We start from the raw sequence: 47744 nt of genomic DNA, 5'->3' as shown, positions 1-47744 counted from the left end.
GAACGACGGAAAGAAGAGTCGAAGTGACGGATAGAATTCGAAGCGACGGAAAGAAGAGCGGCAACGACGGAAAGAACTGCCGAAGCGACGGATGAAGCGATCAGAACGACGGAAAGAAGAGTCGAAGTGACGGATAGAATTCGAAGCGACGGAAAGAAGAGCGGCAACGACGGAAAGAACTGCCGAAGCGACGGATGAAACGATTAGAACGACGGAAAGAAGAGTAGAAGTGACGGATAGAATTCGAAGCGACGGAAAGAAGAGCGGCAACGACGGATAGAACTGCCGAAGCGACGGATGAAGCGATCAGAACGACGGAAAGAAGAGTTGAAGTGACGGATAGAATTCGAAGCGACGGAAAGAAGAGCAGCAACGACGGAAAGAACTGCCGAAGTGACGGATGAAGCAATCAGAACGACGGAAAGAAGAGTTGAAGTGACGGATCGAATTCGAAGCGACGGAAAGAAGAGCGGCAACGACGGAAAGAACAGCTGAAGTGACGGATGAAGCAATCAGAACGACGGAAAGAAGAGTTGAAGTGACGAACAAAACTCAAAGCGACGGATAGTACATCAAACTAAGAAAGTTCACATCCATTACGCCACACTCGCATTTTACATAGAATCCCTCTATAGTGCTAACTACTGAAAAAATATTGATATAGCATGTCCACTGCAATTGCAAAGGTAAAAAAACTTTAGAAGATAGAACATTGCAACAAAAGACTGTTATCCGAATTTATCAACATGATATTCACAATATCCACAGAAAAAGGACTTTAAAAGTGAATGTTTTGATGATTGATTACAAGAAATGTTCGTCTTTTAGGAGAAATCAGCATAAAAACGCAAGAAAAATCATGTTATTCTTGAGATAGAAGTGGTACACTAGTGTTGACTATAATTTCGAAAAGAGGGAACCCAGTGAGAATAGCAATTTCTTCTGATCACGGAGGCAATAACTTACGTCGTGAGATTATGCAGCTGTTAGATGAGCTACATATTAGCTACGAAGATTTTGGTCCACAATCTGCGGATTCAGTAGACTATCCTGATTATGCAAAACCAGTTACTGAAGGTGTTGCTAGCGGGGAATTTGATAAAGGTATTTTAATTTGTGGTACAGGCATTGGTATGTCTATTGCTGCAAATAAAATTAAGGGGATTCGCTGTGCTTTAGTGCATGATTTATTTAGTGCGAAAGCAACGCGTTGCCACAACGATTCTAATATTTTAGCAATGGGTGAGCGTGTTATTGGGCCAGGCCTTGCGCGTGAAATCGCTAAAGTATGGCTTGAGACAGATTTTGAAGGTGGCCGTCATACGCGCCGCATTGAAAAAATCGCTGAGCTTGAGCAGTAAGAAAAGCAATTTAGTTTGTTAATATATGTCCCTAAGCTAAAAAGTGTCATCAAAGAAATTGGAGTGCTTTTTAGCTATGTGACATAAATAATTTAGAATAAGGGGCTGAGCATAGTGGTTGTTCAACAAATACGAACACATTTGACTCAGTTACTCAGTGAATTTGAAGAGCAGGTAACTCTACGACCAAATACTATTTTTGTTGTAGGCTGCTCGACATCTGAAGTGATTGGTCAGAAAATTGGCACAGCGGGCGCGCTTGAAATTGGAGAAGCAATTTTTGAGCCGTTGCAGGCATTTGCAAAGAAACATCAACTACATCTAGCGTTCCAAGGATGTGAGCATATTAATCGTGCTATTACAATGGAAGCAACAACAGCAGACCAATTTGGTTATGAACCAGTAACAGTTGTACCAGTTCGTACAGCAGGCGGCTCGATGTCTGCTTATGCGTTTACACAATTTACAAATCCAGTTGTTGTGGAAGCTGTGCAAGCAAATGCAGGTATTGACATTGGTCAAACACTTATAGGTATGCATTTAAAGGCAGTAGCTGTTCCAGTTCGTACTTCTGTGCGAATGGTAGGAGAAGCGGTTGTGACAATTGCAACAACACGTCCAAAGCTGATTGGCGGAGAGCGTGCAGTATATAAATAAAATTACCTCTGAAATCAGTGGTATACAAAGAACGATTATACTTAGGAGGCTTTTTCAAACATGGCATACGAAAAATTAGCAGTACAAGACAAAGCAGTATTAGACGGAATTCTTGCGGAAAAAAAACGTCAACAAGCAAATATTGAGTTAATCGCATCAGAAAACTTTGTATCTGAAGCAGTAATGGAAGCACAAGGTTCTGTTCTAACTAATAAATATGCTGAAGGTTATCCAGGTAAACGCTACTATGGCGGCTGTGAACACGTAGATGTTGTGGAAGATATCGCACGTGATCGTGTGAAAGAAATCTTTGGTGCAGAATATGCAAACGTACAACCACACTCTGGTGCACAAGCAAACATGGCTGTATACCACACGATTTTAGAACCAGGCGATACTGTACTTGGGATGAATCTATCTCATGGCGGTCACTTAACACATGGATCTCCTGTAAACTTCTCAGGTATTCTATATAACTTCGTTGAATATGGCGTAACGGAAGATACTCAAGTAATCAATTATGAAGATGTACGTCAAAAAGCGTTAGAACATAAGCCCAAACTAATTGTTGCAGGTGCATCTGCATACCCACGAGAAATCGATTTTGCTAAATTCCGTGAAATCGCTGATGAAGTAGGAGCATATTTCATGGTGGATATGGCGCATATCGCTGGTCTTGTAGCTGCTGGTGAGCACCAATCACCAGTGCCATACGCTGATTTTGTGACATCTACAACACATAAAACATTACGTGGCCCACGTGGTGGTTTAATCCTTGCTTCGAAAGAATGGGAGCAAAAGCTTAACAAATCTGTATTCCCAGGTATCCAAGGTGGACCATTAATGCACGTAATCGCTGCAAAAGCTGTAGCATTCGGTGAAGCATTACAACCAGAATTCAAAGAGTATGCAAAACAAATTAAAGCTAATGCGAAAGCTTTAGCAGAAGTATTAATTGCAGAAGGTGTTGAAATTGTATCTGGTGGTACGGATAACCACTTGTTACTTCTTAATGTGAAATCTCTTGGCCTAACAGGAAAAGTAGCAGAGCACGCACTTGATGAAGTAGGTATTACAACAAATAAAAATACAATTCCTTACGATACAGAATCTCCATTCGTAACTTCTGGTATCCGTATTGGTACACCGGCAGTAACATCTCGTGGCTTCAATGAAGAGGACATGAAAGAAGTAGGTGCCATTATTGCTACGGTTCTTAGAAATCCAGAAGATGAAGCAGTAAAAGCTGAAGCAAAAGCTCGCGTAAAAGCATTAACTGATAAACATCCATTATACGTATAATTTAACTTCTTTCAGCATAAGCCTCTGGCGGATGTCACGGAATCGAGACGGAATTCTTTATGCAAGCACAAAGCCGATTCCAGACGCAATTATGCAGAGGTATAATTGATTAGATAAAGCTGTGGTTAAAGTGATAAATGCACTTTAACCACAGCTTTTTTGCAATTGTCTGCAGTGCAAGCTAGACGATTTCTTGAGGATTAGCGTCAAGGACGAGCCATGGAGCGGGGGGCAATATCCTGTAATAATTCCTCATAACCCACTTCTTATTGTTGCTGTCGCTACGCTTTCGCACAGATAAAACATATTGTTGCTGCCGCTACGCTTTCGCACAGATAAAACATATTGTTGCTGTTGCTGTCGCTTCGCTTTCGCACAGAAATATATTATCCAAAGTGGAACGAAAATCGACCATACGTTTCGGTGAAGAGCTATTTTTTGCTAATTTGGAAATAAAATACTCTCATTTTTGAATTTATTTACATAAACTTAGTAGGAAAGGATATATTATATAGTAGAGAGAGACAGATAATGTCCAGAATTGTTTTTATAAAAGTGACAATTTATTGAATGTTTATATACAATGTAAGAGAGATTTAACTTCTTTCGGCAATTATTTTCTGTACCGAAAGCGTAGCGACAGCGAAACGTCAGCTACAATTATGCCGAGTAATATTGATAGAGATAAAGGGAGGAGGGGCTGAATGGTTACTAAAACAATGATCAAAGAACATGAAATGCTATTAAATACAATTCGTAGGTTAGGTGATAATTCTAAAGAAAGTTACGTTATTTTTGATGCAACAAATAACCATGGCATATTAGAATGTAATGATTCTTTTTGTACACTTACAAATACTACTCGTTCGCAAATAATAAATAACGATTATTTTTCATTGATGTCAAACGAAGAACAGACAACTATTGAAATGATTAAAGATAAAATACATAGCGGAGCCATAGTACAAGCAAAATTGCACCATAGTTGCTTCGACAAATCTCCTTTTTGGGCAGAGATACAAGCACTCCCATTTCAAAATAATAAAAATGAAACATTATTTGTACTAGTAGTTATGAAGGATGTTACTTACTATCATACCGAAGAATTTTTAATGCGCCTTGAGAAAACTATGTACGAAGCGATTGAAAAGGACTATTCTTTTGATAAAAAGATGAGTGTTATTTGCAGTAGTCTAGATGAATTTTTTATGCCCAAAATATCAAGCATGGTGCTTGTCAAAACAGAGGCAGATCAATTACGGATTTTTAAAGGGAATGACAAAATAAAAGATTTGCCGGAGTGTTGTGATAACAAAGAATTTTTTAAAAGAGTAATGCAAGAGGAAACATCTATTCTAGTTAAGAGTTTGGATGAAATCGATATTCCAATAGAACATAAAATGTTTGCTAATGCATCTGAAATGCCATTTGGATGGTTTATGCCGATTTACAATCAACAACAACAAGCAATTGGATTGTTCGCAATTTTTTTAAGGCAACATTCTTGTGCTGAGCAAAAGTCTTTTGAATGCATGTTCCGAAAAATCGGTGCTCTTGTTGCATTGGCATACTCATATGCAAAAACACAAAAAAAGATATGGGATTTAGCCTATATCGATATCACAACGGGGCTGCCTAATCGACATGGTTTTTTAAACAAGGTAGAAAAAGAATACGGTCAAAATGGGAATATCAAAATCTTAAAGCCAAGCGAATTCCATCAAATTGTCGAGTTATATGGTCGTGAAGCGGGAGATGAACTTTTAAGACAAATTGCTAAACGTCTAAATGAAGAGAAGCATGATCATAAAGAATATATTGCTAGATTTACAAGCTCTAGTTTAATCATTGCAAATGCGACATCCGATGAAGATTTCTTCTATTATAAAAGGCGGATAAAAGAGATTATTCGTCAACCCTTTATTGTGGGTGGGAAGCAAATTTATATTACACTGAAGACTGGAATTGCTTTATACAACAATGAGATAAAAATTGCTGATGCGATTCGCTTTGCGGATAATGCTGTATCCTTTGCGGCCAATAAACCAGGTACTCATATGGAAATATTCACACTAGAAAGAAATGATGTGCTTGAGCAGCAAATGACAGTGTTAAACCATTTGGCACAAGCAATAAAAAATAAAGAAATCTCGGTAAATTTACAGCCAAAGGTTGATTTACGGACAGGTGAAATTCAAAGTATTGAAGCGCTTGCCCGCTGGATTTCTCCAAAACTCGGTTTCGTGTCACCGGCAATTTTTATTCCAGTGGCAGAAAGTGTAGGAAAGGTACGAGAAATCGATAATCAAATATTAGAGATTGTTCTTTCCTGGCTAGCAGAGCGCAAAAAATTAGGGAAAAAATTAGTGAAGGTAGCAGTAAATATTTCGCCTGATCATTTTTACTATGCTAATTTTGTACAGGATACACTGGAGCTCGTTCGGAAATACGATATTGATCCGAAATATATCATTTTAGAAGTAACAGAAAATATTGGGCTAGTTGATTTTCAGACTGCTTTTTCTATTATCCAGGAATTAAAAGAGTACGGCTTTAAAACTTCGGTGGACGATTTTGGAACAGGTTTTTCATCACTAAGTTATTTACAAAGACTGCCGTTTACTGAATTGAAAATAGACCGAAGCTTTATTAATGATATTCATGATGCTGCGACACTTGCTATTGTCCGATCCATTATTCAATTAGCATTAAACTTAGGAATGACTTCAGTCGCAGAAGGTATTGAAAATAAAGAGCAGGTTGAAATTTTGCGTGCACTCGGCTGTACAGTAGGACAAGGTTATTTCTATTACAAGCCGATGACAATAGAACAGTTAGATGCAATACTCGATAAATAATCGCTATTATATGTAGCAAACATTCTTGAAAAGGAGTTGTCCCAAATTTATTTTTGAGACGACTCCTTTTTTCTGTTATACTAGGTGAGATAAAAATGAAATCCGAACGGTTAGGAGAGAATCCCTTTGAGCAAAGTATACGTATTTGATCATCCACTAATCCAACACAAGTTAACTTATATTCGTGATAAGAAAACAGGAACAAAAGAATTTCGTGAGCTAGTAGACGAAGTTGCAACATTAATGGCATTCGAAATTACACGTGATATGCCAGTAGAGGAAATTGAAATTGAGACACCTGTTACAGTTGCTAAAACAAAAGTACTTTCTGGTAAGAAAATTGCGATTGTACCGATTTTACGTGCAGGTATTGGCATGGTAGATGGCGTATTAAATCTAATTCCAGCTGCTAAAGTTGGTCATATCGGTCTTTATCGTGATCCAGAAACTTTAAAACCTGTAGAATACTATGCAAAACTTCCTGCAGATGTTGAAGAACGTGATTTCATCATTGTAGACCCAATGCTTGCAACAGGTGGATCAGCAGTGGAAGCGATCAACTCACTGAAAAAACGTGGTGCGAAAAGCATTAAATTTATGTGCTTAATCGCTGCGCCAGAGGGTGTAAAAGAAATTCAAGAACAACATCCAGATGTAGATATTTATATTGCTGCACTTGATGAAAAACTAAATGACCATGGCTACATTGTCCCTGGTTTAGGTGATGCAGGCGACCGCCTATTCGGTACAAAATAATACTGAACAATATTCAATGGTATTAACAAAATTCACCAACGGAAAATAGGGATGACATTTTGTTAAAACGTATATCATGATGATAAGTTGATTGGAGTGGAGACTGGGCGACTCCTCGGGGATCAGCGTTACAGATGAGACCCTGCAGCGAAGCGAAGCGGCTCATCGGACGCCCCCAGGAAAGCGCCCAGTCGGAACGGAAATCAACCTCACGTTATGATGATAAGCCAATGAAAAATAGATTTAGTATGTAATTTTTAGGAAACTTAAAATTTTTGGGAGCGTCCTTCAATATTGAAGGACGTTTCATAGTATGTTAGGCGAATTACTTCTCTTGAAGTTCGACACTTGCTTCATATGATGACGATCAATGGGGGTAACCACTTTTCATACAAATAAAACAAAGGACGGTGCAAATCGTTTTGACGAAAAAATGGAAAGTAATGACGATTTTCGGTACGAGACCAGAGGCTATCAAAATGGCTCCACTTGTATTGGAATTACAAAAGTATCCTGAGCAAATAGAATCGGTTGTGACGGTAACAGCACAACATCGCCAAATGCTCGACCAAGTTTTAGAAACATTTAAAATTACACCAGACTACGATTTAAATATTATGAAGGATCGTCAAACATTAATTGATGTGACGACTAATGCATTACAAGGCTTAGACAAAGTCATGAAAGAAGCGAAACCGGATATTGTTTTAGTACATGGCGATACAGCAACAACTTTCATTGCAAGTCTAGCTGCATTTTATAACCAAATTGCAATCGGGCATGTAGAAGCAGGTCTTCGAACTTGGAATAAGTATTCACCATACCCAGAGGAAATGAACCGCCAGTTAACAGGTGTTATGGCTGACCTTCATTTCGCACCAACGGAAGTATCAAAGAAAAACCTTTTAGATGAAAATAAAAATCCTGACACTATTTTTGTTACGGGTAACACAGCTATCGACGCATTAGCTACAACAGTAAGTGAACATTACACACACCCTGTGTTAGAAAAAATAGGGTCAGATCGTATGATTCTATTAACAGCACATCGTCGTGAAAATCTAGGTGAGCCTATGCGTCATATGTTTAGAGCAATTACTAGAATTTTAGCAGAGCATGAGGATGTACAAGTTGTTTATCCAGTTCATATGAACCCAGCTGTAAGAGAAATAGCGAATGAAATTTTAGGAGATCATAAGCGTGTACATTTAATTGAACCTCTTGAGGTCTTCGATTTCCATAATTTTGCGGCTAATTCTTATATGATTTTAACTGATTCTGGTGGCGTTCAAGAAGAAGCCCCTTCATTAGGTAAACCAGTTTTAGTACTTAGAGATACAACAGAGCGTCCAGAAGGTATTGCAGCAGGGACTCTTAAGCTAGCAGGAACAGAAGAAGAAACAATCTACTCTTTAGCTAAGCAATTAATAGAAGATGAAAATGCCTATGAAGCAATGGCAAAAGCATCAAACCCTTATGGTGATGGACATGCTTCTGAACGTATTGTGAAGACCCTTCTAGGATTTTTACAAAAAAGCAAGTAATATCCCCTTTTTAAAACAAAAAATGAGCCTAATGTACTAATTGTGATGGGTGGGCTAATTTACGAGCATATATGCGTCGTAAATTAGCTTTTTTTTGCACAAACGTGAACCATGATTTTGAAGCTATGAATTTTCATACACAAATTTGTCAACAATTTGACAAGAGTATAGTGGCTGTGAAGTTTTTCTCCTTTACTAATTGACTTCAAATATCTCCTATTGTATGCTTACAAAGGGTAATAATGATAAGGGTTTCTAATCGTAAATATAGGTTGAAACACTTGTTACATCAAGTTTCTACTAAATTGACAGTTCAAACCAAAAACTGTCGATTTGCAACGTTTTGTGCGTTTCGGGGTGTAAGATATTTTTTGGGATTTACACCTGTAATTTCAAATTAACGCTCTCCCGTTACTATTCCGCTGTGAGTAGTGTTTTTCACTGCTCTTTTCTGATTTCACATAGTGGTCAGCAAACGTTTCTTTACTCGAAAAAATGATTCAGGAGATTATAAACCAATGCTAGATTTGCATCACATTTTTGCTGTGCAGAAGAGAGCGTTATTTTTTTTGCTCGCACTCTGTGCATTAGGCTGGGGATTTACACCCTATCAGACGGTTTTTGCAGGCATCGCAATCGGTGCATTCTTTGGTACGTATAATTTTTGGATTTTAGTTCGCCGTATGGAGAAGTTTGATCGATCCATTAGTGAAGGGAAGAAAGTAGGCTCACTTGGTACAGCGCTTCGCTTTGCATCAGGTGTAGCGGCAGTCGCTTTAGCCATTTCGTTGCCAAACTATTTTCACTTAATTAGCACGGTCATAGGGCTAATGATTCCGTACGTTTTTCTCTTTGTCGAGAGAATAGTGTCACATGTAAGGAACCGCTAATGTGCTTTAAATTAGAAAGAGAGGTGAAAAATAACAATGAATCATGAAGCTCCATTAAAAGTAGTTGATTTTGGTTTGTTCAAGCTAACGTTCAACCTTTCAACTGTTATGATGTTACTAGTTGCGGCCGTAATCGTTTTCTTAATCGCTTTTATTTCAACTAGAAGCCTAAAGTTAAAACCTACAGGTATGCAAAACTTTATGGAATGGATTATGGATTTCGTAAAGAACATCATAAAAAGCAATATGGACTGGAAAACTGGTGGGCGATTCCACGTATTAGGTATCACACTAATTATGTTTATCGCTGTATCTAACTTATTAGGTCTTCCATTCTCGATCGCCTATAACGGCGAACTTTGGTGGAAATCTCCTACAGCTGACCCAACTGTTACAATGACGCTTGCAGCAATGATTTTAGCCTTAACACATTTCTATGGTATTAAAATGAAGGGGACAGGCCATTATGTTGGTACATTCTTCAAACCAATGTCATTCATGTTCCCGCTAAAAATCGTTGAAGAATTTGCGAACACTTTAACATTAGGTCTTCGTCTTTACGGTAACATTTATGCAGGTGAGATTCTACTTGGCTTAATCGCAGGTTTAGCATCATCTGGTGCTGTTGGATTCATCGGAGCAATTGTTCCAATGATGGCATGGCAAGGTTTCTCAATTTTCATCGGCTTTATCCAAGCCTTTATCTTCACAATGTTAACAATGGTTTACATGGCTCATAAAGTGAGCGATGACCATTAATATAAAGCATACACCTTATGCTTGAACCCAAAAAAAAAACAAACAATTCCAAGGAGGAAATTTTCAAATGACAGGTTCATTAGGTTTATTAGCAGCAGCAATCGCAATCGGTTTAGGTGCACTTGGTGCAGGTATCGGTAACGGTCTTATCGTTTCAAAAACAGTAGAAGGTATCGCTCGTCAACCAGAAGCTCGTGGCGTTCTTCAAACTACAATGTTCATCGGGGTTGCATTAGTTGAAGCCCTACCAATCATCGCAGTAGTAATCGCATTCATCGTAATGAACAAATAATTCAGTTGTACACTGAATTCTAGTGGCGAAGCAGGAATCTCCAGATGAAACTTCGCCATTCATTTTGGAACTGATAAAAGCTATGTGTAAATATAGCTTTTTAAAATAGGTAGTTTTTCAAGTAATTAATTTATTATGTTGAAGTCAAAGCTCTTGAAGGGAGTGAAACAATCGTGTTTTTAGATAATCTTGTACTAGGCAATGCTAGTCCTGGTTTCAATAGTGGTGATATCGCCGCAACATTAGTTATCTTCTTATTACTAATGCTATTACTTAAAAAGTTCGCTTGGGGTCCACTTATGGGCATCATGCAACAACGTGAAGAATTAGTAGCTAGTGAAATCGAAGCAGCTGAAAAAGCGCGCAAAGATTCGCATCAATATTTAGAAGAACAAAAGAGCCTTCTTAAAGAAGCTCGTACGGAAGCACAATCGATTGTTGAAGGCGCTAAGAAGCAAGGCGAAGTGCAAAAAGAAGAAATTCTTACTGCAGCTCGCAATGAAGCAAACCGCTTAAAAGAATCGGCTTTACGTGAAATTGAGTCTGAAAAAGAAAAAGCTATTGCAGCTGTACGTGATGAAGTCGTTTCATTATCTGTACTTGCAGCATCTAAAGTCCTTAGCAAAGAGATTTCTGAGGCAGACAACCGTGCTCTAATTGAAGAGACGATTGCGAAGGCAGGGGAAGCTCGATGAGTAATTCAACTGTAGCAAAACGTTACGCACAAGCGCTTTTTGAATTAGCGCAACAAAAAAACATTCTTGCTGAAGTTGGAGCAGACTTAAACGAGCTAACAAAAGTAGTCAAAGAATCTCCTGATTTTTTAACACTTTTAAATGCTCCTAAGTTCTCTATCGAACGTAAGAAACAAATGGTAGCTGAAATCTTTGCAGGTGCAACTCCAGATGTTTTACACACAGTTCAACTACTTGTTGAGAAAAAACGTGTAAACGAAGTGAAGCTTATTGCGAACGCATATGCTGAGCTTGCTGCACAGGCACAAGGTACTGCAGATGCAACAGTATTCTCTACACGTGCACTTTCTGCTGAAGAAAGCGCTAATATTTCTACAACATTTGCGAAACTTGTAGGGAAACAATCATTAAACATTACAAACGAAATTGATCCATCGCTTCTTGGTGGTATTCGTGTTCAAATCGGTAATCATATTTATGATAGCTCAGTAGCGAACAAGCTTGAGCGCCTAAAACGTGAATTAATCGGTTAATAATTTAGAAATGTGAGAGGTGACATACATGGGCATCAAGGCTGAAGAAATCAGCAGTCTGATTAAACAACAGATTGAGAATTATGAATCTGAACTTAAAGTAAGCGAAGTTGGTACAGTTATCCGTATTGGTGACGGTATCGCTCTTGCTCATGGCCTCGACAACGCCATGGCTGGAGAACTTCTAGAGTTCTCTAACGGTGTTATGGGTATGGCTCAAAACCTAGAAGAAGGTAACGTTGGTATCGTAATCTTAGGTCCATACGCTGACATCAAAGAAGGCGATGAAGTTCGTCGTACAGGTCGTATCATGGAAGTACCAGTTGGTGAAGAACTAATTGGCCGTGTTGTAAACCCACTTGGTCAACCAGTGGATGGACAAGGTCCAATCAACACAACAAAATCTCGTCCAATCGAAAGTCCAGCTTTCGGTGTAATGGCTCGTAAATCAGTACACGAACCACTACAAACTGGTATCAAAGCGATTGACGCTTTAGTACCAATCGGTCGTGGTCAACGTGAGTTAATCATCGGTGACCGTCAAACTGGTAAAACATCAGTAGCAATCGATACAATCTTAAACCAAACTGGTGAAAATATGATTTGTATCTATGTTGCTATCGGTCAAAAAGAATCAACTGTACGTGGTGTAGTTGAAACGTTACGTAAGCACGGTGCATTAGATTATACAATCGTTGTAACTGCTGCTGCGTCTCAACCAGCTCCATTACTATACTTAGCACCATTTGCTGGTGTTTCTATGGCAGAAGAATTCATGTTACAAGGTAAGCACGTATTAATCGTGTATGATGATCTTTCTAAACAAGCATCAGCTTACCGTGAACTTTCACTTCTTCTACGCCGTCCTCCAGGTCGTGAAGCATACCCTGGTGACGTGTTCTACTTACACAGCCGCTTACTTGAACGTGCTGCGAAGTTAAATGAAACATATCAAAATGGTTCTATTACAGCTCTTCCATTCGTTGAGACACAAGCTGGGGATATCTCTGCATACATCCCAACTAACGTAATCTCAATTACTGATGGACAAATTTTCTTACAATCTGACTTATTCAACTCAGGTGTACGTCCAGCGATTAACGCCGGTCTTTCTGTATCACGTGTAGGTGGATCTGCTCAAATTAAAGCGATGAAAAAAGTTGCGGGTACTCTACGTCTTGACTTAGCTGCATTCCGTGAGCTTGAATCATTTGCTCAATTCGGTTCAGATTTAGATAAAATCACACTTGCTAAACTTGAGCGTGGTAAACGTACGGTTGAAGTGCTTAAACAAGACCTAAACAAACCACTTAAAGTTGAAAAGCAAGTTGCTATCCTTTATGCATTAACTAAAGGTCACTTAGATGATATTCCAGTACAAGATATCGTTCGCTTTGAAGGTGAATTCTTAAGCTGGTTAGAAACAAACCACACAAACGTTTTAGATCACGTTCGTACTACAAAAGAACTTGCTCCTGATGCGGATTACGTAGCAGCTTTAACTGAGTTCAAAAAAACTTTCGCTAAATCAGAATAAGTTCGAGCTAGTCACTTGATTAAAAAACAAAAGGTGGTGAAATACCAGTGGTAAACTTACGCGAAATAAAAGGTCGTATTAATTCTACAAAGAGTACGAAACAAATTACGAAAGCGATGCAGATGGTTTCTTCTTCCAAGTTACGTCGTGCAGAGCAAAATGCTAAAGCGTACGTTCCTTACATGGAAAAAATCCAGGACGTAGTAGGCGCAATCGCTTCAGGAACAAAAGACAGTGGACATCCAATGTTAACTGCTCGTCCTGTTAAGAAAACAGCTTACTTAGTCATTGGTTCTGACCGTGGGCTTGCAGGTGCTTACAACTCAAGTATCCTACGTCAAGTACAACGTACAATTGACGAGCGTCATAAATCAAAAGACGAATACGTTATTTTAGCAGTAGGTCGTGTTGTTCGTGACTACTTTGTGAAACGTGATCATAATGTCATCAGCGATGTTATCGGTCTTCCGGACCAACCAACATTTGCTGATATTAAAGAAATCGCTCGTAAAGCTGTTGGTATGTTCACTGATGGTACGTATGATGAACTTTATATGTACTACAATCACTTTGTCAGCGCTATTGCTAGCGAAGTGACAGAGAAAAAACTTCTTCCATTAACGGATCTTGCACCTGCTAGCAGTAATGCTTCTTACGAATTCGAGCCATCTGGTGAAGCAATTCTAGAAGTATTACTTCCACAATACGCGGAAAGCTTAGTTTACGGCGCATTATTAGATGGAAAAGCAAGTGAACATGCTTCTCGTATGACGGCTATGAAAAATGCAACTGATAACGCATCTGATCTTATTTCAGACCTTTCATTGCAATATAACCGTGCACGTCAAGCGGCGATTACACAAGAAATTACAGAAATCGTTGGTGGAGCTGCAGCCTTAGAATAGGCCCAGCTTCCCAATGTCGTATAAGAATACGATAGGAGGATACACAGTAATGAATAAAGGACATGTTATTCAAGTAATGGGTCCAGTTGTTGACGTAAAATTTAACAATGGCCAATTACCAGCAATCTATAACTCATTAACAGTTAAGATTGAACGTCCTAATGAAGAACCAACAATTCTTGCATTAGAAGTTGCTCTTCATTTAGGTGATGATTCTGTTCGTACAATTGCAATGTCATCTACTGATGGCTTACAACGTGGAGCAGAAGTAACAGACTCAGGAAAAGCTATCTCAGTACCAGTTGGTGAAGTTACTTTAGGTCGTGTATTCAACGTACTTGGAGAAGTAATCGACTTAGGTGAAGAGATTCCAGCTGACGTTCGTCGTGATTCAATTCACCGCGAAGCACCATCTTTCGATGAACTTTCAACTACAGTTGAAATTCTTGAAACAGGTATCAAAGTAGTAGACTTATTAGCACCATATATCAAAGGTGGTAAAATCGGTCTATTCGGTGGTGCCGGTGTAGGTAAAACTGTATTAATCCAAGAATTAATCAACAACATCGCACAAGAGCACTCAGGTATCTCTGTATTCGCTGGTGTAGGTGAGCGTACTCGTGAAGGGAACGACTTATTCTTCGAGATGAGCGATTCAGGCGTTATCAAGCAAACAGCGATGGTATTCGGTCAAATGAACGAGCCACCAGGTGCACGTATGCGTGTAGCTTTAACTGGTCTTACAATGGCAGAATACTTCCGTGATGAGCAAGGTGCTGACGTACTTTTATTCATCGACAATATCTTCCGTTTCACACAAGCAGGTTCTGAGGTTTCTGCCCTATTAGGTCGTATGCCTTCTGCGGTAGGTTACCAACCAACACTTGCAACTGAAATGGGTAAATTACAAGAACGTATCACATCTACTAACAAAGGTTCTGTAACTTCTATTCAAGCGATCTATGTACCAGCCGATGACTATACTGACCCGGCTCCAGCTACAACTTTCGCCCACTTAGATGCGACTACTAACCTTGAGCGTAAATTATCAGAAATGGGTATCTACCCTGCGGTTGACCCATTAGCTTCGACTTCTCGTGCTTTATCACCAGAAATCGTAGGCGCTGAGCACTACGCAATTGCTACTGGTGTACAACGTACAATCCAACGTTACCGTGAATTACAAGATATCATTGCTATCTTAGGTATGGATGAATTATCTGATGAAGATAAACAAACAGTAGAACGTGCTCGTCGTATTCAATTCTTCTTATCTCAAAACTTCCACGTTGCGGAACAATTTACTGGTCAAAAAGGTTCTTATGTACCTGTCAAAGAAACTGTTCGCTCATTCAAGGAAATCCTTGATGGCAAATGGGATCATCTACCAGAAGATGCTTTCCGTCTAGTTGGATCTATTGATGAAGTAGTTGAAAAAGCGAAAAGCATGGGCGTAGAGGTTTAATACTAGGGACGAGGAGGAAAAAATATGAAGACAGTTCTAGTCAATATTGTCACTCCCGACGGCCCAGTATACGATTCTGAAGTATCAATGGTAATCGCTAAAACAACTTCAGGTGAAATCGGTGTTCTTGCAGGCCATATTCCTATGGTTGCTCCACTTGCAATTGGTGCAGTGAAGCTTAAAAAAGAAGACGGTTCAACTGAACTAGTTGCCTTAAGCGGTGGTTTCATTGAAGTTCGCCCTGAAAAAATCTCAATTTTAGCGCCATCTGCTGAAATTGCTGAAAGCATCGATGTTAAACGTGCTAAAGAAGCCGTTAAACGTGCTGAAGGTCGTCTTCAAGATAAACAAGATAACATTGATTTCAAACGTGCTGACCTAGCATTAAAACGTGCGTTGAATCGTATCAACGTTCATGAGGGTAATATCTAATTCAAATTTTAACGGGCAGATTCAACATCTGTCCGTTTTTTAACATTATGCTACCGTTTGAACGTATCGCTAAAGGAATTAATATGGAGGAACCGACATGGAAATATATGAGGCAATAGGGCAGGAAGCTTTAATAGGGATTTTATCGCATATATTTTTTATCGCTATTACTTTTTATGCACTACAAGCGTTTATACTAGAAAAAATCTTTAAGAAGAATAAAGTTTTTCAAATCCAATTAATTTATATTTTATTAAGTATTGCGATAGGATCAGCCGTTTCTAATTTCTTTCTGCAAATTTCAAACTGGTCAGGGAAGCTTCCGTATTTATTTTAATAGCCCCTTATTACTATCTTTACGTTAGTAATTGAACTACATATTTCACAGGGCTTTATAACATAATTTATGCGGTCCTTTGAAATATGTAAATATTAGTTTAACTTTTTTTAACGGATGTCTTTTGTACTGAAAGCAACGTAGCGACAGGTACAGAATTCTCCCATCTCTTAAGGTGATGAGATGAATTCGGACGCAATTATTCCTTGGAATAATTGATATAAATCCATTAGATTTGGTTTTTGTTCACAAATCTTTGGGTAGATATTAGAAATTAACGCTTTTCTTCCGTGTTATTGGTCATTCACAAAAAAAAAAATCATGCGTACAATAAATAAATAGCAAAATATCAATAAATGACGTAAAATAGTGATTTGGATGCTTGAACGAGCGTAAGAAAAGTTGTACTATAGAGTTGTTTGTTTACTGATTATGACATTATACTTCTTTTTAAAATAAAATTTTGATAGATTATTAGATTGAATTCGGAGGGACATAGGGTGGAAAAAATAATAGTGACTGGCGGCCAAAAGCTACAGGGAAAAGTGCGCGTAGAGGGCGCAAAAAATGCGGTGTTACCAATCCTAGCAGCGGCTTTACTTGCTTCTAAAGGAGAAAATGTAATTAAAGAAGTCCCTAACTTAGCAGATGTCTTTACTATAAATGAAGTACTTAAAAGTCTAAATGCGGCAGTTACATATATACCTGAGGATAATACAGTATATATAGATACAACAAAAGAACTTTCTAGTGAAGCTCAATTTGAATTTGTCAGTAAAATGCGTGCATCAATTTTAGTGATGGGTTCCTTACTTGCTCGAAATGGCTATGCTCGTGTTGCTTTACCAGGGGGCTGTGCAATCGGTTCCCGTCCAATTGAGTTACATTTAAAGGGCTTTGAAGCTATGGGAGCAAAAATTTCTTTTGGCCATGGATATGTAGAGGCGAAGGCAGAAGGACGTTTAAAAGGCGCAAACGTGTATTTGGACTTCCCTAGCGTTGGGGCAACTGAAAATATTATGACAGCTGCAGCCTTAGCGCAAGGAACAACTGTAATTGAAAATGCTGCAAAAGAACCTGAAATTGTAGATCTTGCAAACTTCATTAATAGTATGGGTGGTCGTGTCATCGGTGCAGGTACGAATACGATTCGTATCGAAGGAGTCGATACATTATATGGAACAGAACATCATATTATTCCTGACCGTATTGAAGCTGGTACATTTATGGTTGCAGCAGCAATTACAAAAGGGGATGTAACGATTGAAAATGCTGTTCCTGAACATATGACAGCATTAATCGCAAAGATGCGTGAAATGGGTGTAGAAATAACTGAGCTAGATGAAGGAATCCGTGTACGTGCTCCTAAAACATTAAAAGCTGTTGATATTAAAACTATGCCACATCCAGGCTTCCCGACAGATATGCAATCTCAAATGATGGCATTAATGTTAACTGCTGAAGGTACGAGTATTATTACGGAAACGGTATTTGAAAATCGTTTTATGCATGTTGAGGAGTTCCGTCGCATGAATGCCGGTGCTAAAATAGAAGGACGTTCTGTGTTTATCGAAGGGCCTGTAAATCTTCAGGGTGCTGAAGTAATGGCGACTGATTTACGAGCTGCGGCTGCACTAATTTTAGCAGGCCTTGTATCTGAAGGTGTGACTAGAGTGACAAAGCTTCATCATTTAGATCGCGGTTATGTTGATTTCCATGGCAAGCTAGCTTCACTTGGCGCACAAATTGAACGCGTACCAGTTGAGGAAGTTATCATTAAAGAAAAAGCAACTGTTGAATTACCAACAAACTAAATAAATTTATAAACCCTTTGCTTACGAGCAGAGGGTTTTTTCTTCGTTAAGCGCTTTGCTACATTCGTTCAGTTTTATCGGAACGATTCTAAGATTTTTCGGATTGATTTTTGTTTGTATCGGAACAATTACCTTCTGCTTACCTCGCCAACGTCCACATATTTTCAAGAATTCTAGCATATTATTCCTTATGAAAAAATGGATAATGAGTATAGGCATAATTTGTTTGATTGGAGCATTATATATGCTTCCTGTGGCATTTGGTGAAAGACTTACGGTTAAGAATTCGCCTGCAACAACAGAGCAAGCTTGTGAAATATTCATAGAAGTGGAGGGACAACAAGAGAAAATCCCTTTAGAAACTTACGTAACTGGTGTGGTAGCTGCAGAAATGCCTGTTTCATTTAAAAAAGAAGCTTTAAAGGCACAAGCTATTGCAGCAAGGACATACGCGTTGAAATCGACAAATTACGGTAAAATAGCTATCGCTCCTACTGTTGCTAGACAAGTTTTTTACAATAAGGAGCAAAGAAAAGCGAATTGGACTAGCAATTTCCCGGGGAATGAAAAGAAAATTGTCGAGGCTATTAACGAAACGAAAGGACAAGTTCTTCTATATAATAATGAATTAATTACGGCAATGTTTCATTCTACGAGCAATGGGAAAACAGAAAGTGCCTACGATTTTAGTGGCAATGATGTCCCTTATTTACAAAGTGTTGCGAGTAATTCGGATCTATCATCACCAAAGTTTTCAGCGATGAAAGAATGGACATTAGCTGAATGGAATGCGCTTTGGCCTGTTAAATGGCAGGTAAGTGACTTCAACCGTGTACAGTTTTTTGTAAATGATTCAGGACGTGTTGAGCGCATGCAGTTAGGTAAGAATGTATGGTCAGGACGAGAAGTGCGAACACTTTTAGAAATATCATCAACGGATTTTAAAATTGCCTATAATTCTGCCGCTGGAAAAGTACAAGTGAGTACGAAAGGATACGGGCATGGGGTAGGAATGAGTCAATATGGAGCAGAGGCTATGGCAAGTGATGGGAAAACTGCTGACGAAATTTTACACTATTATTATCAAGATATTGAAATAAAAAAGATAGACGCATGTTTAAAATAACTTCTAGTTGTTCACACTGCAACTAGAGGTGATGAAAATGAGAGAGGATAAAAATAGTAAAACTTCTCAAAATCAACAAGATGAAAAAGTTCAATTACAGAAGAAACCATGGTTTTGGCCAGCAGTTTACGCTGGTGGGGCTCTAATGCTAGCAGGTTTGCTACTTGGTTACAATAGTCTTGTATCCAAAGTAGAAGAAGCTCCGTCACCAAACGTAGCAGAAGTAGATTCAGGTCCTGTAGTTGAAACAAATGCAAAAACAGAAACAATGAAGTACCCGTTCAAAGAGGCGAATCTTAGTAAGATGCAAGTTTCGCAAGAGTTTTATGAAGTAGAAGCTAATGCAGAGTCGCGTGAAAAAGCACTAATGGTATTTAATCAAACATTTACGACATCTTCCGGTATTACTCTTTCTATGAATGGTGAAGAATTTGAAGTACTTGCTGCTCTTAGTGGTAAAGTAAAACAAGTAAAACTTGATGCATTTACAGGCAATAAAATTGTTATCGAGCATGCAGATGGTAAGGAAACACATTATAGCTCTGTAAAAGACATTGCTGTCAAGGAAGGCGATGAGGTAACTCAAGGTCAAGTACTTGGAAAAGCAACTGACAATGAGTGGAACCAAACAGCTGGTGTTAGCTTGCATTTTGAAGTACTAGAAAACGGAAAATATATTAATCCGAAAAAATTACTAGCCTTTTAATTTATTTCAATGCTAGGACAAAAAGAAAAATGTTAGACCTAGATATAATAGGTCTAACATTTTTTTTGTTAGTGTTACATCATATTTTTCGAAATTTATATCATTTAGTTAAATGATATCACTATTTTGTCGATATTTTACAGGATAACTAAAATTGAGGAGGGATAATTGTATTTTACACGATATCGTTTTCTCCTCTTATTTAATACTGAATTTTTTCGAAAAAAGAATTCTATGAATGCTTAAGACCAGCGAAAACACGGCTCGGAAAAGAGGGTATAAGTTGTTTTCATAACATTACGAATAGTATATTCACACAGGATTAATCGATACAACAGTTATCTGCTCAAGTTCTTGGGTTTGAATAAATTTGTATAGCAAAAAAATATAAGATAATCAGTTATGAAAGATACAGAGAGGTGATTTTGATGGAAAGTGATCTTCAAGATATTCGCAAAGAATCGAGGCCAATAATCTTTACGCTTATATTAGTCATAGCTACTTTTGCAGTTTTCTTTATTAGTCGTTTCGTGAATGAACCATACCTAACTATTTGTTTATGGCTATTCGCATTAATAGATATTGGATTTATTGTTTCAATGGTGATGGGGATTAGAACTAAAAAAACAAATATTATAATTTTAAGTGTCTTTGTCAATAGTCTATGTTTTGTAATTTTGACTATATTTTTATTATTAGTTAGCTTTGGGATAGGATTTTCTGAAGCATAATAAAAAAGTATGAAAAAAATTTTTACAACAGCAGTTCTAGGTATATTGTCCATTTCAATGTTGCTTACGGGGACAGATGCTAAAGCATTCAAATGAAATTAAAAATGAATTCCTGAAGAATCAGCTTTTAGAAAACATTAAAGTCGAGTACCCAAGTGCACAATATATTGATTTGACTGAGGAAGAATTACAAAAACAAGAAGAAGTAAATTTGGGAATCAGAGCTTCAGCTCCATCGTTGAATTATTTAGAAGTTTACGCTACTTATGAATATTTTAGCCCAAGTCAGTTGTCTTCGGTTTATGATCATGGAGGGAACGAACTTTATATAGTTACAGTGGAACTAGGATATGGCCACATTAGATATGCTAAATTTAATGGTCTTAATTTGAAAGAATATATGAGAGAGTCTATAAGACTTAGATGGCGATAATATAGTTGATGGATGGTATATATGGTGGGATGCTAGTGGTACATTTAATTATCAAAACACTTCAGCGAATTTTCAGGGAATACAATATAAGTATGGTAATTTAATTGGTTATCAAAGTAAGATGAAGGTTCTTGATATTGTTGGAAAAAAAGAGTAGCGAGTGCTGCTCTTTTTTGGTTTGGTGGTAACTGGAGGGAGAAGGTAAAACGTGGCGGATGAAGAATGCATAAAAAATCGGTATTTTATCGTGAAAATGTAAAATGTGTTCTGAACAGCTTTGTCCTCACATAAGGTGAAGAAATGCGCAGACGTGCATCTGATGCCATTTGTGAAATTGTGTGGAAAGGACGAAGAACGTGCACGAGCACATTCGGAAGCGCTGCATACGCCTCGGTGAATTATTGATTGAGACGCGTGAAACTGTGCGTGTCCTCGCGAAAATGACAGGTTATTCAAAAAGTACGGTGCACAAAGATTTAACAGAGCGACTGCCAACAATTCATGAAGGATTAGCTGAGCAAGTAAAGGAAATACTCGCCTACCATAAGGCCGTACGTCATATTCGTGGAGGAGAGGCAACGAAAAACAAGTGGAAGGAAAGAACGAGTCAAGATTGATTCGTTCTTTTTTGATGCAAAGGACAAGCTTCCTTACAGACTCAGCACAAAATTGGGATAACATTGTTACATGTATATTAGTAGTGAAGACTTGGTGACTCCTTGGAGATCAGCGTAACAGATGGGACCCTGAAGCGTGTCGGGGAACGAAGGCTAAAAGCATTACGTCCTGTGATAACACCTTCGTGATCAACATCCTGCTGTTGTTGCTGACGCTACGCTTTCGCACAAAAAACACCTGTTGCCTCGAACCCCCAGGAAAGTACCCAGTCGGAACGGAAATCAACCCCACGTTAGGCGATGAGTCAAAAAAATGTTGAAACGATTTCTTCTTTTCAATAAGTGTTCATATAATTGAAAGAATGCAGTTCAGTTAACTAAAATTAGGTGTAATTACCAGTTCGATATGATAAAATATTCTAGATAAACAGATAAAAATGAACGTTATATAGTTGGAAATGGCGGGAAGGAGAAATTATAAAATATGTTTTCGAAAGATATTGGCATTGACTTAGGAACTGCGAACGTATTAATCCACGTTAAAGGTAAAGGAATCGTCTTAAATGAACCATCAGTTGTGGCGATTGATAAAAAAACAAATAAAGTATTAGCGGTGGGAGAAGAGGCTCGCCAAATGGTAGGGCGTACACCAGGCAATATTACTGCAATTCGACCACTACGAGATGGTGTCATTGCAGATTTTGACGTTACAGAAGCGATGCTAAAACATTTCATCAACAAATTAAACGTCAAAGGATTTTTAGCTAAACCACGTATTTTAATTTGCTGTCCAACAAACATTACTAGTGTTGAACAAAAAGCTATTCGTGAAGCTGCTGAAAAATCAGGTGGAAAAAAAGTATACTTAGAAGAAGAACCAAAAGTGGCAGCTATTGGAGCAGGCATGGACATATTCCAACCTAGTGGCAATATGGTAGTTGATATTGGCGGCGGGACAACAGATATTGCAGTCCTATCAATGGGTGATATTGTAACGAGTGAGTCCATTAAAGTGGCAGGAGATATTTTTGATAATGATATTTTACAATATATTAAAAAAGAATATAAATTGCTAATTGGTGAACGTACTGCAGAAGCCATAAAAATTACTATCGGTACAGTGTTTAAAGGTAGCCGAAACGATTCAATGGACATTCGTGGTCGAGACATGGTGACAGGTTTACCACGTACAATAACGATTCACTCAGAAGAAATTGAACGTGCATTACATGAATCGGTTGCTATGATCGTCCAATCTGCAAAAAATGTTTTAGAAAAAACACCACCAGAGTTATCGGCTGATATAATTGATCGTGGGGTCATTATTACTGGCGGTGGTGCATTATTACATGGTATGGACCAGCTATTAATCGAAGAGCTAAAAGTACCTGTGTTCATTGCAGAGCAACCTATGGATTGTGTAGCAATTGGTACAGGCATTATGCTTGAAAACATTGATCGAGTGCCCGCATCCTTATAAAAACATAATGAGGTGATTCCTTTGTTTAAAGGGTTTTATACAGTTGCAACTGGTATGATTGCACAACAAAGACGAACAGAATTACTTACCAACAATTTATCAAATGCTAATACACCAGGATTTAAAGCAGACCAATCAACAATCCGCTCATTTCCTGACATGCTCATGTCAAGTGTAGGAAAAACGAATGCACCTGCTAACCAGCAAGCAGGCTCTCAATATATGAGCCAAGTTGGCGCATTAAATACAGGGATTTATATGCAAGAAACATTACCAAATTACATACAAGGCCAAATCTATAGCACTGATTTCACAACAGATATGGCTTTGATTGATGGAAACTTACCGCAAAATGAAGATGGTACTTCTGGATCTATTTTCTTCCGTTTAGCACATCCAGATGGGGGCGAAGCATATACACGTAACGGGAATTTTACATTAGATGGCCAAGGCTATTTAGTAAATCCACAGGGACTGTATGTGCTATCAGACAGAGGTCAGCGTATCCAGCTACCGAATGATGATTTCCGCCTAGATGAGAACGGAGCAATTTATGTTAATAATCAGCAAGTAGCTCGTGTTGGAGTATCATTTTCAGCGAATCCGAACATGCTAAGTAAACAGGATAATGGCTTAATGCGAACAGAAAATGGTCAGAACTTACCGACAGCTTACGGTGCCAATGGCGTAGCCTTTACACTGAGTCAAAATTATCTAGAGGGCTCAAACGTAGACTCTAGTCGTACAATGACTGATTTAATGACAGCATATCGCGCTTTCGAAGCTAATCAAAAAGTGTTACAGGCTTACGATCGCAGTATGGAAAAGGCTGCAAATGAAATCGGGAAAGTATAATAGGCAAACTGGAGGCGTTTGAACATGCTACGTACAATGATGACAGCAACAAACACGATGGGGCAATTACAAAATAAACTAGATACTATTAGTAATAACATTGCCAATAGCAATACAGTCGGTTATAAAACGCAAGAAGCTACATTTAATGAACTGCTGTATCAGCAATTTAATAATGATAAGCAAGACCGTGCTGACCGACAATCACCTGTTGGTATCCGTTATGGCTCAGGTGCAATGCTTGGACAAATCCAATCAAATCAAAAGCAAGGCTCTTTACAAACAACAAATCGCGATCTTGATTTAGCTTTTACTAAACCAAAGCAATATTTCAATGTTTTGATGCCAGAAGGTGAAAATGGCACAAAAACAGTGTATACTCGTCAAGGTGACTTTTATTTATCACCATTAAATAATGGAACAGTAATGGTTGTAACTGCAGATGGATATCCATTGGCAAACTCAGCAGGACAAGCTATTACATTACCGGATAATGTAAAAAGTTTTGCTATTAGTAATGGGGGCGTATTAGAGGCATCCTATCCAAATGGAGATATTATTCGTACTGATTTAGCAGTGACAGAGTTCCAAAAGCCACAGCTAATGGAGAAAATCTCTGGCTCCTATGTTGGATTGCCGAATAACTTAGCGCAGCTTGGATATACACAAGCTGAAGTTGTCACTGAATTACAAGGAGCAAATCGTCAGCAAATTGGCATGCAGAGCGGTTCGCTAGAAATGTCGAATGTAGATCTTTCAAAGGAAATGACGGATTTAATTCAGACGCAGCGTTCTTATCAATTCAATGCAAGAGCTGTAACTTTAGCAGACCAAATGCTTGGGCTCATTAATGGTATTCGATAGTAAATCCGTTATTACTGTTTAGTAAGTAATGAAGAGGAGTACAATCTATGACAAACGATTCAAGTCGAGGTTCTATGCAAACAAAAGAAACCGATACGCCACCAGAAGAGAAGGAACACGGCTCAAATGGAGAGCAACGAGAGGTTCGCTGGGTGCAAATACGGCTGATTCCGATTTGGCTTCGCGTTGTACTTATTATCATCTTAGTTGTTATTGCCGCAGTTGTAGGTGCAATGTTTGGCTATAGTGTAATTGGACAAGGTAAAGCCATGGACGTTTTCAAACCAGAAACATGGCAGCATATATTTGATATTATGAATGGTAAAGAATAAAATTATTCTTTACCATACTTTGTGTTTACATAAAATATCTTCATTCAGTAAGTGTCCAACACCTACTAAATGAAGATATAGCCTCTGGCGGATGCAATTACGCCAAGGCGAAATAGATATTAAGGGGGAAAAGAAAATGTTAACAGCAGAACAAATTCAAGCAATTTTACCGCATCGTTATCCTTTTTTATTCGTTGATCGTATCGTTGAATTAGAAGAAGGCAAGCGTGCAGTTGGTTTAAAAAATGTCTCTATGAACGAAGACTTTTTTAATGGGCATTTCCCTGGCTACCCAGTAATGCCTGGGGTTTTAATAGTAGAGGCGCTAGCACAAGTTGGTGGTGTAGCGTTATTAAACGCAGATGAATTCAAAGGTCGTTTAGCTTTCTTGACGGGTATTGATAATTGTCGTTTCAAGCGTCAAGTAGTACCGGGAGATCAACTTCGATTAGAGGTAGAGTTCGTGAAACTGCGTGGAGCAATGGGCAAAGGTCACGGTGTGGCCACAGTCGATGGAGAATTAGTATGTGAAGCGGATATTTTATTCGCTATTGGGCCAGAGCAACCAAAACAGGCTTAATTTGCAATTATAGGCTTAAAGATATAAAATAATGATGTCGAATAATGTCTTTACTGTTAATCCTTTTAATAGTTTATTACTTTCAGTGACATGAATGCAGTTAAAGATATCACGGATTGAAATGTTTTATAAAAATGCAATGGCGTATAGTGATTGTGAATTGAAATACATGTAATTTTAGTTTTGTTTTTAAAACGTAGGAGGATTATATAGATGTATAAGGAATTGTCTTCAGGGGTTAAAATTAGCATTACGCGTTCGATTTCAACATCTTTTGAATCATACTTAGCAAGTATTGATTGGAAAGAAGAGCGTTTTTCTATGGAAGACTTTATTGCTAGCTGGCAAACTTATTTTCAAGTAAATGCCGCATGGATCGAAAAAATCCCAGCAGATGTTTTGATGAGTACTGAATTCCATGAAGAGATGGCGCAAAAAATTGATGAAGTAATTGCAAAAATTTTAAATGAAGAACCAACAGCTAAGCAAATTGAAACAATCGAGGCCATGCAAAAAGAGCTAGGTACAAACTATAGCTTCAACTGTAAAGCAGAAGCAGCATACGTTGAACACCTATTAAAAGAAAAACAAAAATAGTTTGTACAAAAATCGGATAGTTCCCTCCTTTCCCGGGCAATCTATGTAGGATCACAAATACACACATTGTATTTGTTGACATAGCATCGAGAAAGGAGGATTTTTCTATGTGGAGAATGTCATTTTTGGCAATTATTCTTGCTGCTTTATTCCTTGGAGGTTGTAACTGGGGAAACAGAGCTGTTGAAACAAGACCAGCGGAGAATGTTAAACACGACGTTCGCAGAGGTGTTGAGAAAGTAGAAGACGTTGTAGAGCCGTCTCGAAGAAATGACGTTTACAATCGTGACGTAAATGGTGTTAACCGTAACACTGTTCTTCCTGAAGCTACAGCACCAGGTACTACTACACCAAGAACTACAACACCAGGTACAACAACAGTACCAGGAACTACTACAACGCCAGGAACAAATGCTGATTTAAATGGTACAAACACCGTACCAAATGCAAACGGCGTTGTTAAAGAAAAAATCGTCGAAGAGAAAGTAACGCGATAATATAAAAAAGAGTGTTCCTAACTAATGGAACACTCTTTTTTCGTTTTCGTGTGGGAGAAAATACGCGAATGGAAGAGGGCAATATCCGCAATATTTGCGGGAGAGAAGTGAATACTCGCGGGGGAGAAGTGAATACTCGCGAAGAGAAGTGAACACCGCGAAGAGAGAGTGAATACCCGCGGAGAGAAGTGAATACTCGCGGAAGAGGAGTGAATACTCGCGAAGAGAAGTGAAATACTCGCGGAAGAGAAGCGAATACTCGCGGAAGAGAAGTGAATACCCGCGAAGAGAGCGAATACTCGCGGGCAAGATGGAAATACCCGCGCAAAGGTGAAAAACCTACTAAATATCCTCAGGAAGAGCGGAAAAATGGCTTCATATATTCCACTAAATTTTCGGGTAATTGGTAAACACGATTTTTATAAGAACCTGTATAGGGAAATTGAAATTTTCTAAGTAAACGATTTGCAGCATCAATGGAATGAATACCGAAAAATTCACGTAGCTGTTTATTGGTAATTGTTGATCCAACTAAGTATCGATAATCTTGTAAAGCTTCAGCAAAAATTTCTTCGCTTGCAAATTGACAGTACGAACATTTCCAAATCCCGCGAGCATAGTGCATTTGGGATTTGTATTGGCATTGCGGACAAAGTACACCTTGGTGATATCTTGAGGAATCAATAAAAGCCGTAATTTTCGGTGGCTGATGTCTGCAAAGGAGTTGTTGAGCTATTTGAGTTAACTGTTCATCGCTTAAAATGGGTTGTGTATATTTTTTAAAAAAGGAATGAAGATGTTTTTGAAGTCCTGAAACATGGAAAATCGGAATTGTATTTGGATGACTGGCAATAATCGCAGAGGGGTTGGCGATGATAACCGCACCCTCAATGGGGAGAGAATAGTTTTTGGAAATAACTTTAAGAAATTGCATATGTCGCTGGATCTGAGTAATTGCATTGGGAAATCCTTCGACAGTTCCATCTGGCTTCGTTCGAATACATTGATGTGTAATGTCGTCAAAATCAAGACGTCCGTTAATATTTTTTATTTCAACAACTAGCACAAAATTACTGCAAATAAAAAGCGTATCGAGTTGATGTGAATGCTGAGCAGAATTCATCAGAATTAAATTATGTAACACTAAAAAAGTATAGGGACATACTAATTCAAGCCATTCATGGTCAACTTTCCTTTCACCAGCAAAGCCAGCATCGAATCTTCGAAATTGCTCATTATAATAGCTAAAATCAGGGTCCTCTTCGAATAACCGCCTCTTTAAAGCCTCAAGCCACGATAATTTTAATGGCTTTTCCCTAACAGCAATAGTCAAGTGTAGTTACCTCCTATAAATTTTACATCGTATTGTACCTTAAAATCTCTACCTGTCCAATAAAAAAATAACGATGCAAATTTTTGCATCGTTAAATCGAGTTTAATCATTTTTGAGTTTTGGTCGTTCTTTCATACCGTGTGAGAAGCGGTCCAATAGCTTATCTAACGTAACTCCCTCAGCTAGTAATTCGGCTAGTAATTGCTCGGCATATTTCGAGCGTTTTGTCTTTAGCGTCCCTTTTAAAAGGACAGAGATGTGCTCGCCAATTTCTTGAACTGTATGTACGACAACCTGGAAAGGAGCAGGCTCATTATCTGGGAATGAAATAACCGCACGTACATTAAAGACAGTAGCATTTGTTAAAAGTTCATCAAAAATTGAACGATATTGCCGGTCCATAAACAGTTCGAGAATCCAAGATTGATGGCTGTTCTCCTGGTTAATAATAATACCATCGACTAAAGGGAAAGGTTGCATGCCATCTTTTGTGACAAGGTCAAAGGAAAGCATCTTAAATGTTTTCATTATGTAAAATCCTCCTAAGTCGGTCATCCTTTTTAGTATAACATATTCAATTAGCCCTGTTTAACTTCATTCAGCAAGTGTTTTGGTAGCGAAAGCGAAGCGTTAGGTACAGATGTCTCCAACCTCTAAAGGGGAGGGACTCACTCTAAGAACGCCATGTCCTGTGGCATTACCGAAATGACCGACATCGAGGCCAAAGCTCAAAAGCCGATTTCGGATGCTACGCCGAAGCATAATTGATGATAGGGTCAATACTGTGTTTTCGCACAATTTGCAAAAACAGCGAAATTGTATATTTTAACGATTAGCATTTGTTATTACAGCGAAAAGCATTCAGCCTAAAAAATCTTTCAATAACTGAAAAGTAAAAGCCTCAATATACCCAATTTATGATTAAAAATTAAGGAAAATGATAAAAATCGACTTTTGCCAATGTTGGATTAATTTTTGTAAGATGAGGGCAATCAAAAGCAAAGGAGGTGAATCAATGAACCAAGTCGGACTGGTCGGAAGGTTAACAAAGGATCCAGTGTTACGACACTTATCTGGAAATCGCGTGCAAGCACATTTTACTCTAGCCATTAATCGCAATTACAAAAACAGTCGTGGGGAAGTGGATGCTGACTTTATTCTCTGTAGTACGCCAAGTTCCATTATAAGCCTGATTTAAAGGTGAAATATGGGGGATTTGCAATCAAAAAAATTCTGATAATTTTTATCTGAATTTCAAGTTTCAATTTCTAACTCTATAATCGAATAGATAGGTGAAATCCCTATCCAAGGTAAATCCTCATTAACCTTGTCTATGATACCCCTGCATGCTGTCATTAATGCAATTGATGATGGTGTGAAGTCAGGTAAGGTCGTAGCCTGATGTCGAGCCACAAATTCGACTATATGGAGCGGTAGTCCTTAAAAACATTACTATGACAACCTAACGGGAACCAGCGTATGTACGCGTCGTGAATAAAGCCCCTTTTAATTTTGTGGTCAAAGAAGGGATACCCATGGGAAGGATATTAGGTTTGCAGGTCCTAATAACCCCTGTATACAGTGTCAACAGTACTGTACACATTGAACTATGTTGTTTGAGGAAGTTCTAACATAGCAAGTACCATCGGCGTAGAGTTGGTGTCTAAGGTTTTGTAAATATAGGGATAGATTATAGGGAACTTGGGAAGCCTCATGGGTTAGCAAGATGATTGTATCATCGTTAAGAGCACTATGAGGTGGCAGCGGTTCCGTAGTAGTGCTGAAGCATCTGTAATAGATGTGGAGCGAAGGGAACCAGTCGGAGTTAGGACAGATTAAGTGAATTATCTTGTCTAAACAAACCACAACCTAGTTGTGTGGGCGTCAAACAGTTAATTTATTCTCGCCACTTCTACATGGGGGAATGGGAATGAAGGTTAAAGGACAAGGTATTATAAGCGAAGCCGGACTTAATAATTTACTCGATAATATGTACGCTCTATCGCGCAAAAGGGATGAACCTTTTTACAACTTAGTTGAGTTAGCCATGAATAGGCAAGTTATTCTAACAGCTATACACAACATTAAGAGTAATAAAGGGAGTAAAACAGCGGGAATTGATAAGAAGGACATAGATGTCTACCTCCAAATGGACTTTGAGAAGTTGGTCAGTCTTATTAATAAAACCCTAAGTAATTATAATCCCCTTCCAGTGAGAAGGAAGTATATTCCAAAAAGTAACGGTAGGAGAAGAGCTTTGGGTATTCCTACAATGTTAGATAGAGTCATCCAAGAAATTGTTAAGATTACTATCGAACCTATTCTTGAAGCTAAATTTTTCAAACATAGCTATGGTTTTCGACCGTACAGGTCAGCAGAACACGCCATAGCCAGAATAATCGACTTGGTTAGACGTGGGAAAAACTACTATATAGTAGAAGGTGACATCGAAGGTTTCTTTGACAACATCAACCATAACAAACTCATCGAATTATTATGGAATATGGGTATTCGAGACAAGCGTATGTTAGCTATCATCAAGAAAATGCTTAAAGCGGGCGTTATGGAAGATGATAAATCATACAAAACGGATATGGGAACACCTCAAGGTGGTATTATTTCCCCGTTATTAGCTAATGTATACCTAAATGGGTTGGACCATCTCATTGCAGATGAATGGGAAAATCATTTAGGTAAGGGTACTATCAGTGGAAATCATAGAAACATACACCGTCACTTGCGTTACGGTGGTCATGAACCATGTTGGTTTGTCAGGTACGCAGATGATTGGGTTATATTATGTGATTCGATGGATAGAGCCGAAAGAATTCTTAAGAAAGCCGATAAGTATCTCAATCACGTCTTGAAACTCAAGTTATCACAAGAAAAGACTCTCATTACGGATATCCGTAAGAATAGAGCAAGATTCTTAGGGTTTGAGATTATGGCCGAAAAAGCTAGGATGAGGGACATTGTAGTGGGAAAGGCAATACCTAACATTAAGAAATTGGATGAAAAGGTTGCCGAAGTACTCAAAGATGTCAATAAGCTTAAATTATTCAAGAACGACTATGATAGAGCAGTTAGTATTGAGAAAATAAATGCTAAAATAGTTGGGATTGGCAACTATTATGCAATATCGAATTATTCATATCTCTTTAGGAAGCTAGATGGTAGGTTAGACTACCGAACATTTAAAACCTTTAGGAATATATACGGTAAAGATAAGGTGGAGGCAATGCGTTTTGAAGCAGAACAAGTTAGAAACAGAATTGACAGGCATAAAGGCATTAAAACTAAGGTTTATGCGGTTAATGTTGATGACGTGAACATCGGTTTAACAAGGTTCAGCTTCACTAAAAGCAGAAAAGCAATGAACTTTAATCAAAACATCACTCCATATACTGCCGAAGGTAGAAAAATAAACGAGATAAGGAGTAAGACAAAGCTAAAGCTGGATAGACCAACCATTTACAATGTAAATGACCTTGAATTTGTCGCTCTACATCAAATCAAACCTTCCAAGAAATCCGATAAACTATATAATTTCGAATATATGATGAATCGGGAATATGCCTACAATAGAGATAAGGGTAAATGTAAATGTTGCAAAGTTGTAGTTGCTGGCTTTAACGTCCATTGCCATCACATCAATAAATTTTTACCAATGGAGAAAATAAACAAGGTAATGAACCTTGCGACAATCTGTAAAGGTTGCCATTCGGTTATCCATAATAAAAATCTATCAGTCGTGGATGCATCCGTTATGAAGAAGATAAACAAGTATCGAGATAAATTAACTAAAACGAATACTAGCTTAGAAAAATCACTTAAATAGTCGTAAACATTAGACCGTGAGGATAATGTTTTACCCAAGTAATCCAAAATTACTTTCAACAAAGGTCTAATTTCGATGGAACGCCGTGTGCGGTGAAAGTCGCATGCACGGTGTGGGGCGGGGGAAAACCTAGAGATTACTTCAAAGGGTTACCTATCGCCATCAGTATGGGGAAGGCTTGCAGAGCATATCGTCAAATATTGCGGAAAAGGCTCATTAATTGGGGTGAATGGTCGTATTCAATCAAGATCATTTTTAAATGAAGAAAGCACAAAGGTTTTTATAACGGAAGTAGTCGTAGAAGATGTCCGATTTTATCGGCTTAAGCCAAGGGATAGCGATGGGGCATTTGTGCCTCCAAAGCCACCAGATGAGCAGGAAGGCTTAAAGGATTTTGTGCTACCTGAGGCAGAAGTACAATTGCCAGCAATATAGCAGTTCTAGTGGGTACATACGGGGCAAGTGCCAAGTTGTCTGATCCGCCATTCTCCTTCTATTGCTTGCGCCGTAATCAATTTAGAAAGGAATGATGTCTACATTTCATAACGTAGTTCATTGCTGAAGACCGCACAGCAATGAGCAGATTAAATACAACTAAATATAAATATGAAGTAAGTAGGGGAAGAAGTAACAGTAAGATCCACTGAAATAAAAGAGCGCCAAGAACGTTGTGCTCTTGGCGCATCTCACATCTCACATCTTTAAAAATCGAGCTTCATTAAATCACGAAGTTCGTCATCTTCTAATTCAGTTAACCATTGGCTTGATTGAATTAGTTCTTCTGATAGTGCAGACTTTTGGGCTAGCATTTTATCGATTTTCTCTTCGATAGTACCAATTGTAACAAACTTATGCACTTGTACAAATTGTGTTTGGCCAATTCGATATGCACGGTCTGTCGCTTGATTTTCAACGGCAGGATTCCACCAGCGATCTGCGTGTAATACATGATTTGCCGCTGTTAAATTGAGCCCTGTTCCACCCGCTTTTAAGGAAAGGATAAATATAGGGAAATCTCCTGCCTGGAAAGTCTCTACTAAGCGGTCACGCTGCTGCTTAGGCATTGCACCTGTTAAGAAAGGTGCATCAATATTATATAGTTCACTAAAACAATGCTGTAGTAATTGCCCCATTCCAATATATTGTGTGAAAATGAGGCACTGCTCGCCGTTGTCCACGATTTCTGTAGCCATTTGCACGATACGTTCTAATTTCGTAGAACGAGTAAGCATTGATTCGGCATCCTCGAAAGGTTCTTTTAAATACAAGGCAGGATGATTACATAATTGCTTTAACTTACTGAGCATCTTTAAGACGCGTCCCTTTTTCTGAAAGCCTGTTAATTGCTCCAGCTGATCGAGCGTCTCTAATATATATCCTTCGTATAGAGATGCTTGCTCAGTTGTTAATGGACAGTACTCATGAGACTCTTGTTTATCTGGTAAGTTAAGTTGTAAGTGTGGGTCGCGCTTTGTACGACGAAGTAAAAACGCTTGAATTTTTGCACGTAACTTCTGTTTATGTGACTCAGACTCATCTCGTTCTATCGGTAAAATAAATTCTTCATTAAAGCGACCGAAGCTACCTAAATAGCCTTTATGGATAAAGTCAAAAATTGCCCATAGCTCCGATAAACGGTTTTCCACTGGTGTACCCGTTAAAGCAATATGATGCGTCCCTTGTAATTTACGAATAGCCCTTGATTGTAGCGTTTGCATATTTTTAATATTTTGAGCCTCGTCTAGCACAACGGTTGCCCATTCTACTTCCTGTAAAAACTCTGCATCCTGTGATACCGTGCCATAGGTAGATAAAATCACATGTGGTTTTTCACTTCCTATTAGCTGTTTGAAAGCGTCCTCCTTTGCTCGATTCGCTTGATAATGCGTATGCACACTCAAGGAAGGAGCAAAACGAGCAAGTTCCTTTTGCCAGTTGCCTAGTACAGACGTAGGGCAAATAATGATGGATGGTTTTGTATCCTCAATTGTTTCATAAAGATGAAGTAAATATGAAATAAGCTGTACCGTTTTACCAAGACCCATATCATCAGCTAGGCATGCACCAAAGCCTTGTTCTCGCATGAAGACAAGCCATTCAAAGCCCTCATGCTGATAAGGACGTAATTCTGCCTGCAAAGATGTAGGAACCTGTACAGTAGGGAGTCCTTTTTTCTCCTGAAGCTGCTCCATATAGGATTTAAGCGATTTTTGCAATTCAAATGCAAAAATCGGGTCATCTCTCATTGCATCATCGGCATCTTCTTCTTCGAGAGGTAAGGATAAATCCTCTGGTAGCTCACGGAATAGTAATTCACGAACGGTCCAGCTTTCATCTTCTGCTTGCTGCATCAATGCACGCATTTCTTGCATCCAGTTCGCATCAACTCGGAACCATTCAGTACCAATACGAATGAATTCGCGTTTCTCATCTACAAGTTTTTTAAATTGCTCAGGTGAAATGGACTGTCCATTCATAGAAAATTGCCATTTGAACGTTAAAATATCATCTAGTCCAGCAACCTTCTTTGTCGCTACATTGCCAGTACTTACGCGAACACGCAATTTTGACTGTTTTAAATCCTTTAGCCAAGCCGGTAATACAACGTCAAAGCCGAGAGCTTGTAATCTTGCTAAATCTTCACGTAAAAATGTTCGAACTTGTAAATCGTCAAGCATAATACGGATAAAAATATCGTGATGTAAATCTTCAATAGAAAGAAGATCTACAATTTGTCCTTGTTGTTGTTCAATAGCATCAGCATACATTTGCCATTTTGTCGGTAGAGCATCAGCAATTGGTAGTGACTGCTTTCGCATAGCTGGCGTCCAGTAGTTTTTGGCTGTAGCCGTACTAAGTACTGTTTCTAAAAGCCAAACATCTGAATCTTCCTCAGGCTCGCCTAAGCGTAGGGAGACAGTAACTGCACCTGCCTGTCGTTCCTGCTCTAGTGGCCAGCCACCACGCAAGAAAAATGGCATTAGCTTTGGTAAATCAGACAGTACAAGACCTGTTTGAGCAAGTTTTTGCTGCACTGCCGTTTCTAATAAAGCTGTATCTTCACCGTCTATAGGGAATGTTAGCGCGGAAAAATCATCTGCAATCACTGCGTGTGACCAGAGCGAAGGCTCCTGCCAATACGTCTGTAAAGCAGACGCTTTTTCTAGCCACACCTGACTTTCTGCGTCTGCACCTTGCCAGTTAATAAAAGGATGCAGATAGCGCTGTGAAAAAATATCAAGGAGCTCAGAGGTTGAAACTTCAATCGTACGTTCTGAACGATTGGTTAATAAACCATAGACATTCGCTTCATAGTTAAAAAATAATGAAGAAATGAGTGAGTCTGCTTCCATTGCTGCACCATCAGCAGTAAATCCCTGTAACGTATAATATCCTTCCTGTGCTGCATGAATACGAAGCTGTTGCTTTTTTGAAAACGGGGAAGGAGCATTTATAGTCATCATACTAAGTTTCCTTTCTCAATTTCTTCCTGTAATGCACGAAGTCGTTTATACTCTGCACGAATTGTTTGCATATATGTCTCAAAATAAGCAGTTTTACCAGCACGTTTTGCTGCACTGCGCATACTTTTCCAGATTCGTACAGCCTGCTTATAGTTCATACGTGATTTTTGTGTAATTTCAGTCATGGCATATAGATGATATAAGGGCAATACTGTTGAAGGCGCAACCTGAAGCACATCTTTCAATCCACACATTTCTAAATAAGAAAGGGAGGAGAGATTTAACTGATGGAGGGCTGCCCATTCACGATAACGTCCTTTTTTAATAAGAAGGAACGAAAACGGTTGAAGCCCATAAACACCAAATGCACTATATAATGTAACTTCCTGTTCTTCCGTAAGCTGTATGTCTTCGTATAAAAGCTGAAATTGCCTTACATATTGAGCACGCTTTACAACTGGCACTGTTTGCTGTAAAAAGTCTTCGGTAAATGGTAGCATCGCACGTAAAATAATGGATTGTGCGTGTGATTCGCCAGCACGTTTTGCAAAAGTAGCCAGCTCAAATAGGTCCTGCATATGTTGTCCATCAATATGTGCAATGCTTTCCTGTAATAAACTTTCTTTTTGCAGCAGTACATAAAATAGCAGTTTTAATGACTGCAAGGAAATTTCATGTGAAGGATTCTCAAGGTTATTTATAAGTGCTAATTCCTGTTCACGACGCGGCTTTTCATAAAAAAGCACTGCCCAAAGTAGCATATATATTTGTAGTCGATCAGCAAATAATCCTTGTCGTTCCAATAAAAACTCTCGAACTAACTCCTGAATCGCATCATAAAATGGATCAGTGGCAAAAAGTCGTGATCGACCCGTTAGCTCTGTCAGTATACTTTCGAATGATTGAACACTTTGATCAATAAAATATTTCATATAAGGAGAATCCAAAGAATGTCCTTTTGTTTCATTTAAATGGCGCCATATTGTATTAAAGATGGATAGCTCCATAAAAAGCTTATAAAGTGGCTGCCACTCACGCTCGAAAGGCATATGCCGTTGAAGTCGCTCCAATGCATCTGTTCGTATAGCAGAAAGGCCATACCCTTCTAGAATTCGCCCAGGTGGCAATAAACGTTTCATGACTTCATCGACCATCAATCTCCAGCTTTCCGGACTTCGTTCATCTGCTAATGATTTTAATTGCACTGATTTTTGCGCGCGCCAAGCACTTGACCAATTTTGTACTGAATCAAAATATTGATAAAGAGCAAGCAATGCACCAACCTGATGTCTACACCATTTCAGCTGGGGACAGTTACAGTGCAGCTCCTCTTTGGCAAAATCAATTTCTACAGTAGCAGGTCTTACATCCTGTACGCTTGCATATAATGTAGAACTCGCTCCATTAAAACGTTCAAAGACAACTGATCTATTCCGCACTGAAAAAACAGCACGACGCACTAGCTCTTCGTCTTCAGTAGAGGAAGGATGTAACGCCTGTTCAGCTTCCTGTAATTTGGTAAGGATAAATTCTTGGTGTTCCTTAGCTAATTGGGCAATAGACAATGCCATAACCTCACTCCTTTCAAAATGTATAGCTAGTGAGCATGTGTAAATATGAAGGAAAAAAGACTGTCCTTCCATTATACGATTAAAATGCGTACATGATAAGCTGAATGATTTGAAATAAAAAAATCAAGGAGAAGATAGTTAACAAGATAATCGATATGTGTTAAAATCTGAATAATCAGAATAAACAAGGAGGGATAAGGATGATGCAAGTTCAATATATGAAGCCATTTTACACAAAAATCACGGGAGACAAACTACGTCTCGTGTTTGCTTATCAATATTTCTCTATTTTAAAAGAGAATGAGATTTTCCATTTCATTCCCATCGAAGGTAAAGAGATGATTATCAACTTGAATACACAACAAATTGAAAATATATCCGAGGTATTTGTTTTCCAGAAAGGGAATCGTTTTATCCGACTGCCATTATATCAATTATTATTAATTACAAATGTTCATGAGCATCTAGCACCGATTCTTGAAAGCGCTACTCCAAAGCCTCAGTTACCACTTGTATCTTCAGTGACTGTTGGCGAAGTAGATCAGCTCATTACAGAATTGGAGCAGCAAAACATTGATTATTTAATCGACCAGGCATTACTAGATCATGATAAAGATCTCTTTTTTGAACTACTACAACAAAAGAACCATCAACTCGGAGGTTTCGAAAATTGAATACACGGTATTGCAATTAAGCACCTACTTTTCATATGTGAAAAGCAGGTGCTTTTATATATTAATGGGTCTAAAGTCCGGAATGTGAAAATGAACTAAAAGTTATTACTATATAGAACCTACTAAATTAGAATACATTACCAAAAAAAGTTTAAATGAATTTAACAAAGACCGATATAATAACAATAGGGGGTGGTGAAATGATGCTTGGCAAATGGTCAGCAACGGGGATGTCCATTTTAAATAATATGAATAGACATTACGGTGCAATGAGCAAGGCAATGCTTCGAATTTCTACAGGCTACCGCATCAATAGTGCTGCGGATGATCCAGCGGGACTTGCGATTTCCGAAAAAATGCGTGCGCAAATTCGCGGCTTGAACATGGCAGCGAAAAATATCCAGGACGGTATTTCACTTGTTCAAACAGCGGAGGGTGCACTAAATGAAGTACATGATATGATTCAGCGCATGCGCGAGCTCGCAGTCCAGGCGAGCAATGATACTTTAACAGATAGTGATCGGGAGAACCTCGATAAGGAATTTCAAGAATTGAAAAAAGAAATTCAACGCATCTCGAAAGACACTGAGTTTAACACCAAGACATTACTAGATGGGGATTATGCTACAAACGGTATTAAAATTCAAGCAGGTGCCAACGCAGGCCAAAGTATCGAGCTGTTTATTGGCAATATGGGTGCTGGAGCACTTGGCTTAGACGATAAGACATCCATCGCAACTCGAGACGACGCCAACAAAGCAATTTCCACAATGGACGAGGCTATAAAACATGTATCAAGCGAGCGCTCAAGACTAGGTGCCTACCAAAATCGCCTAGAACACGCCTATAATGCGACCGTAAACGCAGCAGAAAACCTACAAGATGCCGAATCCCGCATTCGCGATGCCGATATCGCAAAAGAAATGATGAACATGGTAAAAGCACAAATCCTAATGCAAGCAAGCCAATATGTACTAGCAATGCACATGCAACAAGCACAATCAATTCTAAAACTACTCGAAAGCGGAACAACGAGGAATCCCTGACACTAAAGGAGATTCCTTTTTAGTTGGAGTTAGATCTCTGAGAGGAAAATGAAAACGGCTGATAAAGAAGAGAGCATCGCTGATAAAAAGGTGAGGACCGCTGATAAGAGTGAAACAATCGCTGATAAAGAAGTGAGGACCGCTGATAAGAGTGAGACAATCGCTGATAAAAAGGTGAACATCGCTGATAAGAGTGAGACAATCGTTGATAAAAAGGTGAACATCGCTGATAAGAGTGAGACAATCGCTGATAAAGAGGAGAGCATCGCTGATAAAAAAAGAAACAATTGCTGATAAAAAGTGAAAACCGCTGATAGACATGCTATAATCGCTGAAAGGATCCTAAACTAGCTGATAAACCTATTAAATTTAATATAGAAAAGGAGAGAGTTGATTGATTGTAAAACCCTTCGTACCATCTCCATTGACAAAAGGACTCCAAGCTCTTGTGACTCGGATGCAGCCCACGCACCCACAATATCAAAATTTTCAGCAGGAACTTAAAAATAAAGAAGCTGGTGATTTTGGTGAGCAATATGTTATGAAGGAACTACAGCAAATAGCACTGCTCAATGATTGCTACATTTTCCACAATGTAATACTTCCCTCTGTTCTTCCCATGCAAATTGATATTTTACTCATTGTCCCCAACGCTATTATTCTATTAGAAATTAAAAATATTCGAGGAACTGTCCATTTTAAAAGTGACCCACGCCAGCTCATTCGTACATCGGAATCTGGAGAGGTTCACGTTTTTACGCATCCGGAAATTCAGCTTGAACAGTATATTCAAAGTATGAAATATTTCTTAGACACCCAACATGTATCTATCCCCATTTATGGAGCTATTGTCTTCCCATTTAATAATGTAAATATTCATCGAGAAGACGGACGATTGCCGATTTTAATGGCAAAAGAGCTACCGATATTCCTGCATAAACATCTAGAGAAAAACAAAGAGACGGCAACAATGACAGAAATCAAAAATATTATTTTGTCACATTTGCAGCACAGAACGCCATTTCCACTTTGCCAATACTATCAAATTGATGCCTCTGCTTTGCGACGGGGTGTTCATTGTGAAAACTGTGGGGAGTTTGGGATGGAGAAATTGCGCATGACTTGGTATTGTCAAAGTTGTAAATTTCAATGTAAAAACGCACATATACGAGCACTACTGGATTATCACATGCTAGTAGGAGATACAATATCGAACAGTGAATGTCGTGAGTTTCTGAATATAGAGAGTCAGTATGTAGCAAAACGGCTTTTACAAAAATTAAATTTATCAAGTACCGGGCCAGATCGAATTAGGAAGTACCATTTGTCCAACTTAAATTGGAATTCGCCGCTAAAAGAGTGAGTTGCGCCGCTAATCAAAGGAAGAACGCCGCTAAAACATAAAATTGCGCCGCTAACCAAGCAAAGAACGCCACCAAAACCCAAGATTCCGCCGCTAACGGATAAAACTCTTGCCAAATGACAGACTTAAAATAGAGTTCGCCGCTAAAAGAGTGAGTTGCGCCGCTAACCAAGGGAAGAACGCCGCCAAAACCCAAGATTCCGCCGCTAACGGACAAGCTCTTGCCAAATGACAGACTTAAAATAGAGTTCGCCGCTAAAACATCAAAATGCGCCGCTAACCAAGCAAAGAACGCCACCAAAACCCGAAATTCCGCCACAAACAGACAAAACTTTTGCTAATTGGACACAGAAAACAGCTTCAAAATAACAAATTAATTCACACTTTCATTGGAAAGATGTATACTATAATGCAGAACAAAATGCATCACGCATTTATAGAACATATAACATAACTACTCGTTTTTGAAAACGGAAGGAAGAATAGAGAATGACTAAATCAATTTGTGTCGTTGGACTTGGCTACATCGGTTTACCAACGGCTGTAATGTTTGCCAACCACGGCATAAAAGTACATGGGGTGGACGTAAACCCAGCAGCAGTAAAAAGTATTCAAGAGAAAAAACTGCATATTGAAGAAAATGGATTGCAGGAACGCCTGAACAAAGCAGTAGATGAAGGTTTCTTAACGGCGTCAACGACACCACAGGAAGCGGACGTATTCATCGTTGCTGTTCCATCGCCAATTAATCCTGATAATACAGCGAATTTAGAATATGTGCGTCAAGCTACGGCTTCGATCGTGCCATTCTTGAAAAAGGGTGATCTTGTCATTCTTGAATCGACAGTACCACCGAAAACTGTAGAGCACATTATGCTACCAGAATTAATTAAAGCAAATCTTGAATTTGGTATCGATTTATTTGTAGCACATTCACCAGAACGTGTTATTCCTGGTCGTATTTTTGAAGAATTAGTGAACAACGACCGTATCGTTGGTGGGATTGATGACAAGTCTGCACAAATGACAAAAGAGCTTTATCAAACATTTGTGAATGGTACAATCCACCTTACAGATGCAACTACAGCTGAGTTAGTAAAAGTAATGGAAAACACTTACCGTGATGTAAACATTGCTTTTGCCAATGAGCTTGCAAAATTAGCGGAGAAGTTAGACGTAAACATTTGGGAAGCGATTAAATTTGCGAACTATCACCCACGTGTAAATATTCACTTCCCAGGTCCTGGTGTAGGTGGTCACTGTATCGCGGTTGACCCTTGGTTCCTAGTTGAGCTAGGTGGCGAGACAGCACAAATTATTCACTTATCTCGTAATACAAATGATAGTATGCCAAGCTTTACAGCACAAAAAACACAAGCAATCTTAAATCAAAACAAAATTGCTGGTGGCAAAGTAGCTGTTCTTGGACTAGCCTTCAAAGGTAACGTAGATGATATGCGCGAAAGTCCATCTACAATCGTTATTGACGAGTTACAAAATCTTGGATTAGAAGTTATTTCATACGATCCACACATTAAAGAAAACAAACATGCTACACAAACACAAAGCTTAGAAGAAGCTACAAAAGATGCAGATATCATCGTTGTTCTAACGGATCATAATGAATTCAAAGCATTAGACACTGCAGAAGTTACAGCGAAATCAAAAATCGTCTTTGATACGAAAAACTGCTTAAAACGTGATAAATGGGAAGAAGCAGGCTTCCAGTTCCACCTTTTAGGAGATGCGAAAAACCGATGAAAGAAACAGTACTTGGCATCAATGTCAATACGGAAGGCTACGATGAATTAATGGAAATGGCATTCGGGCGTATTGAAAAAAAGCAAAAGGCGCTCGTTGTTGCCATCAATCCGGAAAAGATTATCAAGGCAAAAGAGGACCCTGCTTTAAAGAAGCTGCTTAACGACGCGGAATTTCAAATTCCAGATGGCATTGGTGTTATTCTTGCTTCCAAAATTCAAAAAGGGCAAATTCGTGAACGTGTTACAGGCGTCGATATGATGATGAAGCTTTGCGAGGAAGCTGCAAAACGTGGCAAGCCTATTTTCCTTTATGGAGGGAAACCGGGTGTTGCAGATGCGGCAAAAGCAAAGCTAGAATCATTATTCCCTTCTATTAAAATAGTCGGCACACAGGACGGCTATGAAAAGGACGAACAGAAGGTACTTGACCGCATTAATGAAGCACAACCCGATTTACTTTTTGTAGCGATGGGCAGTCCAAAGCAAGAAAACTGGATTAATGCAAATCGCGATCAATTGCATCCAACCATTTATCAAGGCGTGGGTGGATCATTCGATGTGCTGGCGGGTACAGTTAAACGTGCACCAGAGGTTTTCCAAAAATTTGGTCTTGAATGGTTTTATCGATTAATGAAAGAACCGAAGCGTATCAAGCGTCAAATCGCACTTCCATTATTTTTATTGGAAGTGGCAAGGCAGAAACGTCAATAATTTTAAAAATTGGTATTGTCGTTTTAAATTGAAAGTGTTAGACTGTATTTGTATAGGAATTTCCTCTATGAAATAAATAGAATTCCCTGCAAGGAAACAACGGTTGGTAGCCCAAGCGAAAAAAGCTCAAGCATTTATATGCTTGAGCTTTTTTCGTGTCTAGAAATATAATTCTACACTTAAAACATAGATGCATTATCCAAAGATCCCACAGAACATTCACCGAAACGTCTTCTTTTTTTACGCCATTACATTTTCCGTAGAACCAAAAAGAATTACCAATTTTCATATCTATATAATTGGATGTCGGACCTATAATTGTTATTTGTTGTAAAAACGTTGAACATTTAAGGATTGTGTTCCAAATTATTGTTGGAAAAGATGTGTAATAATACTTGAAAAATCAGCTTAAATAGATAACAATGGTAAAAGAGAGTTGCATGCCCATGTTTTTCCGGAAATGAATTAGAAACTTTCCCAAAATATGATTGACAACTTTTAGGTATGCAACTATACTTTTATGTGTAGTTGTTTATTTACTGCAATTCTATGTATTTGTAGTAGAGACATATTTTATGAACTTAGAGGAGGAAATTTTTCAATGGCTAACCAACCAAAGAAATACAAAAAATTCGTAGCAACAGCTGCTACAGCTACATTAGTAGCAGCAGCTATCGTACCAGTGGCTTCTGCAGCAAGTTTTACAGATGTAACAGACACTAACTCGCACAAAGAGGCAATCAGCAATCTTGTAGATGCTGGTATCATCAAAGGATATCCAGATGGCACATTCAAACCAGACCAATATGTTACTCGTGGTCAAGTGGTTAAATTATTAGGTCGCTGGTTAGAAACTGAAGATTATGAAATTCCAACTGACTGGAATTCAAAACAACGCTTCAACGATCTACCAGTAACAACTGCTGATAAAGAATTAGTGCAATATGCTGCACTTGCTAAAGATGCAGGCGCATTTAATGGCGTAAACGGCAACTTAAACTACTCACAAAATATGGCACGTCAACAAATGGCAATCGTTTTAGTTCGTGCTATCAAAGAAATCCAAGACGTAGATCTAGTTAAAGAGTACAAAGATGCTAAATTCACGAGCGAAATCTCTGACTTAGGCGGTCTTAATACTGAACAACGTGAAGCAATCACTGCTTTAGAGTATGCTGAGTTAACAAAAGCAGCTACACTACCAGGTAAAGCATTCAAACCAAATGACACAATTACTCGCGCTCAATTCGCTTCTTTCTTAGACCGTACAATGAAACTTGAATTCACAGCTCCTGCAAAAGCTGCTGTAAAAGCTATCAACAGCACAACTGTTGAAGTAACATTTAGCGAAGAAGTTGAAAACGTACAAGCTCTTAACTTCGAAATCAAAGATTTAGAAGTTAAAAACGCAGCTGTAAAACAAACTAACAAAAAAGTTGTTGTTTTAACTACTGCACCTCAAACTGCTGACAAAGAGTACACTGTATCTCTTGGCGGTGAAGAAATCGGTAAATTCAAAGGTATTTCAGCTGTAGTACCAACTAAAGTTGATATCGTTTCTAAATCTGTACAAGGTAAACTTGGTCAACAAGTAACTGTTAAAGCACAAGTTACTGTTGCTGAAGGTCAATCTAAAGCAGGTATTCCAGTAACTTTCAACGTTCCTGGTAACAACAACGATGCTGTTAACCCAACACTTACTGGTGAAGCAGTTACTAATGACGAAGGTATTGCAACTTACACTTACACTCGTTATACTGCAAAAACTGACACTGTAACTGCTTATGCAACTGGTGATCGTTCAAAATTCTCTATCGGTTACGTATTCTGGGGTGTTGATACAATCCTTACAATTACAGATGTAAATGAAGGCACATCTGTTAACAATGGAGCTAATAAAACATATAAAGTTACATTTAAAAATGCTACAACTGGTAAAGCTGAAGCTAATAAAACATTCAACGTTTCTGTATTAGAAAACATTGATGTACCAGCTGACAAATTACAAAATGTAACTGTAAACGGTACTGCAGTGGCTCAATTAAGTAACGGTACTGTAGTTAAAGCAGCACAAATTACTACTGATGCAAAAGGTGAAGCTACATTCACAGTATCAGGTACAAACGCTGAAGTAACACCAGTAGTTTATGAAGCAGCACCTGTTTATGATGCAAATAATAAAGTAACTTCTTATTCTTCAAAATATGAAGCATCAGCATTACAAGCATCAGCTACAAAAGTGAAATTTGCTGCACTTCAAGCTGAATACACTATCGATCTTAAACGTGACGGTGGAGAAGTAGCTGCTATCGGAGATAAAAACGGTGGTCGTAAATATAACATCGTTGTAAAAGATAAAGATGGTAAAGTAGCTAAGAATGAAATTGTAAATGTTGCATTTAACGAAGATATCGACGGAGTAATTGCTACAACTACAAAAGCTAGATTTATTAAAGTAGATGATGATGGTAATCAATCATTCTACACAAAAACTCCTGATAAAGGGAATACAGAAAGTCAAATTACTGTAAAAACAAATGAAAAAGGTGAAGCTTCATTTGTAGTTGGAAGCAGTACACCTAATGATTATGTTACTCCAATTGCATGGATTGATATCAATACATCAAGTGCATCAGACGGTAAATTAGATAAAGGTGAACCATCAACTCTTGGTGCAATTTCATATTTCCAAGAAGAATATCTTGATGGTGCAAAATTAACATCTTATGATGGTGGTACTAAAACAGATAAATTCAAAGATACTGCTGTAGCAACATTTAAACCAGCTCTAACAAACCAAAGTGGTAAAAATTACACTTTAGCTGGTAATGATAAATTCACATCAGTAACTTATACTGTTACAAATACTGGTGCACATGAAATTGTGGTATATGATGTTGCAACTAAAGAGTGGAAAGAGGTTTCTCCAAACCGTAACTTTACAACAACAATCAATAACACAGTAAAAGAACCAAATGTTGTTGATTTACAAGTAAAATCAAAAGATGGAAAAACTACATCAGTAAAAGTAGTAGCTACAGGTAATGCTGAATTCTTTGATAAAAATTCAAATACAACAAAAACGTTTGCATTTACTTCTAAAGAAGCTACTGCAACATTCACAAACACAAGTGAAGTTGGAACTACTTACACTGGTGTTGTAAAATCATTCAATACAGATAAAGAAGAACTAGTAATCAATGATAAAAAACCAGTTAAATATGCTGGTGAATCTGGTAAAACTTATGTATACAAAGGTTTAGGTTCATCAACAATTAGTGATGCTGATGCATTCATCGATATTATTAAGAAAGCTGAAGTTACTGTAACTTACAATTTAGAAGGTAACACAGTAACATTCACTGTTATTAACATTAATAATAATGGTACTACACCTACAGATACTGCAGGAGCAGAAAAAGAAGAAGCAGCAAAAGCTTTAGATGCAGCAATTAAAGCAGAAGAAACTGCTGCCTTAAAAGAAGCAGACTACACTGCAGCTTCTTGGACAGTATATTCTGATGCATTAAAAGCAGCAAAAGCTGTAGACGTAACTAAAGCATCAACTAAAGATATTAAAAAAGCAACTGATGCTTTAGCTGAAGCTAAAAAAGCATTAAAACAATCTGATGAAGCGGCAGCAGATAAAGAAAAAGCAAAAACAGCTTTAGCTGATGCAATTAAAGCTGTTAAAGTAGAAGATTATAAATCTCCTGCTGCAGCAAAAGCACTCCTAAAAGTTGCAACTGATGTATTAGAAAACCCAGCTTCTACAAAAGCTGATTATGAAAAAGCAAAAGCTGAATTAGCAGCTGATCTTGCAACATTAGAAAAAGTAGCAGTACTTGTTGATCCAACAGCTCCAACAGCTACAGCTACAGTAGATACTACTACTGGTGCAGTTGTTACAGTTACATTCTCTACAAACGTAACCCTTGAAGCTGGTCAAGAAATTACAATTGATGGTAAAAAAGGTACTGTTGCTACAGCAGACGCTGACAAAGCAACAATCACATTTGCAGTAGCCCCTGCAAATGCAGCTGCAGAGACAGCTACAGAGACAATTAAAGTTAAAGTGGCTAAAACTACTACAACTAATGAAAAAGATTTCACATATACTGTGAAATTTGATCCAACAGCAGCAGCTGATAAACAATGGACAGTAACTTCTAAATAAAACTAAACGAAACGTTACTTAATAAACTAGCTTGCTAGTGAAATAAGTAGATTATGGCCCCGTAGATATAACTTTAATTAGTTTGACTCTACGGGGTCTTTTCTAACTATCGTATTTGTATTCATCAGGGAAGTTCTGATGCGTGAGAAACAGTTCCGTTTGCTCACGAGCCTAATCCTCCTGCATCCAGCGCGAGTGTCTATCCGCTCAAAGGGGTGAAGTCAGGTGAAGTCGTACTCAAGGAATTGAGGCGGGGTTCTTTAAAAAATGGCTATGGCTAGGACGACGAATCCATGTAGGCTGTATGTGTCGATTATGCGTGCGAAAATTGCTAGGGGTTCATGCATAATTCTTTCATTTGCAATAATGAGGAGATCATCTGCATAATTTGGGAACTGTTAAACAGATGATGGGCATACTGTATAGTGGGAGCCTAAGGTCATTAAAAAGAGGGAACAAGTTGATGGAACGTTTGAAGTCTTTTCGGAAGAGGTTCGATAGAAAACCTACGAAGCCGAAGAGATGGCAGCGGGTTCATAGTAGTGTGGATTGCTAGCCGATTGGACTTGTATGGTAACATATGAGAAGGGTAAAACTAGTAGGAGCGAAGGAACCCAGTCAGTAGTAGTTCTATGAGAAACTTATTTCCCCAAAAATTTGTTTCTTTCAATATGGTATTTTTCAGAGGCAATCATGTATGAGATTGCCTCTTTTTTTAGTTAAGAGAAGTATAAAAAAGCCTCTCAACCTGTAATAAAGTGTACCCTTTGTAAAGGACATTTTTAAAAAAGCTCTAGGCAACTTGAAGAAGATGAAGTCTGTATTGTGCAGGCGTCATCTTTTTTAAGT

44 protein-coding genes are annotated in these 47744 nt (G+C 38.4%); 39 read left to right on the top strand and 5 right to left on the bottom strand.

The window, feature by feature from the left end; genetic code table 11:
- The first annotated feature begins 923 nt into the window (after positions 1–923).
- The 29 genes from rpiB to ACQKOG_RS13665 all read left to right on the top strand — a co-directional run bounded on the left by rpiB (position 924) and on the right by ACQKOG_RS13665 (position 26955).
- Positions 924–1361 (top strand): ribose 5-phosphate isomerase B, encoded by a 438-nt coding sequence (gene rpiB / locus ACQKOG_RS13805; protein ID WP_132360346.1) that lies wholly within the window; start codon positions 924–926, stop codon positions 1359–1361.
- A 114-nt stretch (positions 1362–1475) separates the two neighbouring features.
- Positions 1476–2018, top strand: a complete 543-nt coding sequence (locus ACQKOG_RS13800; RefSeq protein ID WP_402872096.1) for a TIGR01440 family protein — start codon at positions 1476–1478, stop codon at positions 2016–2018.
- 60 nt (positions 2019–2078) lie between these two features.
- A complete protein-coding gene (glyA, locus tag ACQKOG_RS13795) occupies positions 2079–3320 on the top strand; it encodes a serine hydroxymethyltransferase (protein WP_370082999.1) in 1242 nt (413 codons plus the stop codon).
- A 704-nt stretch (positions 3321–4024) separates the two neighbouring features.
- Positions 4025–6178 (top strand): EAL domain-containing protein, encoded by a 2154-nt coding sequence (locus ACQKOG_RS13790; protein ID WP_427447032.1) that lies wholly within the window; start codon positions 4025–4027, stop codon positions 6176–6178.
- Between the two features lie 126 nt (positions 6179–6304).
- The gene (gene upp, locus ACQKOG_RS13785) at positions 6305–6934 is read left to right on the top strand and encodes a uracil phosphoribosyltransferase (protein WP_370078481.1); all 630 of its coding nucleotides are present in this window, start codon (positions 6305–6307) and stop codon (positions 6932–6934) included.
- Between the two features lie 422 nt (positions 6935–7356).
- Positions 7357–8478 carry a non-hydrolyzing UDP-N-acetylglucosamine 2-epimerase gene (gene wecB / locus ACQKOG_RS13780; protein ID WP_402872102.1) on the top strand — a complete coding sequence of 374 codons (1122 nt, stop codon included), beginning with the start codon at positions 7357–7359 and terminating at the stop codon, positions 8476–8478.
- A 518-nt stretch (positions 8479–8996) separates the two neighbouring features.
- On the top strand, positions 8997–9368 hold the full coding sequence (locus ACQKOG_RS13775; protein WP_249075151.1) for an ATP synthase subunit I: 372 nt from the start codon (positions 8997–8999) through the stop codon (positions 9366–9368).
- Between the two features lie 36 nt (positions 9369–9404).
- Positions 9405–10127 (top strand): F0F1 ATP synthase subunit A, encoded by a 723-nt coding sequence (atpB, locus tag ACQKOG_RS13770; RefSeq protein ID WP_370078477.1) that lies wholly within the window; start codon positions 9405–9407, stop codon positions 10125–10127.
- Between the two features lie 67 nt (positions 10128–10194).
- Positions 10195–10419: a F0F1 ATP synthase subunit C gene (atpE, locus tag ACQKOG_RS13765; protein WP_132360362.1), complete on the top strand. Its 225-nt coding sequence runs from the start codon at positions 10195–10197 to the stop codon at positions 10417–10419.
- Between the two features lie 173 nt (positions 10420–10592).
- Complete coding sequence (atpF, locus tag ACQKOG_RS13760; protein ID WP_370078475.1) at positions 10593–11114, top strand: F0F1 ATP synthase subunit B; 522 nt, start codon at positions 10593–10595, stop codon at positions 11112–11114.
- On the top strand, positions 11111–11647 hold the full coding sequence (locus ACQKOG_RS13755) for a F0F1 ATP synthase subunit delta (protein WP_370078473.1): 537 nt from the start codon (positions 11111–11113) through the stop codon (positions 11645–11647). The genes atpF and ACQKOG_RS13755 overlap by 4 nt, the downstream gene beginning before the upstream one ends.
- A 28-nt stretch (positions 11648–11675) precedes the next feature.
- Positions 11676–13184, top strand: coding sequence for a F0F1 ATP synthase subunit alpha (gene atpA, locus ACQKOG_RS13750; RefSeq protein WP_053596444.1), 1509 nt, complete (start codon positions 11676–11678; stop codon positions 13182–13184).
- 47 nt (positions 13185–13231) lie between these two features.
- Positions 13232–14089, top strand: a complete 858-nt coding sequence (gene atpG / locus ACQKOG_RS13745; RefSeq protein WP_370078471.1) for an ATP synthase F1 subunit gamma — start codon at positions 13232–13234, stop codon at positions 14087–14089.
- A gap of 49 nt (positions 14090–14138) precedes the next feature.
- Positions 14139–15554: a F0F1 ATP synthase subunit beta gene (gene atpD / locus ACQKOG_RS13740; RefSeq protein WP_079559414.1), complete on the top strand. Its 1416-nt coding sequence runs from the start codon at positions 14139–14141 to the stop codon at positions 15552–15554.
- Positions 15555–15578: 24 nt separating this feature from the next.
- Complete coding sequence (locus tag ACQKOG_RS13735) at positions 15579–15986, top strand: F0F1 ATP synthase subunit epsilon (protein WP_370078469.1); 408 nt, start codon at positions 15579–15581, stop codon at positions 15984–15986.
- 97 nt (positions 15987–16083) lie between these two features.
- The gene (locus ACQKOG_RS13730; protein ID WP_370078467.1) at positions 16084–16323 is read left to right on the top strand and encodes a DUF1146 family protein; all 240 of its coding nucleotides are present in this window, start codon (positions 16084–16086) and stop codon (positions 16321–16323) included.
- A 500-nt stretch (positions 16324–16823) separates the two neighbouring features.
- Positions 16824–18137 carry a UDP-N-acetylglucosamine 1-carboxyvinyltransferase gene (gene murA, locus ACQKOG_RS13725; protein WP_370078465.1) on the top strand — a complete coding sequence of 438 codons (1314 nt, stop codon included), beginning with the start codon at positions 16824–16826 and terminating at the stop codon, positions 18135–18137.
- Between the two features lie 205 nt (positions 18138–18342).
- Positions 18343–19263, top strand: coding sequence for a stage II sporulation protein D (gene spoIID, locus ACQKOG_RS13720; RefSeq protein WP_370078463.1), 921 nt, complete (start codon positions 18343–18345; stop codon positions 19261–19263).
- 37 nt (positions 19264–19300) lie between these two features.
- Positions 19301–19969 carry a peptidoglycan DD-metalloendopeptidase family protein gene (locus tag ACQKOG_RS13715; RefSeq protein WP_402872114.1) on the top strand — a complete coding sequence of 223 codons (669 nt, stop codon included), beginning with the start codon at positions 19301–19303 and terminating at the stop codon, positions 19967–19969.
- Positions 19970–20397: 428 nt separating this feature from the next.
- On the top strand, positions 20398–20700 hold the full coding sequence (locus ACQKOG_RS13710) for a hypothetical protein (protein WP_370078459.1): 303 nt from the start codon (positions 20398–20400) through the stop codon (positions 20698–20700).
- A gap of 76 nt (positions 20701–20776) precedes the next feature.
- A complete protein-coding gene (locus tag ACQKOG_RS13705) occupies positions 20777–21133 on the top strand; it encodes a DUF4879 domain-containing protein (protein ID WP_370078457.1) in 357 nt (118 codons plus the stop codon).
- Between the two features lie 356 nt (positions 21134–21489).
- Entirely contained in the window at positions 21490–21750 is a 261-nt protein-coding gene (locus tag ACQKOG_RS13700) for a sporulation transcriptional regulator SpoIIID (RefSeq protein ID WP_049668034.1), read from the top strand.
- A gap of 484 nt (positions 21751–22234) precedes the next feature.
- Entirely contained in the window at positions 22235–23230 is a 996-nt protein-coding gene (locus ACQKOG_RS13695; RefSeq protein WP_053484433.1) for a rod shape-determining protein, read from the top strand.
- Positions 23231–23251: 21 nt separating this feature from the next.
- On the top strand, positions 23252–24085 hold the full coding sequence (locus tag ACQKOG_RS13690) for a flagellar hook-basal body protein (RefSeq protein ID WP_370078453.1): 834 nt from the start codon (positions 23252–23254) through the stop codon (positions 24083–24085).
- 24 nt (positions 24086–24109) lie between these two features.
- Positions 24110–24949, top strand: coding sequence for a flagellar hook-basal body protein (locus ACQKOG_RS13685; RefSeq protein WP_387083852.1), 840 nt, complete (start codon positions 24110–24112; stop codon positions 24947–24949).
- A gap of 47 nt (positions 24950–24996) precedes the next feature.
- Positions 24997–25281 (top strand): DNA-directed RNA polymerase subunit beta, encoded by a 285-nt coding sequence (locus ACQKOG_RS13680; protein ID WP_370078449.1) that lies wholly within the window; start codon positions 24997–24999, stop codon positions 25279–25281.
- A 136-nt stretch (positions 25282–25417) separates the two neighbouring features.
- Positions 25418–25861 (top strand): 3-hydroxyacyl-ACP dehydratase FabZ, encoded by a 444-nt coding sequence (gene fabZ, locus ACQKOG_RS13675; protein WP_132360390.1) that lies wholly within the window; start codon positions 25418–25420, stop codon positions 25859–25861.
- Positions 25862–26074: 213 nt separating this feature from the next.
- A complete protein-coding gene (locus tag ACQKOG_RS13670) occupies positions 26075–26458 on the top strand; it encodes a hypothetical protein (protein WP_370078445.1) in 384 nt (127 codons plus the stop codon).
- Between the two features lie 107 nt (positions 26459–26565).
- Positions 26566–26955, top strand: a complete 390-nt coding sequence (locus ACQKOG_RS13665) for a hypothetical protein (RefSeq protein ID WP_370078443.1) — start codon at positions 26566–26568, stop codon at positions 26953–26955.
- A gap of 352 nt (positions 26956–27307) precedes the next feature.
- On the opposite strand, the gene ACQKOG_RS13660 is transcribed toward ACQKOG_RS13665, so the two are convergent.
- Together ACQKOG_RS13660 and ACQKOG_RS13655 are read right to left on the bottom strand one after the other, a co-directional pair.
- Positions 27308–28288: a nuclease-related domain-containing protein gene (locus ACQKOG_RS13660; RefSeq protein WP_427447014.1), complete on the bottom strand. Its 981-nt coding sequence runs from the start codon at positions 28286–28288 to the stop codon at positions 27308–27310.
- A gap of 102 nt (positions 28289–28390) precedes the next feature.
- Entirely contained in the window at positions 28391–28816 is a 426-nt protein-coding gene (locus ACQKOG_RS13655) for a YwpF family protein (RefSeq protein WP_370078439.1), read from the bottom strand.
- Between the two features lie 487 nt (positions 28817–29303).
- Between ACQKOG_RS13655 and ACQKOG_RS13650 the strand changes: the two genes are divergently transcribed.
- From ACQKOG_RS13650 to ACQKOG_RS13640, 3 genes are all read left to right on the top strand, one after another.
- Entirely contained in the window at positions 29304–29486 is a 183-nt protein-coding gene (locus ACQKOG_RS13650) for a single-stranded DNA-binding protein (protein WP_370078437.1), read from the top strand.
- Positions 29487–30218: 732 nt separating this feature from the next.
- A complete protein-coding gene (gene ltrA / locus ACQKOG_RS13645) occupies positions 30219–32126 on the top strand; it encodes a group II intron reverse transcriptase/maturase (RefSeq protein WP_370078435.1) in 1908 nt (635 codons plus the stop codon).
- Positions 32127–32261: 135 nt separating this feature from the next.
- A complete protein-coding gene (locus ACQKOG_RS13640; RefSeq protein WP_370078495.1) occupies positions 32262–32561 on the top strand; it encodes a single-stranded DNA-binding protein in 300 nt (99 codons plus the stop codon).
- A gap of 266 nt (positions 32562–32827) precedes the next feature.
- Here ACQKOG_RS13640 and ACQKOG_RS13635 read toward each other — a convergent pair whose 3' ends face one another.
- On the bottom strand, positions 32828–35590 hold the full coding sequence (locus ACQKOG_RS13635; RefSeq protein WP_427447009.1) for a DEAD/DEAH box helicase: 2763 nt from the start codon (positions 35588–35590) through the stop codon (positions 32828–32830).
- A complete protein-coding gene (locus ACQKOG_RS13630; RefSeq protein WP_427447007.1) occupies positions 35587–37161 on the bottom strand; it encodes a hypothetical protein in 1575 nt (524 codons plus the stop codon). The genes ACQKOG_RS13635 and ACQKOG_RS13630 overlap by 4 nt, the downstream gene beginning before the upstream one ends.
- A 200-nt stretch (positions 37162–37361) precedes the next feature.
- On the opposite strand from ACQKOG_RS13630, the gene ACQKOG_RS13625 reads away from it, so the two are divergent.
- From ACQKOG_RS13625 to ACQKOG_RS13610, 4 genes are all read left to right on the top strand, one after another.
- Complete coding sequence (locus ACQKOG_RS13625; RefSeq protein ID WP_427447005.1) at positions 37362–37835, top strand: transcriptional regulator; 474 nt, start codon at positions 37362–37364, stop codon at positions 37833–37835.
- A 203-nt stretch (positions 37836–38038) separates the two neighbouring features.
- A complete protein-coding gene (locus tag ACQKOG_RS13620) occupies positions 38039–38881 on the top strand; it encodes a flagellin (protein WP_427447002.1) in 843 nt (280 codons plus the stop codon).
- Between the two features lie 48 nt (positions 38882–38929).
- On the top strand, positions 38930–39175 hold the full coding sequence (locus ACQKOG_RS13615; RefSeq protein WP_427447000.1) for a hypothetical protein: 246 nt from the start codon (positions 38930–38932) through the stop codon (positions 39173–39175).
- A gap of 100 nt (positions 39176–39275) precedes the next feature.
- Positions 39276–40244, top strand: a complete 969-nt coding sequence (locus ACQKOG_RS13610) for a nuclease-related domain-containing protein (RefSeq protein ID WP_427446997.1) — start codon at positions 39276–39278, stop codon at positions 40242–40244.
- Positions 40245–40257: 13 nt separating this feature from the next.
- Here the strand turns inward: ACQKOG_RS13610 and ACQKOG_RS13605 are convergent, their stop codons facing one another.
- Positions 40258–40563 carry a hypothetical protein gene (locus ACQKOG_RS13605; protein ID WP_370078424.1) on the bottom strand — a complete coding sequence of 102 codons (306 nt, stop codon included), beginning with the start codon at positions 40561–40563 and terminating at the stop codon, positions 40258–40260.
- A gap of 170 nt (positions 40564–40733) precedes the next feature.
- Between ACQKOG_RS13605 and ACQKOG_RS13600 the strand changes: the two genes are divergently transcribed.
- The 3 genes from ACQKOG_RS13600 to ACQKOG_RS13590 all read left to right on the top strand — a co-directional run bounded on the left by ACQKOG_RS13600 (position 40734) and on the right by ACQKOG_RS13590 (position 46895).
- Positions 40734–42005 carry a nucleotide sugar dehydrogenase gene (locus tag ACQKOG_RS13600; RefSeq protein WP_370078422.1) on the top strand — a complete coding sequence of 424 codons (1272 nt, stop codon included), beginning with the start codon at positions 40734–40736 and terminating at the stop codon, positions 42003–42005.
- On the top strand, positions 42002–42718 hold the full coding sequence (locus ACQKOG_RS13595; protein ID WP_415731072.1) for a WecB/TagA/CpsF family glycosyltransferase: 717 nt from the start codon (positions 42002–42004) through the stop codon (positions 42716–42718). Before ACQKOG_RS13600 ends, ACQKOG_RS13595 begins: the two co-directional genes overlap by 4 nt.
- Before the next feature lie 601 nt (positions 42719–43319).
- Positions 43320–46895, top strand: coding sequence for an S-layer homology domain-containing protein (locus tag ACQKOG_RS13590; RefSeq protein ID WP_427446994.1), 3576 nt, complete (start codon positions 43320–43322; stop codon positions 46893–46895).
- The last annotated feature ends 849 nt before the right edge of the window (positions 46896–47744 follow it).

Source organism: Lysinibacillus sp. NPDC093216, from assembly GCF_050280325.1.
Taxonomy (GTDB): Bacteria; Bacillota; Bacilli; order Bacillales_A; family Planococcaceae; genus Lysinibacillus.
This window is presented reverse-complemented; position numbering and strand designations above follow the sequence as displayed.

Bases quoted from the DNA above. Each gene is read 5' to 3' on its own strand.
- ACQKOG_RS13695 (WP_053484433.1), top strand. From the start codon at position 22,235: ATGTTTTCGAAAGATATTGGCATTGACTTAGGAACTGCGAACGTATTA.
- spoIID (WP_370078463.1), top strand. From the start codon at position 18,343: ATGAGTATAGGCATAATTTGTTTGATTGGAGCATTATATATGCTTCCT.
- ACQKOG_RS13790 (WP_427447032.1), top strand. From the start codon at position 4,025: ATGGTTACTAAAACAATGATCAAAGAACATGAAATGCTATTAAATACA.
- ACQKOG_RS13620 (WP_427447002.1), top strand. From the start codon at position 38,039: ATGCTTGGCAAATGGTCAGCAACGGGGATGTCCATTTTAAATAATATG.
- ACQKOG_RS13665 (WP_370078443.1), top strand. From the start codon at position 26,566: ATGTGGAGAATGTCATTTTTGGCAATTATTCTTGCTGCTTTATTCCTT.
- atpA (WP_053596444.1), top strand. From the start codon at position 11,676: ATGGGCATCAAGGCTGAAGAAATCAGCAGTCTGATTAAACAACAGATT.
- ACQKOG_RS13685 (WP_387083852.1), top strand. From the start codon at position 24,110: ATGCTACGTACAATGATGACAGCAACAAACACGATGGGGCAATTACAA.
- ACQKOG_RS13670 (WP_370078445.1), top strand. From the start codon at position 26,075: ATGTATAAGGAATTGTCTTCAGGGGTTAAAATTAGCATTACGCGTTCG.
- atpB (WP_370078477.1), top strand. From the start codon at position 9,405: ATGAATCATGAAGCTCCATTAAAAGTAGTTGATTTTGGTTTGTTCAAG.
- ACQKOG_RS13680 (WP_370078449.1), top strand. From the start codon at position 24,997: ATGACAAACGATTCAAGTCGAGGTTCTATGCAAACAAAAGAAACCGAT.
- atpE (WP_132360362.1), top strand. From the start codon at position 10,195: ATGACAGGTTCATTAGGTTTATTAGCAGCAGCAATCGCAATCGGTTTA.
- fabZ (WP_132360390.1), top strand. From the start codon at position 25,418: ATGTTAACAGCAGAACAAATTCAAGCAATTTTACCGCATCGTTATCCT.
- ACQKOG_RS13755 (WP_370078473.1), top strand. From the start codon at position 11,111: ATGAGTAATTCAACTGTAGCAAAACGTTACGCACAAGCGCTTTTTGAA.
- ACQKOG_RS13775 (WP_249075151.1), top strand. From the start codon at position 8,997: ATGCTAGATTTGCATCACATTTTTGCTGTGCAGAAGAGAGCGTTATTT.
- ACQKOG_RS13650 (WP_370078437.1), top strand. From the start codon at position 29,304: ATGAACCAAGTCGGACTGGTCGGAAGGTTAACAAAGGATCCAGTGTTA.
- ACQKOG_RS13615 (WP_427447000.1), top strand. From the start codon at position 38,930: ATGAAAACGGCTGATAAAGAAGAGAGCATCGCTGATAAAAAGGTGAGG.
- atpD (WP_079559414.1), top strand. From the start codon at position 14,139: ATGAATAAAGGACATGTTATTCAAGTAATGGGTCCAGTTGTTGACGTA.
- ACQKOG_RS13710 (WP_370078459.1), top strand. From the start codon at position 20,398: ATGGAAAGTGATCTTCAAGATATTCGCAAAGAATCGAGGCCAATAATC.
- ACQKOG_RS13595 (WP_415731072.1), top strand. From the start codon at position 42,002: ATGAAAGAAACAGTACTTGGCATCAATGTCAATACGGAAGGCTACGAT.
- ACQKOG_RS13635 (WP_427447009.1), bottom strand. From the start codon at position 35,590: ATGATGACTATAAATGCTCCTTCCCCGTTTTCAAAAAAGCAACAGCTT.
- ACQKOG_RS13730 (WP_370078467.1), top strand. From the start codon at position 16,084: ATGGAAATATATGAGGCAATAGGGCAGGAAGCTTTAATAGGGATTTTA.
- ACQKOG_RS13655 (WP_370078439.1), bottom strand. From the start codon at position 28,816: ATGAAAACATTTAAGATGCTTTCCTTTGACCTTGTCACAAAAGATGGC.
- ACQKOG_RS13705 (WP_370078457.1), top strand. From the start codon at position 20,777: ATGCTAAAGCATTCAAATGAAATTAAAAATGAATTCCTGAAGAATCAG.
- ltrA (WP_370078435.1), top strand. From the start codon at position 30,219: ATGAAGGTTAAAGGACAAGGTATTATAAGCGAAGCCGGACTTAATAAT.
- ACQKOG_RS13715 (WP_402872114.1), top strand. From the start codon at position 19,301: ATGAGAGAGGATAAAAATAGTAAAACTTCTCAAAATCAACAAGATGAA.
- ACQKOG_RS13630 (WP_427447007.1), bottom strand. From the start codon at position 37,161: ATGGCATTGTCTATTGCCCAATTAGCTAAGGAACACCAAGAATTTATC.
- ACQKOG_RS13625 (WP_427447005.1), top strand. From the start codon at position 37,362: ATGATGCAAGTTCAATATATGAAGCCATTTTACACAAAAATCACGGGA.
- ACQKOG_RS13735 (WP_370078469.1), top strand. From the start codon at position 15,579: ATGAAGACAGTTCTAGTCAATATTGTCACTCCCGACGGCCCAGTATAC.
- ACQKOG_RS13600 (WP_370078422.1), top strand. From the start codon at position 40,734: ATGACTAAATCAATTTGTGTCGTTGGACTTGGCTACATCGGTTTACCA.
- glyA (WP_370082999.1), top strand. From the start codon at position 2,079: ATGGCATACGAAAAATTAGCAGTACAAGACAAAGCAGTATTAGACGGA.
- ACQKOG_RS13590 (WP_427446994.1), top strand. From the start codon at position 43,320: ATGGCTAACCAACCAAAGAAATACAAAAAATTCGTAGCAACAGCTGCT.